Below are 48,713 nucleotides of genomic sequence, written 5' to 3'. Positions count from 1 at the left end.
GGGGGGCCGGTGGGGCCCCCCCCCCCCCGGGCGCGGGGGGGGGGGGGGGGCCCGGGGGGGGCGGGGGGGGGGGGGGGGGGGGGGGGGGGCGGCCCCCCCCCCCCCCCCCACGTCCACCACTGCCGGCCCGTCGGGGCCAACTCCACCGTCAGGCGGTCGGCTTCTCGTCGCCCGGGATCACCAGGACCACCCGGCGACGCCGCGCCATCACGAACATCGCCCCACCCGCGGCCAGCACCGCCACGCCGATGCCACCGATCAGACCGGCCTGCGGACCGGTCACCGGCAGACCACCGCCGCCGCCACCACCGGTGGTCTTGGCCACGACGACCGCGAAGTCGTCGCTGTTGTCGGTCGCGTCGACATCCTTGGCCTGGACACCGGCGATGTTCTTCGGCAGCGCCGGGGCCGCCTCCTTGGCGATGCTCGGCGTGGTGGCAGCGGCCAGCGACTCCACGGTGACGGTACCGCCGGTCAGGCTGCCGGACTTGACGTTCTCACCGACGGTGATGAGGTTGAAGAAGCCGTAGCCGGAGAAGACCTTGTCGTTCGCGTTCGTGTCGTCCTTGGCCGGGATCAGGCCGAAGTTCTCGTAGTTGCAGACGAGCGAGGTCTTCGAGGCGTTGTACTCGCAGTCCTCCTCGGCCTCGGTGAACGTCACGCCCTTGGGGAGCTTGACGCTGATCTTGAGGCCGGCGGCCGCGGCGTCGCCGTGGTTCTCGATCCGGTAGTAGACACCGGACTTGCCGCCCGGGTTCAGCGCACCGCTGAACTTGATGTTGCCGTTCACGACGGTGGCCGCCTGGTCAACGTCCGGCGCGAAGACGGCGAGGTCCGGGCCGGTGCCCTCGACCTTGACGTCCACGGTGACCTCGTTGTTGGACTCGTCCGGGTCCTCACCCTCGTGCAGGATGAACGCCGTGATCGAGCCGGCCGGGCCGGTTCCGGTGCCGCCTTCGCCGCCCCCGTCACCGGGGAGGCCCTCCAGCGTGCGGGACAGCGGGAAGGCCCAGTCGATGTCCGCGCCGGCGGGGATGGTGTCACCCTCGATGCCACAGAGGATGATGCCGTCCTCGCGACGGTTGCAGCCACTCTCGTCGATGTCGACGAGCTTGGTGTCCAGCTTGCTGATGTCGAGCCCGACCAGGATGCCCTTGGCGTCCACGTCGCTCTTGTTGATCAGCGAGACGGTCGCGTTCTTGCCCGGCGCGCCCACCGCGATCGTGGTGCCGCTCGCCTTGATCGCCAGGTCGGCGGAGGTGGCGGCGAACGCCGGGGCCGCGAAGGCGCCCGCGGCGATCACGCCGGCGGCACCCGCGGCCGCGAACGCGGCCGCGCGGTTGCGGAAGATCATGGAAAGTGCCCCCCGTGGGGTGAAGGAAAGGTACGAGCGCGCACGCTAGCGGGGCACGATGACCGTCGCCACCCCCCCACGCCGAACCTTTGTCACCTGCCTGGCTAAGAGTCACTTAAGGATTGTCCGGATTGATGGTTCTTGCTATGCCGGCGAGAGTCGGTTCATCAGCCGAACGGGCAACGCGACTTTCGATCTTTGTCAGCGAACCACGGCCCGTTCGGATGATCAGCGGTGCAACGTCGCTGCTCACGGCCTGTCGACCGGGCGTCCACCCGGGGCGATGACGGGCCAATCCGGACCGGAACGACGGTGGGGCGGACCGGTCACCCGTCCCGTGCACGACTTCCGGTCGGTCGGCGGGACGGACCCGTGACGCGGCGCGGGGTGGGACGGCGATCCGTCCCACCCCACGTCCACCGGCCTCGTCGCGGCCGGTCGATCCACTCCCGCCGGTCAGGCGGTCGGCTTCTCGTCGCCCGGGGTCACCAGGACCACCCGGCGACGACGCGCCAGCACGAACAGCGCGCCACCGGCGGCCAGCACCGCGGCACCGACGCCACCGATCAGGCCGGCCTGCGGACCGGTCACCGGCAGGCCACCGCCGCCACCCTCGCCGCCGGCCGGGGCGGCCACGATCACGGCGAAGTTGTCGCTGTTGTCGCTCGGGTCCACGTCCTTGGCCAGCCCGGCCGGCGCGGTCGTGGTGAGGAACGAGGCCAGCTCGCTGGGGGTGTTGGCCAGGCTCCGCTCGGTGGCCGGCAGGGCGCCCCGCGAGCTGACCTCGACGGCGCCGCCGGTCAGGCTGACCGGAGCATCGACGTCGGCCGCCACCTTCACCGGGAAGACGCCGTACAGGTCGGCGCCGGGATTGAGCTGGGTGAGGCCACTCCTGCAGTCGGCGGTACGCCGGTCGGCGGTGTACTCGCACTCCTTCAGGTCCTGGCTGAAGGTGACGCCCTTGGGCAGGGACATCTTCAGGTCGACCCCGTCGGCGATCATGTCGCCCTGGTTGACGATGAGCGCGAACACGGTCGTCTCGTCGCCCGGGTTCAGGGTCGGCTTCTTCACGTCCGGCTCGCCGTTGGCTCGCCAGAAGACCTGGGTACGGACGTCCGGCGCCAGCACCAGCAGGTCGACGCCGTTCTCGGTGGTGAACTCCACCTGGGTGGTCCGGGAGTTGTTCGCGGTGTCGGTGTCGTTCTCCGACTGGATCTGGAAGGTGACGGGCGCCGAGTATTCGCCGGTCACCGCGTCGGTGTCCTTGAACGCGAGCGCCGGCAGCTCGAGGGTCGCACCCGGCGTCGGAATCTCCTCCTTGGTCAGCGCGCACGCCCACGTGCGCCGCCCCTCGACGGTGATTTCCTCGCACTGTTCAAGCAGAGGTATGACGTCCACCTTGGTGGAGTCCAGCTTGGACACATCGACGGCGAGCACGACGTCGGTCGGGGTGTTCTCGCCCTTGTTGGAGAGCTTGGCGAAGGCGATCTTGCCCGGGGTGCCCGCCGCGACGCGGGTGCCCACGACGTCCAGCGACAGGTCGGTGGCCGGGTTGTCGGCGTACGCCGGAGTGCCGAGGACGGTGAACGCGCCGGAGGCGAGCAGCGCGGCGGCGCCCAGCCGCGCCAACGGCCGGTTACGGAAGATCATGGAAGGGTTCCCCCCGTGGGAAAGGACGACAGGTACGCCGCAGGCTAGCGGCGGATCATCCGCCGCGCTGTCCCCTGCGCCGTCCGGTCACCATCCCGACCGCCGCCGATCCCCGCTCCCCTGACCGGCGTCTTCCGTGCCCCGGTGTTGTCGGCTCCGGTCGCCGCCCGTCAGCGGGCGTCGACCAGCGGCAGCGACTTACCGGCGCCGCCGCCGGGCATGGCGATCGAGGAGAAGTGCGAGACCACCCGCTCGTCGGTCGGGTCGTCGGCCGGGGTGTGGTGCACCGCGAGGCGGTGGTAGAGGGTGTCGCGCTGCGCGGGGATTCGGCCCGCCGAGCGGATCATGGCGATCAGCTCGTGCAGGTTGGAGCGGTGCCGCGCGCCGGCCGAGGAGATGACGTTCTCCTCCAGCATGATCGAGCCCAGGTCGTCCACGCCCATGTGCAGCGAGAGCTGGCCGACGTCCTTGCCGGTGGTCAGCCAGGACGCCTGCAGGTGCGGCACGGTCTCGAAGAAGAGCCGGGCCACCGCGACCAGCCGCAGGTACTCCAGCGTGGTCGCCTGGGTGCGGCCCTTGAGGTGGTTGTTCTCCGGCTGGTACGTCCACGGGATGAACGCCCGGAAGCCCTGGGTGCGGTCCTGCACGTCACGGATCATCCGCAGGTGCTCGATCCGCTCGGCGTTGGTCTCGCCGGTGCCCATCATCATCGTCGCGGTCGACTCGATGCCCTGGCGGTGGGCCAGCTCCATGACCTCCAGCCAGCGCGCGCCGGACTCCTTGAGCGGGGCGATGGCCTTGCGCGGCCGGTCGGGCAGCATCTCGGCGCCGGCGCCGGCGATCGAGTCCAGCCCGGCCGCCTTGATCCGGGCGATGGCCTCGTCCAGGCTCACGCCGGAGACCTTGGCCATGTGCAGGATCTCGCTCGGCCCGATCGAGTGGATGGCGAGCTGCGGGTACGCCTGCTTGACCGAGGAGAAGAGCTCCTCGTAGTACTCGACGCCGTAGTCGGGGTGGTGGCCGCCCTGGAGCATCACCTGGGTGGCGCCCAGCTCGACCGCCTCGCCGCACCGGCGCAGGATCTCCTCGGTCGGGTGGGTCCAGCCCTCCTTGTGCTTGGGGGCCCGGTAGAACGCGCAGAACTTGCACGCCGTCACGCAGACGTTGGTGTAGTTGATGTTGCGGTCGATCAGGTACGTGACGATGTTGTCGGGGTAGCGCCGGCGGCGTACCGCGTCCGCCGCCTCGCCCAGCGCGTGGAAGGGCGCCTCGGTGTAGAGCAGCAGGGCCTCCTCGGGCGTGATCCGCCCGCCGTCCGCGCCGCGCTGCAGGATGTCGTCGATCTCCCGGCTCACCGTCACGCCCCCGAGCCTACGTCGGCCCCCGGCGGCACCGCACCGGGCACCGCCACCGGTGACCCCCGCCCCACAACCCGGGACCGGGCGTCACCCGCTGGGCTCACCGGCGTTCCCACAGCGTGTAACGGAAGGTGAGGACGCGCGTCACGACGTCCGGTGGGCTCTCGACGGTGAGCATCGCGCAGCGGCCGTCCGCGGTCCGTCCGCAGACGTCCGTCCCGGCCGCCAGCTCGTGCACGCCGTCGATTGTCCCGTCCCAGCTGTCGGCCTCCAGGCACCGTCGCACCTCGTGGTCGGCGCCGGGGCCCACGACGGCCAGCTCGCCGGGCTCGCGGACGCCCAGCCGGTCGGCCCGCTGGGCGAGCAGGAGGTCGGCGCCGGGCGCAAGCTCACACCGGTCGGCAGGTTGACCACGACCAGCACGGCCAGCACGGTGGCTACCACGACCAGGGCCACCGCGACGACGGTCGATCCGGGCGGGCGGGCCATGGCCCATCATGGCACGCGAAGCGGGCTCAGCTCAGTTGCTGTCATCGATCGTTTACCCGGCGGAAACCGGCATCGGTCAGGCGTCGTAATCGACCGTGAGCCGATCGGTGGTCGGGCTGGACTGGCAGGTCAGGACGTACCCGGCGGCCACCTCGTCGGGCTCCAGGGCGTAGTTGCGGGCCATCGTCACCGCCCCGTCGACGACCTTCGCCCTGCAGGTGGAACAGACGCCGCCCTTGCAGGCGTACGGCAGCTCGCCGCGGACCTTGAGCGCCGCGTCCAGCACCCGCTCGTCGCGCCCCATGGTGAAGCTCGACGACCGCCCGTCGAGCAGGATGGTCACCTCCGCCCCGGCGCCGGGTTCGTCACCGGGCCGGCGCACCGGCTCCGGCGGGGCGTCGACGTGGAACAGCTCGGTGTGCACCGCCGACTCCGGCAGGCCGCGCCCGGTCAGCAGCTCCCGGGCCGGCACCACCATGCCGTACGGGCCGCAGAGGAACCACTCCTCGATGGCATCGCCCGGCACGATGGTCTCCAGCAGCCGGCCCAGCCGCTCGGCGTCGATCCGCCCCGACAGCAGCGGCGACTCGCCCTGCTCCCGGGAGAGCACGTGCACCAGGTGCAGCCGGGTCGGGTAGCGGTCCTTCAGGTCGGCCAGTTCCTCGGCGAACATCACGGTGTTGGCCGTGCGGTTGCCGTACACCAGGGTGAAGGTGCTGGCCGGCTCGACGGCCAGCGCGGTCGCGACCAGCGAGAGCACCGGGGTGATGCCGGAACCGGCGACGACCGCGCCGTAGTGCCGGACCCGCTCCGGCGCGAACGCCGTGGTGAAGTGCCCCAGCGGGGGCAGCACCTCGACGGTGTCGCCGCCGCGCAGCGCCCCGCAGGCGAACGCGGAGAACGCGCCGCCGGGGATCTCCCGCACGCCGATCCGCAGCCGGCCGTGCCGCGCCAGCTCGTCCGGAGTCGAGCAGATCGAGTACGACCGCCGCACCTCCGCGCCGTCCGCGCCCGCGCGGCGCACGGTGAGGTGCTGGCCGGCGGAGAACGCGAAGGTCTCCCGCAGCTCCTCGGGCACGGCGAAGGTGATCGCCACGGCGTCGTCGGTGAGCCGGTCGACGGCGGCGACGGCCAGCGGGTGGAAGGCCGGCCGGCGGCGGACGGGTCGGGTGATGGTGACAGTCACAGCGCCTTCAGGTGGTCGAAGGGTTCGGAGCAGGCGCGGCAGCGCCAGAGGGCCTTGCACGCGGTGGAGCCGAAGCGGCTGACTTGCTCGGTCTCCGGGGAGCCGCAGCGCGGGCAGCGGACGGCCAGGGTCAGCGGCACCACGGTCGCGGTCCGGGCCGGGGCGGGCGGGGCGATGCCGGCGGCGGCCAGCTTGGCCCGCCCGCTGTCGGAGATCCAGTCGGTGCTCCAGGCCGGGCTGTAGACCGTGCGCACCTCGGCGTCCGGGTGACCGGTGGCGGCCAGCGCCCGGCGGATGTCCGCGCGGATCACGTCCATCGCGGGGCAGCCGGTGTAGGTGGGGGTGATGGTCACGACGACCCGGCCGGTGGCCGGGTCCTCGTCGACCGCCCGCAGGATGCCGAGCTCGTCGATGGTGATGACCCGGATCTCCGGGTCCACCACCGCCGCCACGGCGTCCCGCGCACTCACCATTTCGCCCCCGGGTGGGCGCGGTGCAGCACCTGCATCTCGGCGAGCAGGTACGACAGGTGCTCGGTGTGCACGCCGGCACGCCCGCCGGCCGGGGCCCAGCCGCTCTCCGGGCGGGTCAGCGTCGCCTCGTCGAGCACGGCGGACACGGTGGCGTCGAAGTCGGCCCGCAGGGTGGCCGGGTCGACCGGCGCCGCCGGGTCTGCCGTGAACAGCTCGTGGTGGTACGGCCAGAGCTGGTCCAGCGCGGCCTGGGCCCGGCGGTGCGACTCCTCGGTGCCGTCGCCGAGCCGCTTCACCCACAGCGAGCTGTGGTCCAGGTGGTAGGCGGACTCCTTGCGCGCCTTGGCGCCGATCGCGGCCAGCCGCTCGTCGGCGCACCCGGCCAGCGCGGTGTAGAGCGGCAGCTGGTACGCCGAGAGCAGCAGCAGCTTCACCATGGTCACCGCGAAGTCGCCGTTGGGCAGCTCCACCAGCAGGCAGTTGCGGAACTCGCGGTCGTCGCGCAGGTACGCCAGCGCGTCCTCGTCCCGGCCGGCGCCCTCCAGCTCGCCCGCGTACGACAGCAGCAGGCGGGCCGCGCCGAGCTGGTCGAGGGCGATGTTGGCCAGCGCGATGTCCTCCTCCATCTCCGGCGCACGGGTGGCCCACTCGCCGAGCCGCTGCGCGGCGACCAGCGCGTCGTCGGCGAGCGCGAGGGTGAAGTCGAAGGGGCCGTTCACAGGTGTGCCACCCCGTCCGGCACCTCGTAGAAGGTGGGGTGGCGGTAGACCTTGTCGGCGGCCGGGTCGAAGAAGGCGTCCTTCTCGTCGGGGCTGGACGCGGTGATGGCGCTCGCCGGCACCACCCAGATCGACACCCCCTCCTGGCGGCGGGTGTAGAGGTCGCGGGCGTTGTGCAGGGCCAGCTCGGCGTCGGGGGCGTGCAGGCTGCCGACGTGGGTGTGCGACAGCCCGCGCCGGGCCCGGACGAACACCTCCCACAGCGGCGAGGATTCCTTGCTCATGCGGCCACCTTCTCCCTCTGCTGCGCCCGCTTGGCGGCGTACGCCGCGGCGGCCTCACGTACCCAGGCGCCCTCGGTGTGCGCGCGGCGGCGGTGTTCCATCCGCTGCCGGTTGCACGGGCCCTCGCCCTTGATCACCCGCATCAGCTCGTCGTAGTCCGGCTGGGTGTAGTCGTGGGCCTGGCGCTCGTCGTTCCAGCGCAGGTCGGGGTCGGGCAGGGTGAGGCCGAGGATCTCGGCCTGCTGCACGCACATGTCCACGAAGCGCTGGCGCAGCTCGTCGTTGGAGAAGCGCTTGATCTTCCAGGCCATCGACTGCGCGGAGTGGGTCGAGTCGCCGTCCGGCGGGCCGAACATCGCCAGTGACGGGTACCACCAGCGGTCGACGGCGTCCTGGGCCATCGCCTTCTGCGCCGGGGTGCCGTGCGCCAGCGTGTGCAGGATCTCGTAGCCCTGCCGCTGGTGGAACGACTCCTCCTTGCAGACCCGGATCATCGCCCGCGCGTACGGCCCGTACGAGCAGCGGCACAGCGGCACCTGGTTGACGATCGCGGCGCCGTCCACCAGCCAGCCGATGGCGCCGACGTCGGCCCAGGTCAGCGTCGGGTAGTTGAAGATCGAGCTGTACTTCTGCCGCCCGTTGAGCAGCATCTCGACCAACTCGTCCCGGGTGATGCCGAGGGTTTCCGCCGCCGCGTAGAGGTAGAGCCCGTGGCCGGCCTCGTCCTGCACCTTGGCCAGCAGGATCGCCTTGCGCTTGAGCGAGGGGGCCCGGCTGATCCAGTTCCCCTCGGGCTGCATGCCGATGATCTCGGAGTGCGCGTGCTGGGCGATCTGCCGGATCAGCGTCCGCCGGTACGCCTCGGGCATCCAGTCGCGCGGCTCGATCTTCTGGTCCGCGTCGATCACCTCGGCGAAGTAGGCCGCCAGGTCCGCACCGGGCTCCGGGGCACCGCGCCGACCGCGCGCCGCCGCCTCGCGCAGCGCCGCCTCGGCCGCCTCGACCTGACCGAGCAGGTCACCACCGGGAGCGTCCCCCTCGGCGGCGAAGTCGTTGCCATACATGGTTCAAGTGTTACAGCTCATCCCCGATGACACCAGAGGGTGTAACAGGATTGCGAGAAGCCTTTGCGTCACCGGACAGCCGCGCTGGGTGGACACCTGCATCGGCTTCCGGCCGTGACATGCGTCACTTACCGAAGATGAATCACCCCAAGGCCGGCAAACCTGCTGTTTATCCCGGGTTCACGGCAAGTTGCCGTGCGTCGAGTTCTGGCGGGTCGCCGGTCCGGACGTAGACTTCCCCCGGTCACCACCGATCGGCTGCTGACGATCGCACCACGACGACGGCCATCCCCCGGCCTCAGCGGTCGAGCCGACCAATGCGGAAACAGCCGGCCCCCCGGCCCTGACATCTGGAGCTCACCCACTCATGCGATCTCGCGTGACCATGGTGCTCGCCGTCCTGGCGGTCCTGCTCGGCGCCGGCCTGCTGGTGCCCACCGCGTACGCGAAGCTGGCCGGCGACGCCAGCGGCCTCGGTGGCGGCGGGGCGGAACAGGTCCCCGCCCCGACGCCCACCCCGCCCCCGCCGCCGACGCTGGCCGCCGGCCCGGTCTCGGTGAACTTCAAGGGCGAGTTCTTCGGCTGGGCCCTGATGGACCGGAAGACCGGCACGGTTTCCGGTTCCAAGAACATGGCCTCGACCAGCTCGACCGAGTCGATGCTCAAGGCCTGGATCGTCTCCGACTACCTGCGCCAGCTCGGCGACAAGGAGCCCTCGGCCTCGCTCAAGAGGGACGCGAGCCTCGCGATCCGGGACAGCAACGACGACGCGGCGAACCGGGTCTACAAGGCCGCCGGCGGCTCGTACAAGGTGCCGGCGGGCGGGCAGCCCGGCCCGGTGGTCAAGCGGGCGATCAGCATCTGCGGCCTCACCGACACCAAGCGCGGCAACGTGGCCACCTACGAGGGCTGGTGGAGCTTCACCCGGATGTCCCCCCAGGACGCGGTCCGGCTCGGCGACTGCATCGCCGACGGCAAGGCGGCCGGCCGGAAATGGACCAAGTGGGTGCTCAACGAGATGGCGCAGGTCCGCGGCAGCGTCAAGGTGCAGCAGGCCAGGTCCGGCGGCGGCAAGTGGGGCATCGTCGACGGCCTGCCCGCCGAGATCAAGGCGCAGGGCCCGGTCGCCATCAAGAACGGCTGGACCCCCCTCAGCTACGACGGCAACTGGCACGTCAGCTGCCTCGCGGTCACCGACAAATGGAGCCTCGCGGTGATGCTGCGCTACCCGCAGAGCAGCAAGCTGGAGTACGGCGCGAAGGTCTGCGCCAGCGTCGCGACCCAGCTGGTCACGCCGCAGCCCGGTGCGGCGCTGAAGGTGCCGCAGCAGCCGGTCGGGAAGCTCTGATGGCCGGCAGCCGCCGTGGTGGCCGGCGGAACGCCACGCCACTGACGCTGGCCGCCGTCGCCGCCATCCTGATCGGCGTGGTGCTGGTGGCGCTACGGCTGCTGCCCGGCTCACCGCTGCAGTCGGCCGCCGCCTCGCACTGGGGCGAGCCCACACCGGACCGCTCCACCGGCCAGCCCACCGACCGCAGCAACCGCCCGAAGCCGGCCCCGACGCCGTCGCTGGAGCCGCTGCCGTTCGCGGACCAGCAGATCGACCTCGACATCAAGGGCTGGTATGCCTGGAGCGTGCTGGACACCCGGACCGGGGAGATCATCGGCTCGGAGAACATGGACGAGACCAGCACCACCGCGTCGCTGATCAAGTCCTGGATCGTCGCCGACTACCTGCGCAAGGCCGCCGAGGCCGGGCAGACGCCGAGCGACGCCAAGCTCGCCGATGCCACCCGGATCATCCGGGACAGCGACAACACCCGAGCCGAGCAGTTCTACAACTCGATCGGGCGGTCCGCGTCGATCAAGCGGATGGTCTCCATCTGCGGGACCACCGACAGCAGTCCGGCCGCCGACGGCGGCTGGAGCCGGACCAACCTCTCCCCCCGGGACACCGCCCGGCTGGGAGCGTGCATCAAGGACGGTCGCGCGGCGGGCCCGAAGTGGACCAAGTGGCTGTTGAACGAGATGCGCCAGGTCCGTGGCACCGGCGACTTCGGCATCCGCAAGGCGTTCCCGATCGCCGAGCGGAAGACCATCGCCATCAAGAACGGCTGGGTCGACCGGACCCGCGAGCAGGAGATGCACATCAACTGCCTGGCCATCGGCGACAACTGGACGATGGGCGTGATGGTCCGCTACCCGGTCGGCATGGGCTACGAGTACGGCATGAAGAACTGCCAGAAGATCACCGAGGCGGTGCTCCGGTCGGGCACCTGAGCCCGTTGCCCGCCCTTGCGCCGATGTGGCGGTGTCCCCTCACCCGGGGCACCGCCACATCGGCGTTCTGGTGTCGATCAGCCCGTCGGCGCGGTCAGCCGGCGAAGAACTCGGGACCGCCGTCCGGCAGCGCCGGGGCCTCGCCGATCGCCGCGGCCCGCCGGGCGAACTCGCGCAGCCCGGCCACCTGCCGCTCGCCGAGGGAGAAGTCGAGGGTACGGAAGTACGTGGCGAGGGTCGCCGCGTCGAACGGCTCCCAGCGGGCGGCCGACTCGGCCACCTGGTCCAGCTCGGCCAGGCACAGGTCACGGGAGCGCAGGAACGCCTCGTGCACCTCCTTGACCATCCCCGGGTGGGCGGCGGCGAAGTCACGGCGTACCGCCCAGACGGCGAAGACCATCGGCAGCCCGGTCCACTCCCGCCAGGCCTGCCCCAGGTCGGTGACCTCCAGCCCCCGACGCGGGGCCTCGTAGAGCGCGCGCAGCGCCACGTCGCCGATGAGCACGCCCGCGTCCGCCTCCAGCAGCATCTGGGTCAGGTCCGGCGGGCAGCGGAAGTAGTCGGGGCGGACGCCGTAACGCTCGCCGAGCAGGAGCTGGGCGAGGAGCACCCCGGTACGCGAGGTGGAGCCGAGCGCGACCCGGCCACCGTCCAGCTCGGTGAGCGGCTTCGTGGAGACCACGTTGACCGAGAGCACCGGCCCGTCGCTGCCGACCGCGAGGTCGGGCAGGAGCAGCAGCTCGTCGGCGTGCCGCAGGTACTCCACCTGCGAGATCGGCCCGATGTCCAGGTCACCGGCGACCAGCGCGGCGCTCAGCCGGTCCGGCGAGTCCTTGTGCAGGTCGACGTCGAGCAGCGCGCCGGAGCGCATCAGCCCCCAGTAGATGGGCAGGCAGTTCAGGAACTGGATGTGCCCGACCCGGGGGCGTGCCACGCGTTCAACCATGACCCGACCGTAGCCCCGTGCTCCGCGGCCTGCTCAGCGGCCCGGCACCGGAGTGGCCAACTCCGCATCCACCGCCCGTCCACCGGGCTCGGCCGCCGCTGCCGGCTCGACCGGGCCGACGGCCGATCCCGCGCGCCGGACGGCGGGGACGACCACGGGCACGAACGCGAGCACGACCAGCAGGCCGGCGGCCCCGGCCACCGCGATCAACGGGCGGGGCGGCAGCACCGCCAGCAGCGCGCCGCCGGCCAGGTACCCGGCCATCGAACCGCCCTGGACGGCCGCGCCGTAGGTGGCGTAGGCCCGGGCGCGCAGCGCCTCGGGGGCCCGCCGGGCGGTCAGCACGGTGGCGAAGACGTTCTCCCCGCCGTTCGCCGCGCCGCCCACCAGCCAGAGCGGGACCAGCAGTCCGGCCGCCGGCACGGCGGAGGCGAGCACCACCATCAGGCTGCAGGAGCCGAGGGTGGCCAGCACCCCGTACACCAGGGCGCCGTCGTCGGTGAGCCGGCGGGCCAGCCGCGCGGCGAGCCAGCTGCCCGGCAGCATGCCGGCCATCCAGGCCGCGCCGACCAGCCCGTAGACGGTGGCCGAGCTGTCCAGCGTGTCGCGGATGAAGAACACCTCGATCACGTTGATGCCGCCGATCGCGGCGATCACCGCGGCCGTGGTGACGACCATGGCCAGCAGCAGCGGGTCGCGGCGCAGCCGCCAGGCCGGCGCCGGTCCGGTGGTGGTCGCGGCCCTGGCGGTCACGGTCCGCCGGCCACCCCGGCGGGTACGCAGCAGCAGGCCGGCGACCACCAGCGCGAGGTAGCTGACGGCGTCCAGCAGCAGCGGTACGCGGGTGCCGAACTGCCCGACCAGCAGCCCGGCGAGCACCGGGCCGGCGAGCGCGCCGAGGGAGACGGCGGTCTGGTTGACCGCGCTGGCCCGGGGCAGGTCGTCGGGGCGCACCATCGCCGGCAGCAGCGCGGCCAGGCAGGGCTGGGTGACCGCGAGCCCGCAGGCGAGCAGCGCGACCAGCCCGATGACCAGGACCGGATGCTCGGCGAAGGCGAGCAGGGCGCAGAGCGCGGCCTGCACCAGCCCAACGCTGACCAGCAGCCGGCGGCTGTCCACCCGGTCGGCGAGCCGCCCGGCGAGTGGGGCGAGCACCACCAGCGGCAGGGTCGCGGCCAGCAGCAGCCCGGAGACGGCGAGCCCGCTGGCGCCGGCGGCCTGGAGGGCGAGCGCGAGCGCGGTGGCGGCGAGGAAGTCGCCGCAGATGGTGGTGCCGCGCGCGGTGGCGGCCAGCCAGACGTCGGACCAGCGCGAACCGTCAGGTGTGAAGGACATACTTCGAAAATAATCCTTCACACCTGATCGACTCAACCCCCCTACGCCAGCGGCACCGCCTTGTACTGGATCGCCACCGAGCGCGCCCCGGCGGGCGGGTCGGCCTGCCGGTTCCGTTGCCGGTACGGCCGGAGCAGGGCCAGCACCGCCTCGTTCAGCTCGGCCAACTCGGCAGCGGTGAGCAGCAGCAGGCTGTCGTTGAACAGCGCCACGTCGTACCACTCGGGAGGCTCGTCCCCGGCGCGTCGCAACCAGTCCCGGGTCCGCTCCATGTCCCGGGCGGCGTGCGCCTCCACCAGCGCCTGCTCGGCGGCGCGGGCCTCGGGGCCCGCGTCCTGGCCCGCATCCACCATCCAGGCGTGGCTGAAGGTGCGCCAGACCCGCTCCCGCGCGTCGCCCCGGCTGGGCGCCTGCTCCACCAGGCCGGCCTTTGCCAGCGCCCGCAGGTGGTAGCTGGTCGCGCTCGGTGACATGCCGACGACCTCGGCGCACTCGGTGGCGGTCGCGCCGCCCTCCCGGGTGCTCAGGTGTTCCATGATCGCGATTCGGGCCGGATGGGCCAGCGCCCGCATCACCTGCGGGTCGCTGATCGTCATCCGGCGCTGCTCGGGCCGCGCCTCCGTCATCCCCACATGATCCCGCCCCGCCGCCCGGCGGGACCAGCACCGGTCCGTCCCGCCCGACACGGCCTGCCGCTCCACGCCCCTGCCGACTGCCCGCACCCACCGGCTGGGTCCTCGCAGCATGCTGTGGACCTGATGACGCAAACGACTCACCGGACCGGGTGCCGTCACGACTGTCGCCCGCCCTGTGCGATGCCCAGGTCGTGCCGAGCCGGGGCTGAACCGTTTGCGACATCAGCTCCAAAGCGACGTGTAGAGCACCGCAACCTCCCGAGGGCCGGGCTGCCGCCCGGCTCCCGACGCCGGCCAGTAGCTCGGGCGCAGGCGCCGGACCGGCGAGGGCGGCATGTGCGACCGGGGGTCGGCGTAAATGCGTGGCCGCCGTCGAGGGCGGGGCGTAACGTGGAGCGCCGCGCGCGGACCGCGCGCCTCTTTCTCACCGGGCACAGCCGGTACCGCGTCTGACGGAGCGCCGGGCGGCCCAGGTCAACCGATCACACGAACGCCACCGGAAGGTCGCCTCGGATGACCCGTGCCGCCACGCCCACCACCGACCCCGTCCGACCCTCGACAGCCGCCGACACCGACCCGGCCGACACCCTGGCCGCGCAACTCGCCGCCGAGCGGGCCCACCTGGACACCTCCCGCGCCGCGCTGCGCCGGATGCGCGAACGCGCCGAAGCCCTCTTCGCCACCGGCGACAAGGTGGCCGGGGACGCCTACACCGCCGAGCAGCTCGGCCGGCACATGGCCCGGCGGGTCAAGGAGCTGGCCGACGACCCGACCACCCCGCTCTTCTTCGGCCGGCTCGACTTCGGCCACACGGATCCCGACCATGCCGGACGCGAGTACCACGTCGGCCGGCGGCACGTCACCGACGACCGGGGCGAGCCGCTGGTGCTGGACTGGCGGGCCCCGATCTCCCGGTCGTTCTACCGGGCCAGCGCCCGGGACCCGCAGGGCGTCGCCGTCCGGCGGCGGTTCGGGTTCAGCGGCGGCGCGCTGACCAGCTTCGAGGACGAGCACCTCGACCGGGGCGAGGAGCTGGGCACGGCCAGTCGGATCCTCACCGCCGAGATCGAGCGCCCGCGCGTCGGCCCGATGCGCGACATCGTCGCCACCATCCAGCCCGAGCAGGACGAACTGGTCCGGGCCGACCTGGCCGACTCGATCTGCGTGCAGGGTGCGCCGGGCACCGGCAAGACGGCCGTCGGGCTGCACCGGGCCGCGTACCTGCTCTACCTGCACCGGGAGCGGCTGCGCCGCTCGGGAGTGCTGATCGTCGGGCCGAACCGGGCGTTCCTGTCGTACATCGCGGCGGTGCTGCCGGCGCTCGGCGAGGTCGAGGTCGAGCAGGCCACGGTCGAGGACCTGGTCACCCGGGTGCCGGTGGGCGCGGTCGAGCACCCCGCCGTGGCCACGCTGAAACACGACGTCCGGATGGCCGCGGTGCTGCGCCGGGCCGTCGACGCCCACATCGACGCGCCGACCGAGCCGATCATGGTGTCCGACGGCTCATTCCGCTGGCGGATCGGCCTCGACCCGCTGCACCGGGTGGTCGAGGAGACCCGCCGGGAGGGCCTGCCGTACGCCACCGGCCGCGACCGCGTCCGGGCCCGGGTGGTGGGGCTGCTGCAACGCCAGGCCGAGGCGCGCCGGGCCGAGTCACCCAGCGACGCCTGGCTGCGCCGGATGGCCAAGGCCCGGCCGGTCACCGCCTTCCTGGACGCGGTCTGGCCGGCGCTCACCCCGGAGGGGCTGGTGCACACGCTGCTCGGCGACCCGCAGGCGCTCGCCGCCGCCGCCGACGGGCTGCTCACGGCGGAGGAGCAGGCGCTGCTGGGCGGCACCGACACCACCGCGCGGACCGGGACGAAGCTCGGGCGCACCCCGCGGACGACGAAGTGGACCGCCGCCGACGCGGTGCTGATCGACGAGGCCGCCGGCCTGATCGAACGGCCCGCCGGCTTCGGGCACGTGGTGGTCGACGAGGCGCAGGACCTCTCCCCCATGCAGTGCCGGGCCATCGCCCGGCGCAGCGAGCACGGCTCGATCACCCTCCTCGGGGACCTGGCCCAGGGCACCGCCCCGTGGGCAGCCACCGACTGGCGGGAGTCCCTGACCCACCTGGGCAAGCCGGACGCGGTGGTGGTGCCGCTGAGCGTCGGCTTCCGGGTGCCGGCGGCGGTGGTCGCGTTCGCCAACCGGTTGCTGCCCGCGCTCGCCGTCGACGTACCCCCGGCGCGGTCGCTGCGCCGCGACGGGGCGCTGGACGTGCGTACCGTGACCGACCTGGACGCGGCGACCGTGGCCGAGGTGCGGGCGGCGCTCGCGCACGACGGTTCGGTCGGCGTGATCGCCGCCGACGACGCGGTGGACCGGCTCCGCGCGGCGCTGGCCGCCGCCGGTGTCCCGACCGCCACCGCCGACGACGTCGAGACCGCGGCGCGGGTCACCGTGGTCCCCGCGACGCTGGTCAAGGGCCTGGAGTACGACCACGTCGTGGTCGTCGAGCCGGCCGCGATCGTCGCCGCCGAACCGCGTGGCCTGCACCGCCTCTACGTGGTGCTGACCCGGGCGGTGTCCCGGCTGGCCGTGCTGCACACCGCGCCGCTGCCCGCCCCGCTGACCGACCCGGCCGGCTGACCGACCCGGCCGGCTGACCGACCCGGCCGGCTGACCGACCCGGCCGGCTGACCGACCCGGCCGGCTGAGCGGGCTGGCGCGGGCCCACGGGGCAGCGGGGCTGGCACCCGAGGGGTACAACCGGAGTCGGTACGTCCGTCCGGGTCCGCAACCCCCGAGGAGCCCCGATGATCCTGGCCCGCGCCGAGCAGGCCACCCGCCGGTACGGCGACGTGCTCGCCCTCGACCGGCTCGACCTGGAGGTACGCGCCGGCGAACTGGTCGGCCTGCTCGGACCGAACGGCGCCGGCAAGAGCACCCTGATCAACCTGCTGGTCGGCCTGCGCCGCCCCACCGCCGGCCGGGTGGAACTCTTCGGCGGCGACCCGCGCGACCCGGCGTCCCGCCGGCACCTCGGCGTCACCCCGCAGGAGACGGGCCTGCCCGGCACGCTGCGCGTCGGCGAGGTGGTCGACTTCGTCGCCGCGCACTTCCCCGACCCGGTGCCCAAGGCTGAACTGCTCGACCGCTTCGGCCTCACCGAGCAGGTGAAACGACAGACCGGTGGCCTCTCCGGCGGCCAGCGCCGGCGGCTCGCCGTCGCGCTGGCCTTCCTCGGCCGGCCCCGGCTGGTGGTGCTCGACGAGCCGACCACCGGGCTGGACGTCGAGGCGCGGCACACCCTCTGGGAGGCGATCCGGGCCTTCCACACCGACGGCGGGACGGTGCTGCTGAGCAGCCACTACCTGGAGGAGGTGGAGGCGCTGGCACACCGGGTGGTGGTGATGGGCCGGGGTCGGGTGCTCGCCGACGACACGGTGGCGGCGATCCGCGGCATCGTCGGCGTACGGCGGGTCAGCCTGGTCGCCGACGCGTTGCCCGCGCTGCCCGGCGTGGTCGGCACCACCCACACCGACGGGCGTACCCACCTGCTCACCACGGACGCCGACCAGCTGGTGCGCGACCTGGTCACCGCCGGGGTGGCCTTCCGCGACCTGGAGGTGCGCCCCACCTCGCTGGAGGAGGCGTTCCTGGCCATCACCGCCGACGACGGGTCGACCCCCGCCCAACCCACCACGGTCTGAGAGGGGCACCCGTGCAGCTCGCCCTGGTCCACGCCCGCTACCAGCTGCTGGAGATCATGCGGATCCCGGTCGCGGTGGTGGGCAGCGCGTTCTTCCCCGCCGCCTCGATGCTCTTCTTCGTGGTGCCGTTCACCGGGGACGACCGGACCGCCGCCACCTACGCGACCGCCGCGATGGTCACCTTCTCGGTGCTCACCGCCAACATCTTCCAGTACGGCGTCGGGGTCTCCGAGGACCGCGCGCTGCCGTGGAACCCGTACACCCGGACGCTGCCGACCGGTCCGGCGGCGCGCTTCGCCGGGCGGGTGCTGGCCGGCCTGGTGCTGACGTACCTGTCCATGCTGCCGGTGGTGGTGATCGCGGCGGTGGCCACCTCGGCCCGGGTCGGCGCGGTGGAGTTCCTGCTCGGCGCCGCCACGGTGGCCGTGATCTCGGTGCCGTTCACGCTGCTGGGCCTGGCCATCGGGTACGCGCTGCCGAGCAAGGCGGCGATCGTGGTCGCGCAGGTGGTCTTCTTCCCGCTGGCCTTCGGCGGCGGGCTGCTCTCCGGCCCCGACACCGCGCCCGGCTTCATCCGGGCGATCGCCCCGTACCTGCCCACCCGGGGTGCCGTGGAGCTGATGTGGGCGGCGGTCACCGACTGGTCCCCGGACCCACGGGCGCTGGTCTCGCTGGGCGTCTGGGTGGTGGCGCTGGCGGCGCTCGCCGGCTGGGCGTACCGGCGGGACGAGGGTCGCCGGTACGGCTGACCTTTCGTCCGTTTCCCCCGCACCCGACGGCGGGACGGTGCCAGGATGCCGGCAGGGCGTGCCGTCGACGGACGCCACCGGCGGAAAGGGGCCATCGTGAGCGGCGTCGAGCCCGGCACGCCCTGCTGGGCCGACCTGGCCACCCCCGACCTGGAGGACGCGAAACGCTTCTACCCCGAGCTGTTCGGCTGGACCGGCCGGGTCTCGCCGCAGCCCGAGGCGGGCGGCTACACCATTTTCCTCAAGGACGGCCGGGCGGTGGCGGGCGCGGGACCGCCGGCCACCCCGGACCAGGTGCCGATCTGGTCCACGTACGTGGCCACCGACGACGCCAACCTGGCCGCCACCCGCGTCGAGGCGGCGGGCGGGCAGGTGCTGGTCCCCCCGTTCGACGTCTTCGACCAGGGCCGGATGGGAGTCTTCGCGGACCCGGCCGGCGCGGTGTTCAGCGTCTGGCAGCCGATGGCGATGAGAGGTGCGGAGCTGTTCAACGTCCCCGGCGCGATGTGCTGGAACGAGCTGGTCACCCCGGACCCGGAGGGTGCCAAGGCCTTCTACGAGCTGGTCTTCGGCTGGCACCCGGAGGACGAGCCGATGGATGCGGTCCCCTACACCGGCTGGCGGTGCGGGGCGCGGATCGTGGCCGGCATGATGCCGCCGCTCGGCGACGAGTTCCCCGCCGACATGCCGGCCTACTGGTCGGTCTACTTCGCGGTGGCGGACACCGACGCGACCGCCGCCCGGGCCGCCGCGATCGGCGGCACCATCCTCGTCCCGCCCCGGGACATCCCCCAGGGCCGCCTGGCCGCCCTCCGCGACCCGCAGGGCGCCCTCTTCTCCGTCATCACCCTTCCCTGACCCCGCTGTCGGCGATCCGGGACGCCGGGGCGCCGGTCCGAGGCGGTCTCAGGACCGCGCGGGGGGGGTCAGTGGGGACGGATCGGCACCACCAGCGGGCCGTGGTCGCCGTCGATGACGCGCACGTGGGCGCGGTAGTACGTGGCGAGGAGTTCCTGGGTGAGCACCTCGCGGGGCGGACCGGCGGCGACCACCCGGCCGTCGGCGAGCAGCACCAGCCGGTCGGCGTACTCGCCGGCGACGGAGAGGTCGTGCATGGTGGCGAACACGGTCAGCCCGTGTGCCCGCCGTAACTGGTCGACGAGCTCCAGCACCTCCTGCTGGTGGCCGATGTCCAGCGCGCTGGTCGGCTCGTCCAGCAGCAGCAGGGTGGCGCCCTGGGCGAGCGCCCGGGCCAGGAATACCCGCTGCCGCTCGCCGCCGGAGAGGGTGGCCAGCTCCCGGCCATGGAACGCGGCCAGGTCCAGCCGGTCCAGCACCTCCCACACGGCGGCCAGGTCGGCGGCGGACTCCCGCCCCAGCGGCGGGATGTACGGGGTGCGGCCGAGCAGGACGTAGTCGAGCACCGACATCCCGGCCGGCACCACCGGGGACTGCGCGACGGTGGCCACCACCCGGGCCCGCTCCCGGGGGCGCAGCGCGCGCAGCGGCGTACCGAAGAGGGAGACGGCGTGCCGCGCGGGCAGCAGGCCGCCGACGGCGCGCAGCAGGGTCGACTTGCCGGCACCGTTCGGGCCGATCACGGTAACCCACTCGCCGGCCGCGACGGTCAGGTCGACCCCGGCGAGGATGGGCGCGCCGCCCAGCCGCACGTGCAGGTCGCGCACCTCGACCGCGGGCGTCACGACAGCACCCGTCGGGAGGTACGCAGCACCAGGACGAAGAACGGGCCGCCGAGCAGCGCGGTGACCACGCCGATCGGGATCTCGGCCGGGGCGGCGACGGTGCGGGCCACCACGTCGGTCAGCGCCAGGAACGCGCCGCCGAAGAGCATGGACAGCGGCAGGATGACCCGGTAGCTGGACCCGGCGAGCAGCCGCACGGTGTGCGGGACGATGATCCCGACGAAGCCGATCAGCCCGGAGGCGGAGACCGCGGCCGCGGTGCCGAGCGAGGCGGCGGCGATCAGCAGGTAGCGGGAGCGCTGCGGGTGCAGCCCGAGGCTGGCCGCCTCGTCGTCGCCGAGCGACAGCACGTCCAGCTCGCGACGGTGCAGCAGCACCACGACCGCGGTGAGCGCGAAGTACGGCAGGACCAGCAGCACGTCGTGCCAGCCGGCGGTGGCGAGCCGGCCGAGCAGCCAGGAGTAGACCAGCTGGATGCTGTCCGAGTGCCGTTGCAGCAGGTACGTCTGCCCGGCCGAGAGGAACGCCGAGACCGCCACCCCGGCCAGGATCAGCGTCGCCGGGGACCGGCCGCGCGCGCCGGCCACGCCGAGCACGTACGTCATCGCCACCGCGCCGAGCGAGCCGACGAACGCGGCCAGCGGCACGGTCAGCGACAGCCCGGTCAGCGCCGCACCGGCCGCACCGAGGGAGATCACCGCGGTGACCGCCAGCCCGGCGCCGGCCGCCACGCCCAGCAGGTACGGATCAGCCAGCGGGTTGCGGAACACCCCCTGGTACGCGCCGCCGGCCAGCGCGAGCAGCGCGCCGACCAGCAGGCCGAGCACCACCCGGGGCAGCCGCAGCTCGGTGACGATGGCGATCTCACCGGCGGTCAGGCCGCTGTCCAGGTGCACCCCGGGCAGCAGGTTGAGCAGTTCGGCGGCGACGCTGCCGGGCGGCATGCTGACCGGGCCGAGCGACACTCCGGCGACCACGGCGACCAGCACCGCGGCCAGCCCGGCGGCCAGCCAGCGCCGGCGCAGCCCGGCCGGCCTGGCCGTACCGGCGGTCGCCGGCTCGGTGACCGGCGGCGCGACGGACGGACGGCCGGGTCCCGACGCCGACGCCGGGCCGTCCGACGCGGGGCCGGCGGGGTGGCGGGAGGCGGGTACGCCGGTCGGCCGGGACGCGTCGGGCGTCCCGGCCGATCGGGGTTGCGTGGGTCGCACGGTCACCGGCGGCGAACGGTCACGCCGGCACCTTGGCGACCGCGTCGACGACCGTGCGGAGCTGGTCGACCACGCGCGGACCCCAGCGCGAGGCGATGTCGTCGTCGAGGACGACCACCTGGTTGTTCTTGACGGCGGTGATGCCGGCCCAGCCGCTGCGGGCCTTGACCGTCGCCGGGGTCTGCTGGCAGCACTTGGTGTCGGCCAGGAAGACGAAGTCCGGGTCGGCCTTGACGATCACTTCCTGGGAGAGCTGCGGGTAGCCGCCGTTCTTCCCGTCGGCGTCCGAGGCGTCGGCGATGTTCTCCAGGCCCGCGAGGGCGTAGATCGAGCCGATGAAGGTCTTGCTGGTCGCGGTGTAGAGCTCCGGACCCAGCTCGTGGTAGTAGGTCAGCTTCTCCGACCGCTGCGGCAGGTCCTTGACCAGCTTGGCGATGTCGTCCTTCATCCGCTTGGTGACGTCGGCGGCCTCGGCCGGGTGACCGGTCAGCGCGCCCAGGTCGGTGATCTGCCGGTAGGAGTCGTCCAGGGTGGCCGCCGCCGGGGTGAGGAGCACCGGGATCTTCAGCGTGGTGAGCTGGTCGACGATCTTGTTGGTGTCGTTGGAGAGCACCACCAGGTCGGGCGTCTTGGCCGCGATCGCCTCGGCGTTGGGCTGGAAGCCGGACAGGTCGCTCTTCGGCGCCTCCGGCGGGTGGTTCGAGTTGTCGTCGACGGCGGTGACCTGCTTGCCGGCGCCGATGGCGAAGAGCATCTCGGTCACGCTCGGCGACAGCGAGACGATCTTCTCGGGACGCTTCTCCAGCGTCAGCTTGCCGACCGTGACGGGAAAGGTGGCCGCCGCGCTGCTGCTGCCGGCGGCGGGGGTGTCGTTCGAGGTCTTCTCGGCGCAGGCGCCGAGGGTCAGTGCGGCCACCGCGAGGGTCGCGGCGAGCAGCCGGGGGGTACGTCCGGACATGTGTCCTCCTGTCGGTCGAGGAGCGTGGTGCTTCGCCGACAGGAACCTGGGTACCCGCCCGCGAGGCGCCCTTCCTCGAGAGCGCGTGTCGCGACCACCGACGCAGGCGACCTGGCTCGTCCCCGCGCGGGGCGGGGCATCACAGTTGCGGGACAGCGCCGGTTTCGCACCGGCTTCGCTGCGGTTGGTCGGAGCCACGGTAGCGCACGACCAGCGGAGATCGTCCGGACGGGAGGGGTGGGCGGGGTCCCGTCGGGGACGGACCGGGACCCCACCCGGCTGTCAGGAGCTGGTGATGGTGACGTTGTCCACAGCCGCCTCGACCAGGCTCGCGCCGGAGGCGTCCGCGGCCTCCACCACGATCCGCACCGACTGCCCGGCGTACGGCGTCAGGTTGAGGTTCGCCACCGCCCAGGCCGCGTCCCGGTCGGTGGCCGCGCCCGCCTGGTTGAGCAGGGTGCTGGTGCCGCCGTTGTGCACCACGCTGACCCGCAGGTAGTCCGCCGACGAGGCGTTCGACCCGTGCGCCAGGTACCAGGCCAGCGAGAGGGTGAGCGTGCCGGTGGCCGGCAGGGTCACCGCCGGGGAACGGGCGCTGGTGGCCCCGCCGTCGACGTCGTGGTCACCCGCCCCGGTGCCGGCGAGCCGGCCGGTGACCAGGTCGTTGGCGCCGGCGTACGGGACGAGCTGCTTGGCCCCGGAGGAGTTGGTCGCCTGGGCGGCGCCCCGCTCCCAGACCCCGGTGGTGGCGGTGTCCGTGCCGGCCGGGTTGGTGGTCCACCCGGTGGCCGTCTCGAAGGTGTCCGACCAGACCGTGGTGCCGCCACCGCCGCCGCAGTACTGGGACTGCTTGCCGATCGCCCGGTACGGGCAGTCGGCGTACTCGGAGAGCAGCAGCACCGCCTCCCGGTTGCGGGAGGTCTGCGCGGGGATCACCTCGTCCGGCGGGTAGAAGCCGCCGCCGGTGGCCGAGCCCGGGTACATCTCGAAGGTGTACGCCCAGATGCCGTGGGCGGCCCACATCCAGTCGATGCTGGTGCCGTCGGCGATGTAGAGGTCGCTGGACTGCTCCGGGGTGTAGCCGTTGGTGTTCGCCATCTGCTGGCCGATGGTGGCGAAGGTGCTGTACTGGTCGGCGCTCATTCCGGTGGGGGTGTTCGCGGTGGTGTAGCCGAACGGCCAGAGCACCAGCTGCGAGTAGGTGTGGAAGTCGATGTTCGCCTTGATCTGCTGCGTCCCGCCGACCACCCGGCTGTTGACGAAGTTGCGCAGCGCGCTGGTCTCCGGTGCGGAGAAGGCGGACGGGCCGCGGTAGGTGTCCGACGAGGTGGTGCCGGACGAGCCGCCGCAGCAGCCCCACTGGTACGACCAGTTCCGGTTGAGGTCCGTCCCGACGGCGGTGGAGCCGCTGTTGGGCTGCCGGTTCTTCCGCCAGGAGCGGTACGAGCCGGTGGCGATGTCGTACTCGCTGCCGTCGGGGTTGACCGTCGGGACGATCCAGATCTCCCGGGAGTTGACGACGTTGGTGATCCGGGAGTCGCTGCCGTAGCTGTCGGTGAAGAGGTTGAGCAGGTAGATCGCCATCTCGACGGTCAGGTGCTCCCGGGCGTGCTGCTGGGCGTTGAAGAGGATCTCCGGTTCGTTCTCGTCGGTGCCGACGTTGTCGGAGATCTTCACCGCCATCAGGTCGCGGCCCTCGTACGACGTACCGATGCTGATCTTGCGGGCGATGGCCGGGTGGTCCGCGACCGCCTGGTTCACGACGGCGGTCAGCTCCGCGTAGTCGTGGTAGTTGGAGTCGGCCGGCGGGAAGGCGAGGGTGCCGGCCTCGTCGTGGGAATGCGTCGGCGCGGGCTCCGACTCCAGCCGGAAGCCGAGCCGGGTGATCGCCGCCGCCTCGGCCCGGGTGGCCGAGACGTGCAGGATGCCGTGTTCGGAGTAGTCGATCGCCGCGCCGGTGCGGGCGACGGAGTTCCGGTCGGCCAGGGTGCGTGGTCCGAGCACCCGGTAGCCGGCGGCGGCCGGTTCCGGGTCGGGGGCGGGGCGGGCGGAGACCGGGCCGGTGGCGACGGTGACGAGGCCGAGCCCGACGGCGACGGCCAGCGCCAGCCGGCGGCGGAGTGGGGACATGCGGAGGGCCATGGACAACCTCCTCGGGGTACGGGAGATCCCGTTGTCCGCACACTTCACCAGGAGTCACATGGTCATATCAACATTCATCACTTCCATGGTCCATCTCAGCCGGATCCTCCTGCCGGCAATAATTTTCCATGTCCAGACATCTGGCGGAACTTCCCTCCAGGCGGGACAGTGAACGGCAACGGTTCCTCACCTCGCGGAGTTGCCATGGCCAGCAAATCCCTGCGCGCCGTCGCCCTCGCCGGCGTCGCCGCGCTCACCCTCCTCGGCACCGCCGTTCCGGCCCAGGCCGACAACAACCTGCCCGTCGTCGCGCACGACGAGCAGATCACCTTCCAGGAATGGTCCAGCCACCCCGACTGGCACGCCGGCAGCCACCAGGGCACGTACGCCATCCCGGGCCACCGCACCGGGATCACCATCGACCGTCCCGCCGGGACCACCACCCGCACCGACCCGCACGGTGGCGCCACCCGCACCTGGGAGTACGCCACCTGGACCTCACCGCGGACCCAGATCGGCTTCGACGCCACCGAACTGGTCGCCTCCTGGAACGCGGACACCCCGGCCGGCACCTGGATCCAGGTCGAGCTCCAGGGCACCTACAACACCGGTGCCGCGACCCCCTGGTACGTGATGGGTCGCTGGGCCTCGGGCGACCAGGACATCAAGCGGGCCACCCTGGACGGTCAGGGCGACCCCTGGTCGACCATCTGGACCGACACGTTCTCCATCGACGACGCGAAGGCGGGGGTGCTGTTGCGGTCGTACCAGCTGCGCCTCAACCTCTACCGCGCGCCCGGCCAGGCGGCCTCCCCCCGGGTCCGAATGCTCAGCGCGATGAGTTCCCACGTGCCGGACCGGTTCACCGTCGCCCCCAGCAAGGGCGGCATCGCCTGGGGCACCGAGCTGCCCGTGCCGGCCCGGTCGCAGATGATCCATCGGGGCAACTACCCCGAGTGGGGCGGCGGCGGGCAGGTCTGGTGCAGCCCCACCTCGACCACGATGGTGCTGGAGTACTACGGCCGCGGCCCGTCGGCCGACGACCTGTCCTGGGTCACCCCCGGCTACACCGACCCGCAGGTCGCCCACGCCGCCCGGATGACCTGGGACTACGAGTACGAGGGCGCCGGCAACTGGCCGTTCAACACCGCGTACGCGGCCAGCTTCCCCGGCATCGACGCCCGGGTGACCCGCATGCACTCGCTCGACGAGGTGGAGCGCTTCATCGCCGCGGGCATCCCCGTCATCACCTCGCAGTCCTTCCTCGGCACCGAACTGGACGGTTCCAACTACGGCACCTCCGGCCACCTGTTCGTGGTCGTCGGCTTCACCGCCGACGGTGACGTGATCGTCAACGACCCGGCCTCCTCGTCCAACGCCGAGGTGCGCAACGTCTACAAGCGCGAGCAGTTCGAGCAGATCTGGCTGCGCACCAAGCGCTACCGGGCCAACGGCACGGTGGCCGGCGGCTCCGGCGGCATCGCGTACCTGATCAAGCCGGCCCACCGGCCCTGGCCGGTGGTGCCCGGCTCCACCAACTGGTAGGTACCGACGCGACGGGCCCGGCACGGAGTTCCGTGCCGGGCCCTTCGGTCGAATTCGCGGGTCGGTCGGGTCGCCGGTCCTCAGTGGGACGGGGCGAACGGCGCGGGCGTCTCGGCCCCCTGCCGCCGCCGGCGGACCATCCGGACCACCATGACCACCCAGGCCACCGCGGCGACCACACCGGCCAGGGTCAGCCCCGTGGCCAGCAGGTACGTGGATCCGCCCGTGGTGGAGAAGACGCCCTTGCGGGCGCCCGTGTCGCGCGCCGGGGCCGGGTCGCCCTTGGCCAAGCCGTCCGGCGCGTCGTAGAGGATGACGTCGGTGCGCCGGGCACCGCCGTCGGTGGCCACGAAGTCCCCGTGCCACTCGCAGTTACGCCGTGAGCATTCCTCGTTCACGGCCGTGAAGGTTCCCGCCGTACCGCTGCCGCCCTTGGCCTGCCAGGCCGGCACGAGGTCGGTGGCGCCCATCATCAGCCCGATGGCGGCGATGACCGGCAGCCCGATCCAGACGAAAACCTTCGTCCGCCACCCGTTGATCTTGTCCATGGCGGCAGACCCTAGTCGGGACGCCCCGGTTTCGCTGCCCCGTCGCCGGCTATCCCTCGCGGTGCGGATCCGCCTGGTCGGGCTGGTCGTCGCCGGCCAGCGCCGACCGGAGCCGCTCCTTCTCGGCGCGCCGCCGCTCGGCCGCGGCGGCCATCTCCTCGGCCATCTCGTCCCGCCAGCCGCGCAGCAGGAAGAACGAGGCGGCGGCGGAGAACGCCAGCGCCAGGATCAGCTTCAGGAAGATGTCCATGTCCACCGGCCAGAGGGCCAGCACGACCACCACGAACAGCCCGATCCGGCCCAGCGTGTACTTGACCGCCGCGCTCACGTTTCCACTCCGTTCTCCGCCACCGGGGTGACCCGGGTCGGGTTCAGCCCGTGCGTCGGGCCAGCCAGTGCACGCCAGGGAACCAGAGCACCGCGTACACCAGGGTGAACGCGAGGGCGGCCAGGCCGCCGGTGAGCAGCGGCGCCAGGCCGCCCGCCACCCCGGCGACCAGCAGCCCGCCGACCACCGCGACCACGGCGGCGACCAGCGCCGCCACCACCCGGGCCGCGCCGAACTCCCAGGCCCGGAAGTCGTCCCAGTACAGCCACGCCGGCAGGATCACCGCCAGCCAGCCGTTGGTGCGCCCGAACTCGCCCGCGCCGATCGACGCGAAGGCCCAGTCGAACAGCACCAGCGCCAGCATCCCGATGACCCACCCGGCGAGGCTGACCCCGAGCAGGTCGCCCAGGGTGAGGACGCGCCCCTCGGCGTCCCGCCGGGGGAATCCGCTCCGCTGCTCGGTCATGGTGCTACGAGGATACGGCCGGATCAGGCCCAGACCTGCTGGGGCTCGGAACGCCGCTCGGCCAGCGACGGGGCCTTGTCGTACTCCCGGACCACGTTGTAGCGGGTGTCCCGCTCGACGGGCTGGAAGCCGGCGTCCCAGATCAGGTGCAGCAGGTCGTCCCGGTGCATCGTGTTCGGGGTGCCGTACGAGTCCGCGTCGTGAGTGATCTTGTATTCCACGACGGAGCCGTCCAGGTCGTCCACCCCGAAGTTGAGCGACAGCTGGGCGACCGAGAGGCCGTGCATCACCCAGAAGCACTTCACGTGCGGCACGTTGTCGAAGAGCAGCCGGGAGACCGCGAAGGTCTTCAGCGACTCGGCCGGCGACGCCATCGTGGTGCGGGCCTGGATCCGGTTACGGATCTTGCCGTCCGCCGAGTCGACGAAGTCGTGCTGGTAGCGCAGCGGGATGAAGACCGCGAAGCCGCCGGTCTCGTCCTGCAGCTCGCGCAGCCGCAGCACGTGGTCGACCCGGTGCCGGGGCTCCTCGATGTGGCCGTAGAGCATCGTCGACGGGGTCTTCATGCCCTTCGAGTGGGCCAGCCGGTGGATCCGCGACCAGTCCTCCCAGTGGCACTCGTGGTCGACGATGTGCTGCCGGACCTCCCAGTCGAAGATCTCGGCGCCGCCGCCGGTCAGCGACTCCAGGCCGGCGTCCATCAGCTCGTCGAGGATCGCGTCGGCGCTCAGCCCGCTGATCTTCTCGAACCACTGCACCTCGGTGGCGGTGAAGCACTTGAGCTTGACATTGGGCAGCGCCGCCTTCAGCTCGCGCAGCACCTTCGGGTAGTAGCGCCACGGCAGGGTCGGGTGCAGGCCGTTGACGATGTGCAGCTCGGTGAGCTGCTCGTCCTCCATCTCCTTGGCCTTGCGTACGGCCTCGTCGATGCGCATCGTGTACGCGTCCTTCTCGCCCGGCTTACGCTGGAACGAGCAGTACGCGCAGGAGGCGGAGCAGACGTTGGTCAGGTTGAGGTGCCGGTTGACGTTGAACATCACCCGGTCGCCGTTGAGCTCGGTACGGCGGTGGTGGGCCAGCCGCCCCAGCCAGGCCAGGTCGTCGCTGTCGTAGAGCGCGATCCCGTCCTCCCGGGTCAGCCGCTCACCGGCGTACACCTTCGCTTCGAGCTCGCGCTTGAGTCCGGCGTCCATCGAAAGCCACGTCCCTTCCACCTGTGTCCCGGTCGAGCCTACGTCGGGCCCCCGACGAGCCGGCAGCACGGGCACCGCCAGCGACGTACTTCACCGGACTCTCAGGTTCCCGTGACCGGGCGATGCATCGACATCGCTGCCTCGGTGCGGTAAGACAGGGTGGGGCGCGACACACACTGGTAGCGTCCCGGTCGCCGCGCCCACCGTGCGCGGCACGAGCGCGCCGGACGGGGAGCGGAATGGTCGACAGCGGGCACGGGCGACGGCAGCGACGACGCAGGAGTCCGGTGATCTCGCCGGTGCTGCGTCCCGCGCTCTGGTCGGCCCTGCTCGGCGCCGTCGCCGCGATGGCCCTGGCCACCCCCGCGTACGCCGAGCCGGCGCTGCCCAACGCCGTTCCCGACACCGGCTCCCGCCCGGTGGCCACCGGCGGCCTGCGCCTGCCCGGTGCCGCCCCGGGCCTGTCCGGCGGCGTGACCGGCCTGCCCACCGGCGGGCCGACCCTGCCGGTCGGCGGGGTCGTCGCCAGCCCGCTGCTGGCCCAGATCACCGCCCTCGAGACGCAGAACGGCCAGCTCGGCGACCAGCTGCTCGGGCTCCGCCAGCAGCGCGACGACGCCCGCACGCAGCTCACCGCAGCCGAGGGTGAGCTGGCCCGGGCCCGCGACGCCCTGGCCGCCGCCCAGCAGCGCGCCGACGCCGTGGCCGCCGACGCCTTCAAGGCCGCCGCCGCCCTGCCGCCCGGCGAGATCGCCGAGGACCTCGAGGGGCTGAGCCGCCTGTCGCGGATCTCCCGCGGCGAGCAGGCCGAGGACACCACCACCGCCGCCGCCGGCGAGCTGTCCCGTACCCGCACCGCCGAGCAGGTCGCCACCCAGGCGGTCGCCTCCGCGCAGGACCGGGTCCGCCGGGCGGAGGAGCAGTTCACCGCGGTGGAGAAGGCGCTGCGGGAGAACGAGCGGAAGCTGGTCAAGCTCCGCGCGGACAACCAGGCCCAGCTGATCGAGCTGGAACGGCAGCAGGAGGCCGCCGAGCAGAAGCTCGGTGCCGCGTACGTCGAGGGGCAGAGCGCCACCGGCCTGATCGCCAGCCCGCAGGCCCTCGCCGCCGTCCGGTACGCGCTGGCGCAGCTCGGCGACCCGTACCTCTGGTCGGCCGAGGGGCCGGACCGGTTCGACTGCTCCGGTCTGATGTGGGCGGCCTACCGCTCGGCCGGCTACTACGACCTGCCCCGCGTCTCCCGGGACCAGTACTACGCCACCCGGGCCCGCTCGGTGGACCGCAGTGCCCTGCTCCCCGGCGACCTGCTCTTCTTCGCCTCGGGCAGCAGCTGGACGACGATCCACCACGTCGGCATGTACATCGGCGGCGGCAAGATGGTGCAGGCACCGTCCACCGGCGACGTCGTCAAGATCTCCACGGTCCGGTGGTCCGGCCTGTACGCCGCCACCCGGGTCGTCGGGGCGGTAGCCGCGCCGGCCACCCCGCAGCCGCCCGTCACGCCCACCACGCCGGCCCCCAAGCCGACGGGGTCGACGTCGCCGAAGCCGACCACCCCGGCGCCGAACCCTTCGCCCACCTCCACGAAGGCGCCCACCCGGCCGCCGACCACGCCCACCACGCCGCCGGCGTCGCCGTCGCCGTCGCAGAGCCCGTCGCCGTCGCCGAGCCCGTCGAACTCGGGCGCGCCGAGCCCGTCGACCAGCAGCGCGGTGCCGAGCACCGCGCCGAGCAGCCTGGCCCCGGAGACCAGCGCCCCGGCGTCGACCTCGGCCTCGGCCTCGGCGAGCACCGGCGCCTGACCCGGCCGATACCCGCCCGGTACGCGCTCCGGCTGTGCCGGCGGGGAGGAATGTGGCACCGTGACATCCAGGCACATCCGACCCGGTGTCACGGGCGCGGGTGCGAGCGCGGCGCGGAGGGCGAGCATGGGCGAGCGACAGATTCCGGCGGAGACCGTCGACCCCGGATCCGTGCCCGAACCGGCCGCCCCGACCGGACGCTCCGAGGTCGACGGGCCGCGGGCGGACGTGGCATCGAGCGCGCCCGACGCCGCCCCGGCCGCACCTGATGCCTCGCCGGCCGCCCCCGACACCGGGCCGGCAGCCCCCGACGCCGGGCCGGCAGCGGACCGCCCGGAAGGAGGCGCGAACGCGGACGCCCCGCCGGCCGTGTCCCAGCCGTCGCCGTCCGCCACGCCCGCCCGCGCCCGGGCCAGCGTCGCCACCGTGACCGCGCCACCACAGGACGGAGACCTGCCGGGCCCGCCCGCCGCCGGCACCACCTACCGGGCCGGCGCGCCGGAGAGCGCCCGGGCCGGCGGGGAGAGCGCCGCCGACCCGGCCGAGGGTTCCGGCTGGGCACGCGTCCCGACCGGCTCCGCGCCCGTGGTGGGCGCCGCGTCGGTACCCGGACAGCGCGGCGGTAGCTCGACGCCGGGCACCCGGGCCAGCGCCTCCGTGCCGGGGCTGAGCCGGGTCTCGGCCGAGGAGGCCGCCGCCGGCGCGGTCGCCCGGGCCGGCGGCGGAGCCGCCACCGTCTACCGGTCGACACCGGTCAACCCGGAACCGCCCGAGCCCGCCCAGCCCCCGGAGCCGGCCCAGCCGCCCACCCCGCCGACGCCCGAGCCGGAGCCCGCACCGACCCCGGAGCCGCCCAGGCCCGCGCCCCCGCCCCCGCCCGCCCCGCCCGCACCGACGCCGATCCCGGAACCGCCGGCGCCCGGACCGTTCCCCCCGCCGGCGCCCCCGCTGCCGCGCCCGACCCCGCCCGGCCCGCGCCCGACCCCGCCCGGCCCGGTTCCGCCCGTGCCCGGCCCGCCGGTACCCCCGCCCGGGCCGGCGGTGCCCCCGCCGCCGCCCCCGCCGGGCCCGATGCCGGCCCCGCCGTTCCCGCCGCCGCCAGCCATGCCGGGCGCAGGCAGGCCGGTCTCCGCCCCGCCCGCCGCCGCGCCGCCGTTCCGGGCCGCCGCGCAGGTCTCCGCGCCACCCGCCCGGGCCGCCGCGCCGCTTTCGGCCCCGCCGGCCCCGCCGGTCCGGCCGGCGTCGACCCCCGTCGAGCGCCCCGCCTGGGGTACGCCGGCCGCCGGCGCCCTCGGCCGGCCCGGTACGCCCTACCGGGGCGGCCCGGACCTGGCGAGCACCGTCTACGGCGGCACCGAGGGGCCCGGCTTCGCCACGGTCTCCTTCCCGGCCGGCAACCCGCTGGAGAACTCCGGCTCGCTGACCGGGCACATCCTGGCCCAGGGCTGGGCCGACACGCCCGCCGAACGGTCCCGCACCACCCGGGTGGTGGTCGTCCTGGCGGCCTCGCTGGGGCTGCTGGTGGCGATCAGCGTGCTGATCGTCCTGCTCGCCAACGACGCCATGGACGGCCTGGTGGGCAACATCCTGAACAAGTGACCACGGGCGGTCCGGGCCACGCCGTCCGGTCCGTGGGCGTACGCGGGGCGAGGGTGAGCCCGCCCACTACCCCCTCGCGATCGACTGGCGGCGTCGCCGGGCCGCCGTACACTTGTGGAGATCACTGACCTGGCGCGCGTGGTGCGCGCCCATGGGCGATCTTGCGGGCGATTCGGCGGCGTGCAGCCGCAGCGGGCCATCGCGAAGATGCGCCCCGCTCGAAAGGCATTTCTTGACCACCTTCGCTGACCCCGGCACCACTCCGTCCGTCCTCGACCCGACCGTCGGGGACACCCCCGCCGCCGACGTCGACTTCGCCGACCTCGGCCTGCCCCGGCCGCTGGTCGAGGCGCTCGCCCGACAGGGCATCACCACCCCGTTCGAGATCCAGCGGGCCACCATGCCCGACGCGCTCGCCGGCCGGGACGTGCTCGGCCGGGGCCAGACCGGCTCCGGCAAGACCCTCGCCTTCGGGCTGCCGCTGATCGCCCGGCTCGCCGACCGCAACCGGGCCCGTCCGCTGCACCCCCGGGCCCTGGTGCTGGTCCCCACCCGGGAACTCGCCATGCAGGTCAACGACGCCCTGATGCCGCTCGGCAAGGCCGTCGGGATCTTCCTCAAGACCGCCGTCGGCGGGGTGCCGTACGACCGGCAGATCGACGCGCTGCGCCGTGGCGTGGAGATCGTCGTGGCCACACCGGGCCGGCTCGGCGACCTGATCAACCGGGGCGTGTGTCACCTGGACGACGTCGAGGTGACCGTCCTCGACGAGGCCGACCAGATGGCCGACATGGGCTTCCTGCCCGAGGTGACCCAGCTGCTGGCGAAGACGCCGGCGGACGGCCAGCGACTGCTCTTCTCGGCCACTCTGGACGGTGACGTGGACTCGCTGGTCAAGCGGTTCATGACCGACCCGGTGACCCACTCGACCGCCCCGTCGACCGCGTCGGTGTCCACCATGGACCACCACATGCTGCTGATCCCGCCGCACGACAAGTTCGCGGTGGCGGCGTCCATCGCGGCCCGCGACGGCCGGACCATGCTCTTCGCGCGTACCCAGCTCGGGGTCGACCGGCTGGTCGAGCAGCTCGCCGCGGTGGGCGTACGGGCCGGTGGCCTGCACGGTGGCAAGACCCAGCGGATGCGTACCAAGACGCTGGCCGAGTTCCGTGAGGGCCGGATGAACGTCCTGGTCGCCACCGACGTGGCCGCCCGGGGCATCCACGTCGACGGGGTCTCCCTGGTGCTGCACATCGACCCGCCGAAGGACCCGAAGGACTACCTGCACCGCGCGGGCCGTACCGCCCGGGCCGGCGAGTCCGGCGCGGTGGCGACCCTGGTGCTGCCCAAGCAGCGCCGCACCACGCTGGCGATGATGGAGAAGGCCGGCGTCGCGCCGGCCGAGACCCGGGTCCGCGTCGGCGACCCGACCCTGGCCGAGCTGACCGGTGCCCGCGAGCCCAGCGGCGTCCCGGTCCGCGAGGAGCCGGAGCCGCGCCGCGCCGCCGGGCAGCGCCGCTACGGTGACCGCCCGGACCGGGGCGAGCGCCGGTTCGGTGACCGGCCGACCGGCGAGCGCCGGTTCGGTGACCGGCCGACCGGCGAGCGCCGGTTCGGTGACCGGCCGACCGGCGAGCGCCGGTTCGGTGACCGGGACGGGCGCGGCGAACGCTTCGGCGAGCGCCGCTTCGACCGCCCGGCGGGCGAGCGTTCCTTCGGCGACCGGGGCCAGCGCGGCTTCGACGGCCGGAGCGACCGCCCGGCGGGCGAGCGTTCCTTCGGCGACCGGGGCCAGCGCGGCTTCGACGGCCGCAGCGACCGCCCGGCGGGCGAGCGTTCCTTCGGCGACCGGGGCGACCGGGGTTACGCCGACCGCCCCCAGGGCGAGCGGCGCTTCGACGGCCGGGGCCAGCGCGGCTCCGACGGCCGGGGCGACCGGCCGGCCGGCGACCGCTCGTTCGGCGACCGGGGCCAGCGCGGCTTCGGCGACCGCACCGACCGGCCGGCCGGCGAGCACCGCTACGGCGACCGCGGCGAGCGCTTCGGCGACCGGCCGCAGGGCGAGCGGCGCTTCGGCGGCGAGCAGCGCGGCACCGAGCGCCGGGGCGGGTTCCGCCCCGAGGCGCGGGGCGACGACCGTCCGCGCGACGACCGGCGTGGCTTCGGCGGCCGGCCGCCGGCGCGTACCCACTGATCCGTCCGAACACCCGGAACGCCGTCGCGGAGCTCGCGCTCCGCGGCGGCGTTTCCGCATGCGCTGCCGGTGTCGGCCGGCTGGCGTAACGTCCGAATCATGCCGAGGTCACTCTTCTGGAGCCGGACGGACATCGCCGGCGCCGAGCACGCCGTCCTCGACGACGGCCCCGGATTCGTCGCGCACGGCACCCAGGTCGCCGTGGACCCCATCGGATGGACGTGCCGCTACCAGCTGACCGCCGGCGCGGACGGGGCCACCAAGTCGCTGGAGGTGACGACCGAGGGGGCGGGCTGGTCGCGGCGGGTGCGGCTGGAGCGCGGCGGGGACGGCTGGCGGGTGACCACCGCCGAGCAGGGCGACCTCGACGCGGCGCTGCGGGCCGCCGGGCAGCCGCCGGCCGGGCTGCCGGGCGCCGACGACCCGGACCGGCTGTACGACGCCCTCGACGTCGACCTGAGCGGGTCGCCGCTCTTCAACGCCCTGCCGGTCCGGCGGCTGGGGCTGACCGGGGCGACGCCGGACCTCCCGCACACGGTCACCGTGGCGTGGGTGCTGGCGCCGAGCCTGGAGGTGGTCCCCGCCGAGCAGGTCTACACCCCGCTCGGGCCGGGGCGGGTCCGGTTCGCCAGCGACGGCTTCCGGGCCGAGCTGACCCTCGACGCCGACGGCCTGGTGCGGCACTATCCCGGCCTGGCCGAGCGGGTCGACGCCCGCTGAGCCGGCCGGTTCAGACCGGCCAGGCGCCGCTGTCGAGGAACCGTTCGATCGTGGCCAGGTGCGGGGCCAGGTCCAGCCCCTGCGCGGACACCCAGGCGTCGTCGTAGTAGGTGCGGGCGTACCGGTCGCCGGCGTCGCAGATCAGGGTGACCACCGAGCCGGTCCGGCCGGCGGCGAGCATCTCGGCGATCAGCCCGAAGGCGCCCCAGAGGTTGGTGCCGGTGGAGCCGCCGACCCGGCGGCCGAGCACGGCCGAGCCGGCGCGCATGGCGGCCAGCGAGGCGGCGTCCGGGACCTGGGTCATCCGGTCCACCACCGAGGGCAGGAAGGACGCCTCGACGGTCGGCCGCCCGATCCCCTCGATCCGCGAGCCGCGACCGGTGCGCACCGACCAGTCGGCGGCCTGCCAGGCCGGGTAGAACGCCGAGTTCTCCGGGTCGACCACGCAGAGCTTGGTGGGCAGCCGCCGGTAGCGGGCGTACCGGCCGATGGTGGCGCTGGTGCCGCCGGTGCCGGCGCCCATCACGACCCAGGCCGGGATCGGGTGCCGCTCCAGCGAGAGCTGCGCGTAGATCGACTCGGCGATGTTGTTGTTGCCCCGCCAGTCGGTGGCCCGCTCGGCGTAGGTGAACTGGTCCATGAAGTGCCCGCCGCTGTCCTCGGCCAGCCAGCGCGCCTCGATCACCACCTTGGCCGGGTCCTCGACCAGGTGGCAGCGTCCGCCGTGGAACTCGATCTGGGTGATCTTCTCGGGTGAGGTGGAGGCGGGCATCACCGCCACGAACGGCAGCTCCAGCATCCGCGCGAAGTACGCCTCGGAGACCGCCGTGGAGCCGGAGGACGCCTCGATGATGGTGGTCTCCGGGCCGATCCAGCCGTTGCAGAGCCCGTACAGGAAGAGCGAACGGGCCAGCCGGTGCTTGAGCGAGCCGGTGGGGTGGACCGACTCGTCCTTGAGGTAGAGGTCGATCCCCCAGGCCCGGGGCAGCGGGAAGGGCAGCAGGTGGGTGTCGGCGGAGCGGTTGGCGTCCGCCTCGACCGTGGCGATCGCCTCGGTCACCCAGATCCGGCTGGCCTCGTCGCACCGGTCGAGATGAGTCACGCCGGCAACGTTACAAGTGAGCTCAGCTCCCGTCCGGCCCGACCCGGTGCCGCTGCCGGCGCTGCCCGGCCCGGCCGACGGCCCGGACCACCGGGGTCAGCGCGAGCGCCAGCCGCGGCAGCGCGTCCAGCAGCCGTACCTGCGCGCCGCGCCAGCGGGGCAGGCTGACCACCGGACGGGGGTGGCGGGCCAGCCGGGCGGCCCGCGCCGCGACCCGCTGCGGGGTCAGCATCGTCCCGGTGAAGGAGGCCAGCGCCCCCGGGTCGTCGAGCCGGTCGTGCAGCATCGGCGTCCAGATCCCGTCCGGGCACAGGCACGACACGTGTACGTCGGTCAGGCCGGCCATCCGCAGGTCGGCCAGGGTGCCGAGGCTGAACGCCAGCAGCGCGTGCTTGCTGGCCGCGTAGACGGTCTCGCCGGGCGCGGCGATCAGTCCGGCGAGGGAGACGACGTTGAGCACGTGCCCGTGCCCCTGCGCGCGCATCACGGCCAGCGCGGCCAGGGTGCCGGTCATCGCGCCGAGCGCGTTCACCTCAACCACCCGTCGCCGGGTCGCCGCGTCGTGCTCCCAGGACGGCCCGGTGACCAGGATGCCGGCGTTGTTGACCCAGAGCCCGAGCCCGCCGGCCGTCCCGCCGGCCGCCTCGGCGGCGACCTCGGCGCAGGCCGCCTCGTCGCGCACGTCCAGCGCCCGGGACCAGCCACCGAGCGGCGCGGCGGCGGTGGCGGCCGCGCCGGCGTCCAGGTCGGTCAGGAGTACGGACCAGCCGTCGGCCTGCAGCGCGGCGGCGATGGCCCGGCCCAGCCCACCGGCCGCACCGGTGACCACGGCGGCGCCGCGTACGGGGGTCGTCATCGGCGCAAGGTATCGCTGCCGGGCGGGCGACGCCAGAGCCGGACGGTCAGCTCCCCGGCGTCCCGAGCGGCTGCGGGCGGTTCTCCCACTTGGTCGACAGGGCGATGCCGGTGCGGGTGGACGCCACGCCCGGGGTGCGGTTGAGCCGCACGATCAGCGCCTCCAGCTCGGCGATCGTGCCGACCCGCGCCTTGAGCAGGAAGGACTCGACGCCGGCCATGAAGTAGCAGGACTCGATCTCGGGCATCTGGCGGAACGCCTCCAGCACGTCCTCGGCGTCCCCGCCGGAGTCCTCGACGATGCCGATCAGCGCGGTCACGCCGAGCCCGACCGCCTCCGGCTCCACCTCCGCCCGGTACGCCCGGATCACGCCGCCGGACTCCAGCTTGCCGACCCGCTCGTGCACGGCCGGGGCGGAGAGGCCGACCTGCCGGGCGAGTTCGGCGTACGACAGTCGGGCGTTGCCGCGCAGCAGGTCGACGAGGCTCAGGTCGATGGCGTCCACGGAAGGTGACCCTAGCTGTCCGGGCGTAACGTCGGGCGGCCGGCACCCGTTGAACATGACAACACGTAACTATTTGCAGACTCAGCGTGATGGGGGCCGGACCCGGGTAATATTTCCTAACTTCCCACTCAGTGCGTTTTTCGCGTTTGGCGGACAGGCCAGGTCGCTGGTGCTGTAATTGCCATACGTCCCTCATGACGGCTCTGGGCTCGCACCGGCCGGGGGCAGTGTGTTCAGCCGAGGGCTTCGTCGACGCGAGGAGGGGGCTGTGGACACTGGAGATCGCCTGCTGACACCGGGTGAGGTCGCCGCGTTGTTTCGGGTTGACCCGAAGACTGTGACGCGATGGGCGGCGGCCGGCCGGATCGGCAGCATCCGGACTCCAGGCGGGCATCGCCGGTTTCGGGAATCCGAGGTGCGGGCCCTGCTGGAAGGGGAGGGCATGCTGGACGAGGGGGAGGACATCGGCAAGCCGCGCAATGTCGGTCCCGCCGCCTCGACCGGACCGGGGCCGGCCAACGCCGGGATGTACTGAATGGTGCGAGACGGATCGCGGGCCGGCCGACAGGTCCGGTCCGCGCCCGTCTGAGGCGAGGTTCCGCTCCCGCTACGACCGGTCGGCGGCCAACTGCCCCGACCACCGCCGGAACAACGTGTGCGGCACGCCGAGCGCGTCCAGCACCTTGCCGGCCACGAAGTCGACCAACTGCTGTGCGGTGGCCGAGGCTCCGGAGCCGTAAAAGCCCGGACTGGCCGGCAGCACCACCGCCCCGGCATCGTGCAACGCGATCAGGTGTTCCAGGTGGCTGCGGGTCACCGGCGTCTCCCGGGGCACCACCACCACCGGCCGGCGCTCCTTGAGGTTGACCTCGGCCGCGCGCTGCAACAGGTCCTTGGAGAGCCCGACGGCGATACCGGCGCAGGCGGCCGTGCTCGCCGGCACCACCGCCATCCCGCGTACCCGGTAGGAGCCGCTGCTGGGGCCGGCGGCGATGTCACCGGCCGGCCAGTGCCGCACGTCGGCATCGGCGAGGTCGCGACCCAGCCAGGCGGCCAGGTCCTCGGCCCAGTGGCCGTCCCGGAACGGGCGGCCGGTCTCGTCGAGCACGGTCAGCCGGGCGGCCCGGGAGACGATCAGGTCCACCGGCTCGCCGGCGTCGAGCAGCCCGTTGACGACCGCCGCCGCGTACGGGGTGCCGGACGCGCCGGAGACCCCGACCACCCATGGTTCGCGCATGTCGTCCAGCCTGCCTGGTCGCCGCCGCGCCCCGCCCGGCGACCCCCCGACCGCTGCGCTGCGTGTCGCCGCGGCACCCCGCTGTGCGCGGGGACGGCGGGAGCGTGGCGGACCTGCCATGCTGCCGTCGGCGGCCCACGCCGCACGGGAAGGGATCGAGCCATGGTCGAGGAGGTGCTCCGGTCGCTGCGGGCCGGGTGCCCGATCCCGCCCCGGCTCTCGCCGTACGCGGACCCGGTGCAGGAGTGGCTGCTGGACCGACTGCCCCGGCTGGGCGTACCGCTGGACTCCAGCGCCCGGGAGCGGCTGGACCGGGCCGGCTTCGCCCGGTACGCGGGCCGGCTCTACCCGGACGCCACCGAGCCGGACCTGCGTACCCTGGCCGCCCTGTTCACCTGGTTCTTCCTGGTCGACGACGCCTGCGACGGGCCGGACCGGCTCGCGCCGGAGCAGATCAGGGCGCTGCGGGCCGGGGCTTTGAGCCTGCTGCGGGACGGCCCACGCCGGCGGCATCCCGGGTTCGGCGGGCCGCTGCGCCGGCTGCTGGTCGACGCCTGGCGGGTGCCCCGGCGCCGGATGCCGGCCCGCTGGCGGCTGCGCTTCGCCGACGCGGTCGCCGACCACCTGGACGGCACGTGGCGGGAGTCGGTCGCCAAGGACCTCGGCCGGCGCCCCTCGGTCGCCGAGTACGTCCAGCTGCGCCGGGCGACGTCGGCGGCGTACGTCTCGTACCCGCTGATCGAGTTCGCCACCGGGCGGCCGTTGCCGGACCCGGTCTACCACCACCCGGCGCTGCGCCGGATCGGCGAGCTCGGCAACGACCTGCTCTCCTGGTACAACGACCTCGCCTCGCTGGAGCGGGACCGGGCCACCTCGGGCGGGCACAACCTGGTGCTGGCGGTGGCCGGCGAACGGGGGGTGCCACTGGACACCGCCGTGGACCTGACCGCCGAGCGCTGGCAGGCGGCGATGGACCGCTTCGTCGCGCTCCGCGCCGACGTGCCGTCGTTCGGCCCCGCCCTCGACCCGGCCGTCACCACCCACCTCGACGGCGTCGCCAACGCCGTCCGCGGCACCCTCGACTGGACCCTGGAAAGCGCCCGCTACCCCACCCCCTGACCCCGCCTTCCGGCCGGGTGGGGTCGGTCAGGGGTGGAGGTGGAGGCGGATGGTGAGGTCGAGCAGGGCGAAGAGGAAGAGGGCGATGCCGACGAAGCCGTTCGCGGTGAAGAACGCCCGGTTGACCTTGCTCAGGTCGGTGGGGCTGACCACCACGTGCTGGTAGCCGAAGGCGAGGGCGGTGAACGCCAGGCCGATCCACCACAGCCAGCCGAAGCCGACCAGCGCGCCGAACCAGATGAACAGCGCGAAGGTGACCACGTGCGCGACGGTGGAGGCGTGCAGCGCGAAGCGCAGCCCGTACCGGGCCGGGACGCTGTGCACGCCGATCTCCCGGTCGACGTCGGCGTCCTGACAGGCGTAGATCAGGTCGAAGCCGCCGATCCACAGCCCCACCGCCACGCCGAGCAGCCAGGCCGGCCAGGAGCCGTCCAGGGTGCCGGTGACCGCGAGCCAGGCGCCGACCGGTCCGACCGCCTGGGCGATCGCCAGGATGGCGTGCGGCCAGTTGGTGAACCGCTTGCCGTACGGGTAGACGACCAGCGGGATCACCGCGAGCGGCGCGAGCACCAGGCAGAGCGGGTTGAGCAACGCGGCGGCGGCCAGGAAGACCACCAGCGCGACGGCCGCGCCGGTCCAGGCCGTGCGCACGCTCACCGCGCCGGTGACCAGTTCCCGGTTCGCGGTACGCGGGTTCCGGGCGTCGATCCGCCGGTCGAGGATGCGGTTGGCGGCCATCGCGAACGTCCGCGCCCCCACCATCGCCACGGTGATCAGCAGCAGGTCGAGCCAGCGCACCCGCCCGCCGTCGACCCGCATCGCGGTCAGCGCCGACAGGTACGCGAAGGGCAGCGCGAAGACGGAGTGCTCGATCGCGACCAGCTTGAGGAAGGACTTGACCCGGCCCGGGCGTTCGACGGGCTCCAGCACGGCCGTCATCAGATTCCGTACTCCTTCCAGCGCTTGTCGACCAGGGAGGCGACCTCCGGCGACATGGTCATCTCCTCCGGCCAGCCCCGGGTGTAGCCCTCGGCGGGCAGCTTGCGGGTCGCGTCGACGCCGGCCTTGCCGCCCCAGAACTGCTGGTACGACGAGTGGTCGAGGTGGTCCACCGGGCCCTCGGTGAGCAGCAGGTCGCGGGCGTAGTCGACGTTGCCGAAGGCGCGGAAGGCGACCTCGTTGTAGTCGTGCACGTCGCAGTCCTCGTCGACGATCACGATCAGCTTGGTCAGCGACATCAGGTGCGCGCCCCAGATCGCGTTCATCACCTTCTGCGCGTGCTTCGGGTAGCGCTTGCGGATCGACACGATCGCGCAGTTGTGGAACACCCCGGCGGCCGGCAGGTCGTAGTCGACGATGTCCGGGATCAGCAGCTTGAGCAGCGGCTGGAAGATCCGCTCGGTGGCCTTGCCCAGGCCGTGGTCCTCCTGCGGCGGCTTGGAGGTGACGATCGAGTGGTAGACCGGGTCGCGCTGCATGGTCATCGCCTCGATGTGCAGCACCGGGAACGGCTCGACCGGGGTGTAGAAGCCGGTGTGATCGCCGAACGGCCCCTCGGGCAGCCGCTCGCCGGGCTCCAGGTAGCCCTCCAGCACGATCTGGGCATGCGCGGGCACCTGCAACGGCACGGTGAGGCAGTCGACCATCTCGACCCGCTCGCCGCGCAGGAAACCGGCGAACAGGTACTCGTCGATGTCGCCGGGGAGCGGGGCGCTCGCCGCGTAGCTGACCACCGGGTCGCAGCCGATGGCGACGGCCACCGGCAGCCGCTGCCCGAGCCGCTCGGCGACGGCGTGGTGCGCGGTGGAGTCCTTGTGGATCTGCCAGTGCATGCCCAGCGTGTTGCGGCTGTGCTGCTGGAGGCGGTAGAGCCCGAGGTTGCGCTTGCCGGTCTCCGGGTGCTTGGTGTGGGTCAGCCCGTAGTTGTGGAAGATCCCGCCGTCGCCGGGCCACACCTGCAGGCCGGGCAGCCGGTTCAGGTCGACGTCGTCGCCGCGGTAGACCACCTGCTGGCAGGGGGCGGTCTTCACCTTGCGCGGCGGCACCGACTTGAGCTGCATGACCTTGCCCAGGCCCTCGCGGATGCCGGACCAGCCGACCGGCAGCTCCGGCTTGACCAGCGCGCCGATCCGGTCGCCGATCTCGTCCAGCGACTCGACGCCGAGCGCCATCGCCATCCGCTTCTCGGTGCCGAAGAGGTTGATCGCCACCGGCATCTCGCCCCGGGTGGGCCGCTCGAAGAGCAGCGCCGGGCCGCCCGCCCGGACGGTCCGGGTGACCACCTCGCTGATCTCCAGCGTGGGGTCGACCGGGACGCTCACCCGCCGCAGCTCGCCCGCGCGCTCCAGCGCCGCGAGGAAGTCCTTGAGATCGGTGTACGGGAAGCCACGAGCCGCCATGCCGCCAGTCTCCCGCACCCCGGGACGCCCCGCCCACGCCGGGTCGGCCCGGGCGGTGTGCGTCTCCCCACGCCTCCCGGCGCACGGCGCGGCGGCGAAGTCCCGTCCGGTCCGGGCCCCGGACGGCCCGCCACCTCGCCCGGCGGGCGTCCGCCGCCCGCAGGCTCGACGAACCACCGCCCAGCCGCGAGGCGCGCGTCGGCATGGGTGGTGGCCGGCCGGGTAGTCGAGCCGCCGGTCGAGACGGGGAGCGGCGATGGGCGACGGGCGGGTACCGGCGGGGTTCTACGAGCAGCGAGCCCAGGTCGGCGATGTGGCGATCAACTACGTCCGGGGCGGCCGGGGGCCCACCCTGGTGCTGCTGCACGGCTATCCGCAGTGCTGGCGGATGTGGCGGGGGCTGCTGCCGCAACTGGCCACCTCGTACCAGGTGGTCGCGCCCGACCTGCGCGGCTTCGGCGACAGCGACGCGCCACCCGACGGGTACGACAAGAAGACCCTGGCGGCCGACGTGCACGGGCTGCTGACCGGGCTGGGCCTGGCCGGTGACATCCGGCTGGTCGGCCACGATCTGGGCACGATGGTCGCGTACGCCTACGCCGCCGCCCATCCCGACGCGGTGTCCCGGCTGGTGCTGACCGAGGCGCCGATCCCGGACGAGAGCGTCTACGCGTTCCCCGCGCTCACCGCCGCCGGGCCGGCGCTGTGGAACTTCGGCTTCTTCAACGTCGCCAACGGCCTGCCGGAGGAGATGGTGGCCGGCCGGGAGGCGCTCTGGGTGGAGCGCTTCACCGACTCGATCATGGTCAACACGGGCAGCATCAGTGCCGACGACGTCGACGAGTACGCCCGGCACCTGAGCGACCCCGCCCACCTGCGGGCCAGCTTCGCCTGCTTTCGGGCCTTGAGCCAGGACGTCGCGGACAACGCGGCGTACCGGGAGACACCGCTGGCCATGCCGGTGCTCGCGGTCGGCGCGCAGGCCAGCCTGGGTGAAGGGGTGGCCGACCAGGTGCGCCGGTACGCCACCACGGTCACCGGTCAGGTGATCGAGGACAGCGGTCACTGGATCTTCGAGGAGCGGCCGGTGGAGACGAGCGCCCTGCTGGTGACCTTCCTACGGGAGTGAGCCCCGCCGGTCAGGCGGCCGGCTCCCAGGCGTATCCGGCCAGGGCGGGGTCGAGCGGGGCGTCGGTGAGTCGGTTGGCGAAGGTGGAGATCGTGTACGTGCCGACGCCGAGCACCACGTCGAGGGCGTGCCGGGAGCGCCAGCCGGCGGCGAGGAACGCGTCCAGCTCGCCCTGGGGCACCGCGCCCCGGTGGTCGAGGACGGCGACGGTGAACCGGCGCAGCGCCTCCAGCCTCGGATCGGCCAGCGGCGCGCCGGCCCGCAGCGCGGCCGTCAGGGCCGGATCGGCACCGTGCCGGGTGAGGGTGGCGGTGTGCATCGCCACGCAGACGTGGCACTCGTTGCGGGTGGCGACGGTCAGCACCACGACCTCCCGCTCGACCGGGTCGAGGTCGGTGGACTCGAAGGTGGCGTTGGCGGTGAGGAAGCCCTTGAGCAGCTCGGGCGACTCGGCCATCCGGGCGACGGCCTCGGGGAGGTGACCGAGCCTGCGCTGCACGCCGGCCATGGTGGGGCGGGCGGCGGCGGGCGCGGTCTCGGGAGTGTGGGCGGTGAAGACGGACATGGCGAAACCCCTCGGGTACGATCGTCAACGTGGTTGACCAAATAGTAAACGAGGTTGTCGAACATGACAACGCCTGAGTCTGACCGTCCCGGCTTCGTGCTGCCCCTGCTGCTGCTCGCCGGCTTCCGTACCCTGATCGACGACCTGCACGCCGAGCTGGCCCGGCAGGGGCACCCGGATCTGCGGCCACTGCACGGCTTCGTCCTCCAGGCCGTCGGCGTCGACGGCACCACCGCCGGCGAGCTGGGCCAGCGCCTCGGCGTCTCCAAGCAGGCGGCCGGCAAGACCGTCGACCGGCTGGTCGCGCTCGGCTACCTGGAACGCGCCGACGACCCCACCGACGCCCGGCGCAAGCTGGTCCGGATGACCGAGCGGGGGGTCGACGGGCTGCGCCGCTCGGCGGTCGTCTTCGACGCGCTGCGCGAGCGCTGGGTGGCCACCCTCGGCGCGGAGCGGGTCAGCGCGATGGAGGACGACCTGCGGCGGGTGACCCCGGACCAGTTCTTCCGCCTCGACGTCCCCGGCTGGTTCGGCGGCTGACCCGCCGAGCCCTGATCGCCTCAGGCCCTGGCGTAGAGCATGTCGAGATCCACCAGAACGACGTCCTCGCGACTGCTCGCCGCACCCGTCAACTCCTCCGTGAAACCCTCCGCGCTCGCCAGCAGCAGTCGGGTATCGCGCGCGTCGAAGCCGGGTCGCGGAAGCAGCAGCTCGCGCAGCCGCCCGAGCCGTTCCAGATCGGGTACGCCCAGCCGGCGGCCCCACTTCACCTCACCGATGGCGAGCAGTGGGCGGGGGCCGTCGCCGAGGGGCGGCTCGCCGAGCGCGACGAGGTCGAGTTCGTGACTGGTCCGGGTGGCGGGATCGGTCAACGTGGCCGCGCTGGCCTCACCGACCAACCCGCCCAGGACGTCCGGATCGGCGAAGCGCAACGACCACTGCCGGACGATCTCCTCGAACCGCGGCCCGAGCACCGCGCTGGCGTACCGGCGCTGTGATCGACGCCAGACGTCTCCGCCCCGGCGCTGCTCCAACGCCGTCCAGGCCGGTCGCATGACCGCCTGGTAGAAGGTGATGAGGGGTTCGGTGATCCGGTAACTGCTGCGCCCGCTCCGCAGCGGATCCGGCTCGCGGAGCAGGAGGCCGGCGTCCTCCAGCACGGTGAGGGGGTGTTGCAGCTCATTCGCCTTCCGCCCGATGTAGCCGGCGATTCCGCCACGACTGGCGTTCCCCTCGGCAACTGCGGCAAGCACCGAGTGGTAGAGCGCCGTGTCACGCAGGTCCGGGTCTTCCGCCAACAGGTACCGCGCCTCCCGAAAGAGTGGACGCGCCGGGTTGAGCACCGCGCGGGTGACCCAGGCGTCGAAGTCCTCCAGCCCGGTCGGTGCGTCGTCCTGGACGTACTCCCTCCGGTAGGCCGGTGTGCCGCCGACGATGGCGAACACCTTCACCGCCAGCGCCGGGTCTTCGATGCCCCAGAAGGTCGCCGCCGCGCGGTAGTCGAGGGGCTGGACCGACAGTTCCAGCCCAGCCCGGCCGCGCAGCGGGGCCGAACCGGCAAGGAGATTGCCCATGAAGGACAGGGCCGAGCCGCAGAGCAGGAGGCGGGTCCGCGACCCGACCCGCTCCGGCCGTCCCGGCGTGAGTGCGTGCTGAATGATCGACGGCAGGTCCCGTGCGGCGCGGACCAGGTACGGGAACTCGTCGATCACCACGGTCGTCGGCCGGTCGCGTCCGAGGGCGAGCAGCGCGTCGACGGCGCCGGCCCAGTCGGCAAGGTGGACGGGCCCGGGGGCGCCCGTGAACGCGCCGATCGCTTCGCCGAGCCGTCGGAGCGACTCCGCGGACGTCGCCTCCGTGGCCCCGAAGTAGAAGCCTCTGCTCGCCCGGGCGAGTTCGTACAGCAGCAGCGTCTTGCCCTGCCGACGTCGACCACTGACCACCCCGAGCGTGGCGCCCGGACGCTCGTCGGCGGCGAAGCGGGCCAACTCGGTCCACTCGACGTCCCGATCGAAGATCACTTGCGGCTTCGCCAGCCCGGTCATGCCGTCACCGCATCTCGTAGAAGTACAGTTCTTAGAAGTGTAGTTCTACATTCTGCGGAGGGTGGCGGGACGCGCCGGCGGAGCGGATCGAGCTGGCCGACGTGCCGGAATTGCCTACCAGGTCACGCTGGGCGTGGACCGGGTGCTGACCGGCCGGCTCACTCCACCCCCGCGTAGGAGTGCAGGCCGGTGAAGAAGAAGTTCACCCCGAACAGGTTCATCAGCATGGTCAGGAAGCCGAGCACGGCGATCCAGGTGGCCACGTTGCGCTTCACGCTCGGGGTCGCCCGGGCGTGCAGGTAGCCGGCGTAGACCACCCAGGAGATGAAGGCCCAGGTCTCCTTCGGGTCCCAGCCCCAGGCCCGACCCCAGGCCGCCTCGGCCCAGATCGCGCCGGCGATCACCGCGAAGGTGAAGACCGGGAATGCGAAGGCGTGCAGCGCGAAGGTCAGCCGCTCCAGGCCGGCCGCCGCGGGCAGCCGCCGGGCCAGCGTGTACGGGAAGCTCCGCTTGCCCTGCTCGTACCCGTTGCGGATCAGGAACGCCATCGCCGGCACCACGCCCAGCAGGAAGATGCCCGAGCTGAACACGATCGTCGACACGTGGACGATGAACCAGTAGGACTGGAGCGCCGGCATCAGCGGCACCACCTGGACGTAGAGCTTCAGCTCGGCGAAGGCGAGCAGCAGCACCATCACCAGGGTGAGGAAGAGCCCCAGCCGGCGCAGCGCGGGGCGCTTGACGAGCACTGCCAGCCAGGCCGCCGTGCCGATCCAGGTGACCGTCAGCACGAACTCGTACATGTTGCCCCAGGGCATCCGCTCGGCGGCGATGCCCCGGGTGACCAGCGCCCCGAGGTGCAGCGCGGCGGCCAGCACGGTGACCCCGGCGGCGATCCGCCCGGCCAGCCGGGCCCGCTGCGCCGACCGGCTGCGCCGGGTCTCGGCGGCCACCGGCGCGGCGGAGGCGTCGACCGGGCCGCCGGTGGCGCCCACTCCGGCGCCGACCAGCTCACGAGCGGGGGCGGCCGACACCGCGCGGACGTTGCCCAGCGCGTACTCGACGGCGTGGCTGATCATCGCGACCAGGTACGCCAGGATCGCGAACGTCACCAGCTGGTCGGAGACTGCGGACATCACTCGACTCCCTCTCGCGCCCGCCCGTCGGGCCGTCCGTCGCCGCTGACCGCGGCGACGACCTGCGCGAACTCGTCGGCGAACCCTGGATGCTCGGTGCGCGGCAGCCCACCGGCCTCCACCAAACTACTACCGCTCGTCGGAGATCCACTGCCGGGGTCGACCCGGAACCAGACCCGCCGGCGCCGGGCGAAGAGCGAACCCATCAGGCCGCCCAGCAGCACCACGCAGGCGCCGAGCATCAGCGTCTGGCCGGGGGCGTGCCGCACCGAGAGCGTGATGTACGGCTTGGTGCCCACGAACTCCAGGCTGCTGCCGTCGTCCAGGGTCCACTTCTCCCCGACGCCCAGCTTCTTCTGGCCGATCTCCTTGAGCTTGCCGCTGGTCACCTGGCGCTGGTCGAGCTGGTAGACCGAGCCGGGGATGCCGGCGTCCAGCCCGAGGTTGCCCCGGTAGGCCGTCAGCACCACCGCCGGGTTCCGCTCGGTCGGGTACTTCGACTCGACGAAGGGCGCGCTGTCCGGCGCGGTCGGCAGGTAGAGCCCGTCGAAGGCGACCTGCTGGTCGGCGGCGCGGCTGCCGGTCTTCGGGTCGACGTTGGCGTCCGGGAAGGCGGCCAGACCCTCACTCGTGAGGTTGACGTCCCCGCTGGTCAGGAACGGCACCGTACTGGTCTGGCTGCGCCCGTACCGGTCGGTGTACTTCAGCACCGGGGCGTACCCGTGGCCGAGCAGGTAGACGTTGGCGGAGCCGAGCCGCAGCGGCGAGTTGACCGAGAAGGCGGCCGTCCGCTTCGACCCGTCCGGCTCGTCCACCGTCACCGAGGCCCGGTAGCTCTCCGGCTGGCCGGAGGGGAGGAACCGGGCGTCGAAGCCGTCCAGGGTCAGGCAGAACCCGGGCAGGTCGGCGCTCTCCACCCGCGGGCCGAGCGATGCCTCGGCGTACTGCTGGCGGGTGTTGCAGAAGGCGTTCTCCTCGCCGGCGACCAGCAGCTTGTTGCCGTGCCAGCCGTACCAGGAGCCGAGCGCGACCCCGATCAGCACCGCGACCAGCGAGGTGTGGAAGAGCAGGTTGCCGGTCTCCTTGAGGTAGCCCTTCTCGGCGGAGACCTCGTTGCCGCGTACCTCGACCCGCCAGCGGCGCCGGCGCAGCACGGCGGCGATCGCCGCCGGGTCGGTGGGCGCGTGCGCCGGCAGCACCGTGTGCTGCGGCAGCCGCTCCAGCCGCTTCGGCGCAGCCGGCGGCCGGGACCGCAGCGCGCGCAGGTGGTCGCGCATCCGGGGCAGGATGCAGCCGACCAGCGAGGTGAACAGCAGCAGGTAGATCGCGGAGAACCAGACCGAGCCGAAGACCTCGAAGGCGCCGATCCGGTCGAGTTGCGGGGCCAGCTCCGGGTGCGCCCGGAAGTACTCGTTCACCTTCTCCGGGTTGACGCCACGCTGGGGCAGCACCGAGCCGGGGATGGCGGCGACCGCGAGCAGGAACAACAGCACCAGGGCGGTACGCATGCTGGTGAGCTGCCGCCACGAGTTGCGGAGCAGGGCCAGCACCGGGTTGGGCCGCCGCCGGGGCGCCTCGGCCGGCGGGGTGGCCGGCCGGTCGTCCACGGTCGTCATCAGATGCTCACCTCGCCCACGCCCACGGTCGTCTGCAGCCAGATCACGAAGTTCTGCCACCCGCCGGTGACCAGCGCCAGGCCGATCAGGATCAGCAGGGCCCCGCCGATGCGGGTGACCCAGCGGCTGTTGCGCCGGACGGCGCGGAAGACCCCGAGCAGGCGGTGGAAGCCCAGCCCGAAGACGACGAACGGTAACCCCAGGCCGAGGCAGTAGGCCACGGCCAGCACCACGGCCCGGTCGGTCTTGCCGGCCGCCGTGGCCATCCCGAGCACCGCGCCCAGCGTCGGGCCGGTGCAGGGCAGCCAGCTCAGCGCGAAGACCGCGCCGAGGACCGGCGCCCCGAGCAGCCCGGCGGCGGGCAGCCGCTGGATG

At 73.3% G+C, this 48,713-nt stretch carries 46 protein-coding genes and 1 riboswitch (1 of these 47 running past the window's edge); of the genes, 15 read left to right on the top strand and 31 right to left on the bottom strand.

The window, feature by feature from the left end:
- Positions 1–148: 148 nt before the first annotated feature.
- The 9 genes from M2302_RS23205 to paaA all read right to left on the bottom strand — a co-directional run bounded on the left by M2302_RS23205 (position 149) and on the right by paaA (position 8,577).
- Positions 149–1,354: a hypothetical protein gene (locus tag M2302_RS23205; RefSeq protein WP_280839952.1), complete on the bottom strand. Its 1,206-nt coding sequence runs from the start codon at positions 1,352–1,354 to the stop codon at positions 149–151.
- A gap of 456 nt (positions 1,355–1,810) precedes the next feature.
- Positions 1,811–3,004, bottom strand: a complete 1,194-nt coding sequence (locus tag M2302_RS23200) for a cell wall anchor protein (protein ID WP_280839951.1) — start codon at positions 3,002–3,004, stop codon at positions 1,811–1,813.
- Between the two features lie 170 nt (positions 3,005–3,174).
- Positions 3,175–4,365, bottom strand: a complete 1,191-nt coding sequence (mqnC, locus tag M2302_RS23195; RefSeq protein WP_280839950.1) for a cyclic dehypoxanthinyl futalosine synthase — start codon at positions 4,363–4,365, stop codon at positions 3,175–3,177.
- Between the two features lie 97 nt (positions 4,366–4,462).
- Positions 4,463–4,672, bottom strand: coding sequence for a hypothetical protein (locus tag M2302_RS23190; protein WP_280839949.1), 210 nt, complete (start codon positions 4,670–4,672; stop codon positions 4,463–4,465).
- Positions 4,673–4,927: 255 nt separating this feature from the next.
- On the bottom strand, positions 4,928–6,037 hold the full coding sequence (gene paaE, locus M2302_RS23185) for a 1,2-phenylacetyl-CoA epoxidase subunit PaaE (RefSeq protein ID WP_280839948.1): 1,110 nt from the start codon (positions 6,035–6,037) through the stop codon (positions 4,928–4,930).
- Positions 6,034–6,510, bottom strand: coding sequence for a 1,2-phenylacetyl-CoA epoxidase subunit PaaD (paaD, locus tag M2302_RS23180; protein WP_280839947.1), 477 nt, complete (start codon positions 6,508–6,510; stop codon positions 6,034–6,036). The genes paaE and paaD overlap by 4 nt, the downstream gene beginning before the upstream one ends.
- Positions 6,504–7,229 (bottom strand): 1,2-phenylacetyl-CoA epoxidase subunit PaaC, encoded by a 726-nt coding sequence (gene paaC / locus M2302_RS23175; RefSeq protein ID WP_280839946.1) that lies wholly within the window; start codon positions 7,227–7,229, stop codon positions 6,504–6,506. Before paaC ends, paaD begins: the two co-directional genes overlap by 7 nt.
- Positions 7,226–7,513, bottom strand: a complete 288-nt coding sequence (gene paaB, locus M2302_RS23170) for a 1,2-phenylacetyl-CoA epoxidase subunit PaaB (RefSeq protein WP_210774440.1) — start codon at positions 7,511–7,513, stop codon at positions 7,226–7,228. The genes paaC and paaB overlap by 4 nt, the downstream gene beginning before the upstream one ends.
- The gene (paaA, locus tag M2302_RS23165) at positions 7,510–8,577 is read right to left on the bottom strand and encodes a 1,2-phenylacetyl-CoA epoxidase subunit PaaA (RefSeq protein WP_280839945.1); all 1,068 of its coding nucleotides are present in this window, start codon (positions 8,575–8,577) and stop codon (positions 7,510–7,512) included. The genes paaB and paaA overlap by 4 nt, the downstream gene beginning before the upstream one ends.
- A 367-nt stretch (positions 8,578–8,944) precedes the next feature.
- Between paaA and M2302_RS23160 the strand changes: the two genes are divergently transcribed.
- Both M2302_RS23160 and M2302_RS23155 read left to right on the top strand, forming a co-directional pair.
- A complete protein-coding gene (locus M2302_RS23160) occupies positions 8,945–9,925 on the top strand; it encodes a hypothetical protein (RefSeq protein ID WP_280839944.1) in 981 nt (326 codons plus the stop codon).
- Positions 9,925–10,857, top strand: a complete 933-nt coding sequence (locus M2302_RS23155) for a hypothetical protein (RefSeq protein ID WP_280839943.1) — start codon at positions 9,925–9,927, stop codon at positions 10,855–10,857. The genes M2302_RS23160 and M2302_RS23155 overlap by 1 nt, the downstream gene beginning before the upstream one ends.
- 94 nt (positions 10,858–10,951) lie before the next feature.
- Here M2302_RS23155 and M2302_RS23150 read toward each other — a convergent pair whose 3' ends face one another.
- From M2302_RS23150 to M2302_RS23140, 3 genes are read right to left on the bottom strand one after another with little or no spacing between them, the layout of a single operon-like run.
- Positions 10,952–11,803: a menaquinone biosynthesis protein gene (locus M2302_RS23150; protein WP_179802732.1), complete on the bottom strand. Its 852-nt coding sequence runs from the start codon at positions 11,801–11,803 to the stop codon at positions 10,952–10,954.
- Between the two features lie 33 nt (positions 11,804–11,836).
- Complete coding sequence (locus M2302_RS23145; protein ID WP_280839942.1) at positions 11,837–13,138, bottom strand: MFS transporter; 1,302 nt, start codon at positions 13,136–13,138, stop codon at positions 11,837–11,839.
- Positions 13,139–13,179: 41 nt separating this feature from the next.
- On the bottom strand, positions 13,180–13,764 hold the full coding sequence (locus M2302_RS23140; protein WP_280839941.1) for a metalloregulator ArsR/SmtB family transcription factor: 585 nt from the start codon (positions 13,762–13,764) through the stop codon (positions 13,180–13,182).
- A gap of 660 nt (positions 13,765–14,424) precedes the next feature.
- On the opposite strand from M2302_RS23140, the gene M2302_RS23135 reads away from it, so the two are divergent.
- The 4 genes from M2302_RS23135 (at position 14,425) to M2302_RS23120 (ending at position 19,078) form a co-directional block, all read left to right on the top strand.
- The gene (locus tag M2302_RS23135; RefSeq protein WP_280839955.1) at positions 14,425–16,407 is read left to right on the top strand and encodes an AAA family ATPase; all 1,983 of its coding nucleotides are present in this window, start codon (positions 14,425–14,427) and stop codon (positions 16,405–16,407) included.
- 167 nt (positions 16,408–16,574) lie between these two features.
- Positions 16,575–17,471 (top strand): ABC transporter ATP-binding protein, encoded by an 897-nt coding sequence (locus tag M2302_RS23130; RefSeq protein ID WP_280839940.1) that lies wholly within the window; start codon positions 16,575–16,577, stop codon positions 17,469–17,471.
- An 11-nt stretch (positions 17,472–17,482) separates the two neighbouring features.
- The gene (locus M2302_RS23125) at positions 17,483–18,220 is read left to right on the top strand and encodes an ABC transporter permease (protein ID WP_280839939.1); all 738 of its coding nucleotides are present in this window, start codon (positions 17,483–17,485) and stop codon (positions 18,218–18,220) included.
- Positions 18,221–18,316: 96 nt separating this feature from the next.
- A complete protein-coding gene (locus M2302_RS23120) occupies positions 18,317–19,078 on the top strand; it encodes a VOC family protein (RefSeq protein WP_280839938.1) in 762 nt (253 codons plus the stop codon).
- 68 nt (positions 19,079–19,146) lie between these two features.
- On the opposite strand, the gene M2302_RS23115 is transcribed toward M2302_RS23120, so the two are convergent.
- The 4 genes from M2302_RS23115 to M2302_RS23100 form a co-directional block, all read right to left on the bottom strand.
- On the bottom strand, positions 19,147–19,923 hold the full coding sequence (locus M2302_RS23115) for an ABC transporter ATP-binding protein (RefSeq protein WP_280839937.1): 777 nt from the start codon (positions 19,921–19,923) through the stop codon (positions 19,147–19,149).
- Positions 19,920–20,948 (bottom strand): iron ABC transporter permease, encoded by a 1,029-nt coding sequence (locus M2302_RS23110; RefSeq protein ID WP_280839954.1) that lies wholly within the window; start codon positions 20,946–20,948, stop codon positions 19,920–19,922. Before M2302_RS23110 ends, M2302_RS23115 begins: the two co-directional genes overlap by 4 nt.
- Positions 20,949–21,153: 205 nt before the next feature.
- On the bottom strand, positions 21,154–22,092 hold the full coding sequence (locus M2302_RS23105; RefSeq protein WP_280839936.1) for an ABC transporter substrate-binding protein: 939 nt from the start codon (positions 22,090–22,092) through the stop codon (positions 21,154–21,156).
- Positions 22,093–22,202: 110 nt separating this feature from the next.
- Positions 22,203–22,266: riboswitch (cobalamin riboswitch) on the bottom strand.
- A 108-nt stretch (positions 22,267–22,374) separates the two neighbouring features.
- Complete coding sequence (locus M2302_RS23100; protein ID WP_280839935.1) at positions 22,375–24,234, bottom strand: M14 family zinc carboxypeptidase; 1,860 nt, start codon at positions 24,232–24,234, stop codon at positions 22,375–22,377.
- 204 nt (positions 24,235–24,438) lie between these two features.
- On the opposite strand from M2302_RS23100, the gene M2302_RS23095 reads away from it, so the two are divergent.
- Positions 24,439–25,779: a C39 family peptidase gene (locus M2302_RS23095; protein WP_280839934.1), complete on the top strand. Its 1,341-nt coding sequence runs from the start codon at positions 24,439–24,441 to the stop codon at positions 25,777–25,779.
- Between the two features lie 80 nt (positions 25,780–25,859).
- Here M2302_RS23095 and M2302_RS23090 read toward each other — a convergent pair whose 3' ends face one another.
- Genes M2302_RS23090 through mqnE form a run of 4 tightly spaced genes read right to left on the bottom strand, consistent with a single transcriptional unit; the run spans position 25,860 to position 28,314 of the window.
- Positions 25,860–26,327 (bottom strand): hypothetical protein, encoded by a 468-nt coding sequence (locus M2302_RS23090; RefSeq protein WP_280839933.1) that lies wholly within the window; start codon positions 26,325–26,327, stop codon positions 25,860–25,862.
- Positions 26,328–26,376: 49 nt separating this feature from the next.
- Entirely contained in the window at positions 26,377–26,655 is a 279-nt protein-coding gene (locus tag M2302_RS23085) for a DUF4229 domain-containing protein (protein ID WP_280839932.1), read from the bottom strand.
- A 43-nt stretch (positions 26,656–26,698) separates the two neighbouring features.
- Positions 26,699–27,121: a hypothetical protein gene (locus M2302_RS23080; RefSeq protein WP_280839931.1), complete on the bottom strand. Its 423-nt coding sequence runs from the start codon at positions 27,119–27,121 to the stop codon at positions 26,699–26,701.
- Positions 27,122–27,144: 23 nt separating this feature from the next.
- Positions 27,145–28,314 (bottom strand): aminofutalosine synthase MqnE, encoded by a 1,170-nt coding sequence (gene mqnE, locus M2302_RS23075; protein ID WP_210774427.1) that lies wholly within the window; start codon positions 28,312–28,314, stop codon positions 27,145–27,147.
- A 239-nt stretch (positions 28,315–28,553) separates the two neighbouring features.
- On the opposite strand from mqnE, the gene M2302_RS23070 reads away from it, so the two are divergent.
- The 4 genes from M2302_RS23070 to M2302_RS23055 all read left to right on the top strand — a co-directional run bounded on the left by M2302_RS23070 (position 28,554) and on the right by M2302_RS23055 (position 34,629).
- Positions 28,554–30,116 (top strand): C40 family peptidase, encoded by a 1,563-nt coding sequence (locus M2302_RS23070; protein WP_280839930.1) that lies wholly within the window; start codon positions 28,554–28,556, stop codon positions 30,114–30,116.
- A 126-nt stretch (positions 30,117–30,242) separates the two neighbouring features.
- Positions 30,243–31,715 carry a hypothetical protein gene (locus tag M2302_RS23065; protein WP_280839929.1) on the top strand — a complete coding sequence of 491 codons (1,473 nt, stop codon included), beginning with the start codon at positions 30,243–30,245 and terminating at the stop codon, positions 31,713–31,715.
- A gap of 232 nt (positions 31,716–31,947) precedes the next feature.
- Positions 31,948–33,909, top strand: coding sequence for a DEAD/DEAH box helicase (locus M2302_RS23060; protein WP_280839928.1), 1,962 nt, complete (start codon positions 31,948–31,950; stop codon positions 33,907–33,909).
- 99 nt (positions 33,910–34,008) lie between these two features.
- Positions 34,009–34,629 carry a putative glycolipid-binding domain-containing protein gene (locus M2302_RS23055; RefSeq protein ID WP_280839927.1) on the top strand — a complete coding sequence of 207 codons (621 nt, stop codon included), beginning with the start codon at positions 34,009–34,011 and terminating at the stop codon, positions 34,627–34,629.
- A 10-nt stretch (positions 34,630–34,639) separates the two neighbouring features.
- Here the strand turns inward: M2302_RS23055 and M2302_RS23050 are convergent, their stop codons facing one another.
- The 3 genes from M2302_RS23050 to M2302_RS23040 are packed head-to-tail and all read right to left on the bottom strand — an operon-like array spanning position 34,640 to position 37,092.
- Positions 34,640–35,731: a PLP-dependent cysteine synthase family protein gene (locus tag M2302_RS23050; protein WP_280839926.1), complete on the bottom strand. Its 1,092-nt coding sequence runs from the start codon at positions 35,729–35,731 to the stop codon at positions 34,640–34,642.
- A gap of 22 nt (positions 35,732–35,753) precedes the next feature.
- Positions 35,754–36,587, bottom strand: a complete 834-nt coding sequence (locus M2302_RS23045) for an SDR family oxidoreductase (RefSeq protein ID WP_280839925.1) — start codon at positions 36,585–36,587, stop codon at positions 35,754–35,756.
- A gap of 46 nt (positions 36,588–36,633) precedes the next feature.
- Positions 36,634–37,092, bottom strand: coding sequence for an Lrp/AsnC family transcriptional regulator (locus tag M2302_RS23040; RefSeq protein WP_280839924.1), 459 nt, complete (start codon positions 37,090–37,092; stop codon positions 36,634–36,636).
- A gap of 268 nt (positions 37,093–37,360) precedes the next feature.
- Here M2302_RS23040 and M2302_RS23035 point away from each other — a divergent pair, with 268 nt between their 5' ends.
- Complete coding sequence (locus M2302_RS23035) at positions 37,361–37,627, top strand: BldC family transcriptional regulator (protein ID WP_088959312.1); 267 nt, start codon at positions 37,361–37,363, stop codon at positions 37,625–37,627.
- Between the two features lie 72 nt (positions 37,628–37,699).
- On the opposite strand, the gene M2302_RS23030 is transcribed toward M2302_RS23035, so the two are convergent.
- Positions 37,700–38,329, bottom strand: a complete 630-nt coding sequence (locus tag M2302_RS23030; RefSeq protein ID WP_280839923.1) for a UbiX family flavin prenyltransferase — start codon at positions 38,327–38,329, stop codon at positions 37,700–37,702.
- A 162-nt stretch (positions 38,330–38,491) separates the two neighbouring features.
- Between M2302_RS23030 and M2302_RS23025 the strand changes: the two genes are divergently transcribed.
- The gene (locus tag M2302_RS23025) at positions 38,492–39,448 is read left to right on the top strand and encodes a terpene synthase (RefSeq protein ID WP_280839922.1); all 957 of its coding nucleotides are present in this window, start codon (positions 38,492–38,494) and stop codon (positions 39,446–39,448) included.
- A 27-nt stretch (positions 39,449–39,475) separates the two neighbouring features.
- On the opposite strand, the gene mqnP is transcribed toward M2302_RS23025, so the two are convergent.
- The gene (gene mqnP / locus M2302_RS23020; protein ID WP_280839921.1) at positions 39,476–40,387 is read right to left on the bottom strand and encodes a menaquinone biosynthesis prenyltransferase MqnP; all 912 of its coding nucleotides are present in this window, start codon (positions 40,385–40,387) and stop codon (positions 39,476–39,478) included.
- On the bottom strand, positions 40,387–41,847 hold the full coding sequence (locus tag M2302_RS23015) for a menaquinone biosynthesis decarboxylase (RefSeq protein ID WP_210778277.1): 1,461 nt from the start codon (positions 41,845–41,847) through the stop codon (positions 40,387–40,389). Before M2302_RS23015 ends, mqnP begins: the two co-directional genes overlap by 1 nt.
- A gap of 256 nt (positions 41,848–42,103) precedes the next feature.
- Between M2302_RS23015 and M2302_RS23010 the strand changes: the two genes are divergently transcribed.
- Entirely contained in the window at positions 42,104–42,976 is an 873-nt protein-coding gene (locus M2302_RS23010) for an alpha/beta hydrolase (protein ID WP_280839920.1), read from the top strand.
- Between the two features lie 10 nt (positions 42,977–42,986).
- On the opposite strand, the gene M2302_RS23005 is transcribed toward M2302_RS23010, so the two are convergent.
- On the bottom strand, positions 42,987–43,541 hold the full coding sequence (locus M2302_RS23005) for a carboxymuconolactone decarboxylase family protein (RefSeq protein ID WP_280839919.1): 555 nt from the start codon (positions 43,539–43,541) through the stop codon (positions 42,987–42,989).
- Positions 43,542–43,604: 63 nt separating this feature from the next.
- On the opposite strand from M2302_RS23005, the gene M2302_RS23000 reads away from it, so the two are divergent.
- Positions 43,605–44,081, top strand: a complete 477-nt coding sequence (locus tag M2302_RS23000; RefSeq protein WP_280839918.1) for a MarR family winged helix-turn-helix transcriptional regulator — start codon at positions 43,605–43,607, stop codon at positions 44,079–44,081.
- Between the two features lie 20 nt (positions 44,082–44,101).
- Here the strand turns inward: M2302_RS23000 and M2302_RS22995 are convergent, their stop codons facing one another.
- From M2302_RS22995 to M2302_RS22980, 4 genes are all read right to left on the bottom strand, one after another.
- Positions 44,102–45,586 (bottom strand): ATP-binding protein, encoded by a 1,485-nt coding sequence (locus M2302_RS22995; RefSeq protein WP_280839917.1) that lies wholly within the window; start codon positions 45,584–45,586, stop codon positions 44,102–44,104.
- A 158-nt stretch (positions 45,587–45,744) separates the two neighbouring features.
- On the bottom strand, positions 45,745–46,722 hold the full coding sequence (gene ccsB / locus M2302_RS22990; protein ID WP_280839916.1) for a c-type cytochrome biogenesis protein CcsB: 978 nt from the start codon (positions 46,720–46,722) through the stop codon (positions 45,745–45,747).
- A complete protein-coding gene (locus tag M2302_RS22985; protein ID WP_280839915.1) occupies positions 46,722–48,338 on the bottom strand; it encodes a cytochrome c biogenesis protein ResB in 1,617 nt (538 codons plus the stop codon). Before M2302_RS22985 ends, ccsB begins: the two co-directional genes overlap by 1 nt.
- Positions 48,338–48,713, bottom strand: the end of a protein-coding gene (locus tag M2302_RS22980; protein WP_280839914.1) for a cytochrome c biogenesis protein CcdA. Its footprint extends 479 nt past the window's final position; only the last 376 of its 855 coding nucleotides appear in the window; its start codon lies beyond the right edge, outside the window; its stop codon occupies positions 48,338–48,340. Before M2302_RS22980 ends, M2302_RS22985 begins: the two co-directional genes overlap by 1 nt.

Source organism: Micromonospora sp. A200 (assembly GCF_029893845.1).
GTDB lineage: Bacteria > Actinomycetota > Actinomycetes > Mycobacteriales > Micromonosporaceae > Micromonospora > Micromonospora purpureochromogenes.
The sequence above is the reverse complement of the archived record's forward strand: the minus strand, read 5'-3'. Positions and strand labels throughout refer to the sequence as shown.

Excerpts from the sequence above, each read along its gene's own strand:
- M2302_RS23205 (WP_280839952.1), bottom strand. The coding sequence starts at position 1,354 with ATGATCTTCCGCAACCGCGCGGCCGCGTTCGCGGCCGCGGGTGCCGCC.
- M2302_RS23200 (WP_280839951.1), bottom strand. The coding sequence starts at position 3,004 with ATGATCTTCCGTAACCGGCCGTTGGCGCGGCTGGGCGCCGCCGCGCTG.
- paaD (WP_280839947.1), bottom strand. The coding sequence starts at position 6,510 with ATGGTGAGTGCGCGGGACGCCGTGGCGGCGGTGGTGGACCCGGAGATC.
- paaB (WP_210774440.1), bottom strand. The coding sequence starts at position 7,513 with ATGAGCAAGGAATCCTCGCCGCTGTGGGAGGTGTTCGTCCGGGCCCGG.
- paaA (WP_280839945.1), bottom strand. The coding sequence starts at position 8,577 with ATGTATGGCAACGACTTCGCCGCCGAGGGGGACGCTCCCGGTGGTGAC.
- M2302_RS23160 (WP_280839944.1), top strand. The coding sequence starts at position 8,945 with ATGCGATCTCGCGTGACCATGGTGCTCGCCGTCCTGGCGGTCCTGCTC.
- M2302_RS23155 (WP_280839943.1), top strand. The coding sequence starts at position 9,925 with ATGGCCGGCAGCCGCCGTGGTGGCCGGCGGAACGCCACGCCACTGACG.
- M2302_RS23150 (WP_179802732.1), bottom strand. The coding sequence starts at position 11,803 with ATGGTTGAACGCGTGGCACGCCCCCGGGTCGGGCACATCCAGTTCCTG.
- M2302_RS23145 (WP_280839942.1), bottom strand. The coding sequence starts at position 13,138 with ATGTCCTTCACACCTGACGGTTCGCGCTGGTCCGACGTCTGGCTGGCC.
- M2302_RS23140 (WP_280839941.1), bottom strand. The coding sequence starts at position 13,764 with ATGACGGAGGCGCGGCCCGAGCAGCGCCGGATGACGATCAGCGACCCG.
- M2302_RS23135 (WP_280839955.1), top strand. The coding sequence starts at position 14,425 with ATGCGCGAACGCGCCGAAGCCCTCTTCGCCACCGGCGACAAGGTGGCC.
- M2302_RS23130 (WP_280839940.1), top strand. The coding sequence starts at position 16,575 with ATGATCCTGGCCCGCGCCGAGCAGGCCACCCGCCGGTACGGCGACGTG.
- M2302_RS23105 (WP_280839936.1), bottom strand. The coding sequence starts at position 22,092 with ATGTCCGGACGTACCCCCCGGCTGCTCGCCGCGACCCTCGCGGTGGCC.
- M2302_RS23100 (WP_280839935.1), bottom strand. The coding sequence starts at position 24,234 with ATGGCCCTCCGCATGTCCCCACTCCGCCGCCGGCTGGCGCTGGCCGTC.
- M2302_RS23095 (WP_280839934.1), top strand. The coding sequence starts at position 24,439 with ATGGCCAGCAAATCCCTGCGCGCCGTCGCCCTCGCCGGCGTCGCCGCG.
- M2302_RS23090 (WP_280839933.1), bottom strand. The coding sequence starts at position 26,327 with ATGGACAAGATCAACGGGTGGCGGACGAAGGTTTTCGTCTGGATCGGG.
- M2302_RS23080 (WP_280839931.1), bottom strand. The coding sequence starts at position 27,121 with ATGACCGAGCAGCGGAGCGGATTCCCCCGGCGGGACGCCGAGGGGCGC.
- mqnE (WP_210774427.1), bottom strand. The coding sequence starts at position 28,314 with ATGGACGCCGGACTCAAGCGCGAGCTCGAAGCGAAGGTGTACGCCGGT.
- M2302_RS23070 (WP_280839930.1), top strand. The coding sequence starts at position 28,554 with ATGGTCGACAGCGGGCACGGGCGACGGCAGCGACGACGCAGGAGTCCG.
- M2302_RS23065 (WP_280839929.1), top strand. The coding sequence starts at position 30,243 with ATGGGCGAGCGACAGATTCCGGCGGAGACCGTCGACCCCGGATCCGTG.
- M2302_RS23055 (WP_280839927.1), top strand. The coding sequence starts at position 34,009 with ATGCCGAGGTCACTCTTCTGGAGCCGGACGGACATCGCCGGCGCCGAG.
- M2302_RS23045 (WP_280839925.1), bottom strand. The coding sequence starts at position 36,587 with ATGACGACCCCCGTACGCGGCGCCGCCGTGGTCACCGGTGCGGCCGGT.
- M2302_RS23030 (WP_280839923.1), bottom strand. The coding sequence starts at position 38,329 with ATGCGCGAACCATGGGTGGTCGGGGTCTCCGGCGCGTCCGGCACCCCG.
- M2302_RS23025 (WP_280839922.1), top strand. The coding sequence starts at position 38,492 with ATGGTCGAGGAGGTGCTCCGGTCGCTGCGGGCCGGGTGCCCGATCCCG.
- mqnP (WP_280839921.1), bottom strand. The coding sequence starts at position 40,387 with ATGACGGCCGTGCTGGAGCCCGTCGAACGCCCGGGCCGGGTCAAGTCC.
- M2302_RS23015 (WP_210778277.1), bottom strand. The coding sequence starts at position 41,847 with ATGGCGGCTCGTGGCTTCCCGTACACCGATCTCAAGGACTTCCTCGCG.
- M2302_RS23010 (WP_280839920.1), top strand. The coding sequence starts at position 42,104 with ATGGGCGACGGGCGGGTACCGGCGGGGTTCTACGAGCAGCGAGCCCAG.
- M2302_RS23005 (WP_280839919.1), bottom strand. The coding sequence starts at position 43,541 with ATGTCCGTCTTCACCGCCCACACTCCCGAGACCGCGCCCGCCGCCGCC.
- M2302_RS23000 (WP_280839918.1), top strand. The coding sequence starts at position 43,605 with ATGACAACGCCTGAGTCTGACCGTCCCGGCTTCGTGCTGCCCCTGCTG.
- M2302_RS22995 (WP_280839917.1), bottom strand. The coding sequence starts at position 45,586 with ATGACCGGGCTGGCGAAGCCGCAAGTGATCTTCGATCGGGACGTCGAG.
- ccsB (WP_280839916.1), bottom strand. The coding sequence starts at position 46,722 with ATGTCCGCAGTCTCCGACCAGCTGGTGACGTTCGCGATCCTGGCGTAC.
- M2302_RS22985 (WP_280839915.1), bottom strand. The coding sequence starts at position 48,338 with ATGACGACCGTGGACGACCGGCCGGCCACCCCGCCGGCCGAGGCGCCC.